Origin of the sequence: Pseudomonas sp. NY15437 (genome assembly GCF_048068435.1) — a bacterium.
Taxonomy (GTDB): Bacteria; Pseudomonadota; Gammaproteobacteria; order Pseudomonadales; family Pseudomonadaceae; genus Pseudomonas; species Pseudomonas nitroreducens_B.
Genome location: NZ_JBLUQC010000002.1, coordinates 441239 through 497173, shown reverse-complemented (window position 1 = coordinate 497173; position 55935 = coordinate 441239). Strand labels below are relative to the sequence as shown.

Here is a 55935-nt window from a genome sequence, read left to right as displayed (position 1 = left end):
CGCGGCACAGGCCGTGGCCATCCCGGCCGACCAGCGTGTGCTGCACACCCTGGCCCAGGACTACGTGATCGACAACCAGGAAGGCGTGCGCGAGCCGCTGGGCATGTCCGGCGTACGCCTGGAAGCCAAGGTGCACGTCGTGACCTGCGCAGTGAACGCCGCGCAGAACATCGAGAAGTGCGTGCGCCGCTGCGGCCTGGAAGTGGACGACATCATCCTCGAGCAACTGGCCTCGGCCTATTCGGTGCTCACCGAGGACGAAAAAGAGCTGGGCGTGTGCCTGGTGGACATCGGCGGCGGCACCACCGACATCGCCATCTTCACCGAAGGGGCCATCCGCCACACGGCTGTGATCCCGATCGCCGGCGATCAGGTCACCAACGACATCGCCATGGCGCTGCGCACCCCGACGCAATACGCCGAAGAGATCAAGATTCGATATGCTTGTGCCTTGGCCAAACTGGCCGGTCCGGGCGAAACCATCAAGGTGCCCAGCGTAGGGGATCGGCCGCCGCGGGAACTGTCGCGCCAAGCGCTTGCCGAAGTGGTCGAGCCCCGTTACGACGAGCTCTTCACCCTGGTTCAGGCCGAACTGCGTCGCAGTGGCTACGAGGACCTGATTCCAGCCGGGATCGTCCTGACCGGTGGCACCTCCAAGATGGAAGGCGCCGTCGAGCTGGCCGAAGAGATCTTTCACATGCCGGTGCGCCTGGGCGTACCCCATAGCGTCAAGGGACTGGCCGACGTCGTGCGCAATCCTATCTATTCCACCGGTGTGGGGCTGCTCCTGTACGGACTGCAAAAACAGTCCGACGGCATCTCCATGTCCGGCAGCAGCTTCAGCAGCGACGAACCCAAGACACCGGTACTGGAAAAGCTTAAACGCTGGGTCCAGGGCAATTTCTGATTTACCACCGCGGTAAACGTAGGCAACACAACTAGAAAGGAAGGAGAGGGGAAATGTTTGAATTGGTAGATAACATTCCGCAAACAGCAGTCATCAAGGTTATCGGCGTAGGTGGTGGCGGCGGCAACGCCGTGAACCACATGGCCAAGAACAACGTTGATGGCGTCGAATTCATTTGCGCCAACACCGATGCGCAGGCGCTGAAGAACATCGCCGCGCGCACCGTGCTGCAACTCGGCCCGAGCGTCACCAAGGGCCTGGGCGCTGGCGCCAACCCGGAAATCGGCCGCCAGGCCGCCATCGAGGACCGCGAGCGTATCGCCGAAGTCCTGGAAGGCGCCGACATGGTCTTCATCACCACTGGCATGGGTGGCGGTACCGGTACCGGTGCTGCGCCGATCATTGCCGAGGTTGCCAAGGAAATGGGCATCCTCACCGTGGCCGTGGTCACCCGTCCGTTCCCGTTCGAAGGCCGCAAGCGCATGCAGATCGCCGACGAGGGCATCCGCTCGCTGGCGGAAAGTGTCGACTCGCTGATCACCATCCCGAACGAAAAGCTGCTGACCATCCTGGGCAAGGACGCGAGCCTGCTGGCCGCCTTCGCCAAGGCTGACGATGTACTGGCCGGTGCCGTTCGCGGTATCTCCGACATCATCAAGCGTCCGGGCATGATCAACGTCGACTTCGCCGACGTGAAAACCGTCATGAGCGAAATGGGCATGGCCATGATGGGTACCGGCTGCGCCAGCGGCCCGAACCGCGCTCGCGAGGCGACCGAAGCCGCGATCCGCAACCCGCTGCTGGAAGACGTCAACCTGCAGGGCGCCCGCGGCATCCTGGTGAACATCACTGCCGGTCCCGACCTGTCCCTGGGCGAGTACTCCGACGTGGGTAACATCATCGAGCAGTTCGCCTCCGAGCACGCCACCGTCAAAGTGGGCACCGTGATCGATCCGGACATGCGCGACGAGCTGCACGTCACCGTCGTGGCCACTGGCCTGGGCGCTCGCCTGGAGAAGCCGGTCAAGGTCGTCGACAACACCGTCCAGACCCAGGCCGTCAGCACCCAGGCTCCGGTTCAGCGCGAGCAGCAGTCGGTGAACTACCGTGACCTGGATCGTCCGACCGTCATGCGCAACCAGAACCACGGCGGCGCCGCCACCGCGGCCAAGCTGAACCCGCAGGACGATCTGGACTACCTGGACATCCCGGCCTTCCTGCGTCGTCAGGCCGATTGAGTCGATTTATCAGGAGTATCAATGTGATTGGTGTTCAGCAAAGGGCGGTTCTGCTATCATCGCCGCCCATTGTTGACAACAGTTCGCAACTTGCGCGAAAGCGGCCAAAGCCATGATCAGACAACGCACCTTGAAGAACATCATCCGGGCGACCGGTGTCGGCCTGCATTCCGGGGAAAAGGTTTACCTGACCCTGAAGCCGGCTCCCGTCGATACTGGCATCGTGTTCTGCCGGACCGATCTCGACCCCGTGGTGGAAATCCCCGCCCGGGCCTCGAACGTCGGTGAAACCACCATGTCGACCACCCTGATCAAGGGTGACATCAAGGTGGATACCGTGGAGCACCTGCTCTCGGCCATGGCCGGCCTGGGTATCGACAACGCCTATGTCGAGCTGTCCGCGTCGGAAGTACCGATCATGGACGGCAGCGCAGGTCCCTTCGTATTCCTGATCCAGTCCGCTGGCCTGCAAGAGCAGGAAGCGGCCAAGAAGTTCATCCGCATCAAGCGCGAAGTGACGGTGGAAGAGGGCGACAAGCGCGCCACCTTCGTTCCGTTTGACGGCTTCAAGGTGAGCTTCGAGATCGATTTCGATCACCCGGTCTTCCGTGGTCGCACCCAGAAAGCCGTGGTGGATTTCTCCAGCACTTCCTTCGTCAAGGAAGTCAGCCGCGCCCGCACCTTCGGGTTCATGCGCGACATCGAGATGCTGCGTTCGCAGAACCTGGCTCTGGGTGGCAGCGTGGAGAACGCCATCGTGGTCGACGAGTATCGAGTGCTCAACGAAGATGGTCTTCGTTACGAGGACGAGTTCGTCAAGCACAAGATCCTGGACGCCATTGGTGACCTGTACCTGCTGGGTAACAGCCTTATCGGCGAGTTCATCGGCTACAAGTCCGGTCATGCCCTGAACAACCGTCTCCTGCGCACCCTCATCGCAGACAAGGACGCTTGGGAAGTGGTGACCTTCGAGGACGCCAAGACCGCGCCGATCTCCTATATGCGACCCGCTGCGGCCGTATAAGGAAACCTCCTCCTTTCAGCTACAACTTCAAAGGCCACCCTCGGGTGGCCTTTTTTTATGCCTGCGCGTTATTCCTCGCCCGGTTCCGGCGGCTTGCGGCTACGGCTGGCCAGGCGCTCGAGCGCGGCCTTGAGCTGAGGGTTGCTGATGCCCTCGGCGGCTTCGTGCAAGGTGGCGGAGGCGGATTCACTGATGCGGTTGGTGTTGACCCGAGTGGGCGTCTGGATCGTCGGCTGCACCTTGAACTGGATGCGCGCCAAGCCCCTGAATTCCTCGAACGTGGCCAGTTGCCGCAGCAGGCGGTTCTGCTGATAGCGCAGGCGCGTCGCCCAGTGACCGTCGGTAACCACCAGCAGCAGGCTGCCCTCGCGCCAGGAGGCGACGCGGCAATACGGGCGTGCGGCGGGCTGCAGTTGCGAGTCGAGCAATTCCTGCAGGCGCGAGAGGCGTTGCGCCTGCGCGAACAGCGACTGCAGCGGCTTGGCTTCGCGCAGCAGCTTGGTCATCGCCTTGGCGGGCAGGGGGCGAAAGGCCATGGTGAGGAACCGGCAGTGAATGAAGCAGGATGGTAACAGATGCGCCGGGGGGCCAGATGCCACCGTCGGCCCCTTGAAGTTGCTCGTCCGCGTCACCATATCACCCACTCGGATGCAAAGTTGTCCGCCCATGCATTGCCCCCAAGCTCGCAGAATGCGAAGCTTCGGAGGATGACTTCGGCACTTTTTTCCCGATAGTTTCCGGGTAGAATGCCCGCTTCATTGCCGTTCCGCGCCGCGGCCAGCCAGTCGGGCAGCCCTCCAATTCTCCAGTTCGGATGACCCAGTCGATATGTTTGCGCCTTTGTTGAAAAAACTCTTTGGAAGCAAGAACGAGCGCGAAGTGAAGCGCATGGTCAAGCAGGTCCAGGCCATCAATGCACTCGAGCCGCAGATGGTTCCGCTTTCCGATGAGCAACTCAAGGCCAAGACCGAGGAGTTCAAGGCGCGCCTGGCCAAGGGCGAGACCCTCGACCAGATCCTTCCCGAAGCGTTCGCCGTCGCCCGTGAGGCCGGCAAGCGCGTGATGGGCATGCGCCACTTCGACGTCCAGCTGATCGGCGGCATGACCCTGCACGAAGGCAAGATCGCCGAGATGCGTACCGGTGAGGGCAAGACCCTCGTGGGTACCCTGGCCGTCTACCTGAACGCCCTGGCTGGCAAAGGCGTGCACGTGGTCACCGTGAACGACTACCTGGCCCGCCGCGACGCCAACTGGATGCGTCCGCTGTATGAATTCCTCGGCCTGACCGTTGGCATCGTCAGCCCGTTCCAGCCGCCGGAAGAGAAGCGCGCTGCCTACGCCTCCGACATCACCTACGGCACCAACAACGAATTCGGTTTCGACTACCTGCGCGACAACATGGCGTTCAGCCTGGAAGACAAGTTCCAGCGCGAGCTGAACTTCGCCGTGGTCGACGAAGTGGACTCCATCCTCATCGACGAGGCGCGGACTCCGCTGATCATCTCCGGCCAGGCCGAAGACAGCTCCGAGCTGTACATCAAGATCAACAAGCTGATCCCGCGCCTGAAGCGCCACATCGAGGAAGTCGAAGGCCAGGTGACCCAGCAGGGCCACTACAGCATCGACGAGAAGACCCGCCAGGTCGAACTCAACGAGCAGGGCCACGCCTACGTCGAGGAGCTGCTGACCCAGAACGGCCTGCTGGCCGAGGGCGAGAGCCTCTACTCGGCGCACAACCTCAGCCTGCTGACCCACGTCTACGCCGCGCTGCGCGCCCACACCCTGTTCCACCGCAACGTGGAATACATCGTCCAGGGTGACCAGGTCCTGCTGATCGACGAGCACACCGGCCGGACCATGCCGGGCCGCCGCCTCTCCGAGGGCCTGCACCAGGCCATCGAGGCGAAGGAGAACCTGCCGATCCAGGCCGAGAGCCAGACCCTGGCTTCGACCACCTTCCAGAACTACTTCCGCCTCTACACCAAGCTGGCCGGCATGACCGGCACCGCCGACACCGAGGCCTTCGAATTCCGCCAGACCTACGGCCTGGACGTGGTGGTGATCCCGACCCACCGCCCGGTCGCCCGTAAGGACTTCAACGACCTGGTCTACCTGACCCAGGACGAGAAGTACGCCGCCATCATCACCGATGTGCAGCAGTGCCAGGCGCTGGGCCGCCCGGTCCTCGTCGGTACCGCGTCGGTCGAGACGTCCGAATATGTGTCGCAGCTGCTGCAGAACGCCGGCATCGAGCACAAGGTACTGAACGCCAAGTACCACGAGAAGGAAGCCGAGATCATCGCCCAGGCCGGTCGTCCGGGTGCGGTCACCATCGCCACCAACATGGCCGGTCGTGGTACCGACATCCTGCTGGGCGGCAACTGGGAAGTGGAAGTCGCCGCGCTGGAGAACCCCACCGACGAGCAGGTCGCGCAGATCAAGGCCGACTGGCAGAAGCGCCACCAGCAGGTCATCGAGTCGGGCGGCCTGCACGTGATCGCCTCCGAGCGCCACGAATCCCGCCGTATCGACAACCAGCTGCGCGGCCGTGCCGGCCGTCAGGGCGACCCGGGTTCCAGCCGCTTCTACCTGTCGCTGGAAGACCACCTGATGCGCATCTTCGCCTCCGACCGGGTGAAGAACTTCATGAAGGCCCTCGGCATGCAGCCGGGCGAGGCGATCGAGCACCGCATGGTGACCAACGCTATCGAGAAGGCCCAGCGCAAGGTCGAAGGCCGCAACTTCGACATCCGTAAACAACTGCTGGAGTTCGACGACGTCGCCAACGAGCAGCGCAAGGTGATCTACCACATGCGCAACACCCTGCTCGCCGCCGACAACATCGGCGAGACCATCGTCGAATTCCGCGAAGAGACCCTGAACAACACCGTCAGCGAGCACATTCCGCCGCAGTCGCTGCCCGAGCAGTGGGACGTCGCCGGCCTGGAAGCCGCGCTGTACAGCGATTTCGGCCTCAAGCTGCCGATCCAGCAATGGCTCGACGAAGACGACAAGCTGTACGAGGAAACCCTGCGCGAGAAGATCCTCGCCGAGCTGGTCGCCGCCTACAACGAGAAGGAAGACCTCGCCGGCGCCGAAGCCCTGCGCACCTTCGAGAAGCAGATGCTGCTGCGCGTGCTGGACGACCTGTGGAAGGACCACCTGTCCACCATGGATCACCTGCGCCACGGCATCCACCTGCGCGGTTACGCGCAGAAGAACCCCAAGCAGGAGTACAAGCGCGAGTCCTTCAACCTGTTCCAGGACCTGCTGAACTCCATCAAGCGCGACACCATCCGCGTGCTGTCCTTCGTCCAGGTCCGCCGCGAAGACCCGGCCGAGGAAGAAGCCCGCCTGCGCCGCGAGGCCGAGGAAATGGCCAAGCGCATGCAGTTCCAGCATGCCGCCGCGCCGTCCATGGACCAGGTCACCAGCGAGCCGGAAGAGGGCGAGCTGCCGGACGTCGCCGACAATGTCGTGCCGATGGAACCAGTGCGCAACGAGGCGAAGATCGGCCGCAACGAGCCCTGCCCGTGCGGTTCGGGCAAGAAGTACAAGCACTGCCACGGTCAGGTGGAATAACGCCTCCCGACCTTGCTACCGACGCCGCGACCGGCCCTGCCGCTCGCGGCGTTTTTCACATCTGATCCACTGATTTGATTCACTGACTAGATAGGAGCGCGCCACATGGCTGTTGGTCTCGGCCCCATGTCCACCCTGCACCCGGTCCCCGGTTTCGAACTCGGCATCGCCTCTGCCGGCATCAAACGACCCGGCCGCAAGGACATCGTGGTGATGCGCTGCGCCGAAGGCTCCACCGTGGCGGGTGTGTTCACCACCAACGCCTTCTGCGCCGCTCCGGTGATCCTGGCGCGCAAGCGCTTCCTCGGCCCGGTGCGCTACCTGCTGACCAACACCGGCAACGCCAACGCCGGCACCGGCGAATCGGGCCTGGCCAACGCCACCCGCACCTGCGCCAAGCTGGCCGAGCTGGCTGGCGTGCCGGAAAACGCCGTGCTGCCGTACTCCACCGGCGTGATCGGCGAGCCGCTGCCGGTCGAGAAGATCGAAGCCGCGCTGCCCGCTGCGCTGACCAACCTGTCCGTGGATAACTGGGCCGACGCCGCCGCCGGCATCATGACCACCGACACCCTGCCCAAGGGCGCTAGCCGCCAGTTCCAGCACGATGGCGTGACCATCACCGTCACCGGCATCAGCAAGGGCGCCGGCATGATCAAGCCGAACATGGCCACCATGCTGGGTTACATCGCCACCGACGCCAAGGTTGCCCAGGGCGTGCTGCAGGACCTGCTGCGCGACGCGGCGAACAAGTCCTTCAACCGCATCACCATCGACGGCGATACCTCCACCAACGACTGCTGCATGCTGATCGCCACCGGCCAGGCGGCGCTGCCGGAAATCACCTCCGCCAGCGGCGCACTGTTCGCCGCGCTGAAGCAGGCCGTGCTGGAAGTCTCCATGGAACTGGCCCAGGCCATCGTCCGTGACGGCGAGGGCGCCACCAAGTTCGTCACCGTGCAGGTGAACGGCGGCGCAACGCACCAGGAGTGCCTGGACGTCGGCTACGCCGTGTCCCACTCGCCGCTGATCAAGACCGCACTGTTCGCCTCCGACCCGAACTGGGGCCGCATCCTTGCCGCCGTGGGCCGCGCCGGCGTGCCGGACCTGGACGTGAGTCTGATCGACGTGTACCTGGACGACGTCGCCATCGCCAGCCGCGGCGGCCGCGCCGCCAGCTATACCGAGGACCAGGGCGCCAGGGTCATGGCCCAGGAAGAGATCACCATCCGCATCGATCTGGGCCGTGGCACCTGCAGCGAGACCATCTGGACCACCGACCTGTCCCACGAGTACGTGAAGATCAACGCCGAATACCGCACCTGATCTCTGCGTAGCGCTGGCGCAAGAACCTGCGCCGGCGCCTCGTTCCTCTCGGATTCCCGATTTTCATGGATGGATGAAAATCGGGAATTTGTTTTCATGGCTGCCGCGCTCTAAGGTCTGCTGACTGACCTTCACGAGCATCGCGTCCATGTCCCTCACCCTGATCATCGGCAGCAAGAATTTCTCCTCCTGGTCCCTGCGCGGCTGGCTGGCCATGCAACTCACCGGCGCTAAGTTCGAGGAAATCCTCATTCCCCTGGGCGGCCAGGACACTGCGCGGCGCATCCGCGAGCACTCGCCCAGCGGCAAGGTGCCGGCGCTCAAGTGCGAGCACGGGCTGATCTGGGATTCCCTGTCGATCGCCGAATACCTCGCCGAACGCTTCCCCGAAGCCCACCTCTGGCCCTGCGGCGAAGCGGCCCGCGCCCTGGCGCGCACGGTCTGCGCCGAGATGCACAGCGGCTTCATGGCGCTGCGCTCGCACATGCCCATGGATATCCAGCGCAACCAGCCGCTGGTCGAGGTGCCCGAAGCGGTGGAGGCGGACATCGCCCGCATCGTCGAACTCTGGGCTCTGTGTCGCCGGCAGTTCGGCCAGGACGGCCCGTTCCTGTTCGGCCACGCCAGCATCGCCGATGCCTTCTACGCGCCGGTCGCCACCCGCCTGCGCAGCTATTGCGTGACGCTGCCCATCGAGGCGCAGAACTACGTGGATGCGATCTACGCCTGGCCGGCCTTCCGCCCGTGGCTGGAGGCGGCGATGGTCGAACGCGCCTGAAGCCGCGCGCCAATGACGGTAGAATGCCCGCAATACCCAATTACGATCTGCTGCGCGTCGCAATAGCTGCGTTGAAATCGGTTTCGGGATGCTCATTTACTGCCTGTAAACTGCGCTCCCTCAATCGATGTCGCCTTGCTCTTCCCTGGCTCGCGAGATCGTAAACAGGTCCTGTGCGCGGGCCCTGCCTGAATCGGATTGAGGAGTAGCACTGTGAAACGAGTACATGTCGCCGCCGCCGTGATTCGCGGACTCGATGGCCGGGTGCTGATCGCCCGGCGTCCGGACGACAAGCACCAGGGCGGTCTGTGGGAGTTTCCCGGTGGCAAGGTCGAGGAGGGCGAAGCGGTGCAGGTCGCCCTGGCGCGCGAGCTGAAGGAAGAGCTGGGCATAGACGTCGAGCAGGCGCGGCCGCTGATTCGCGTGCAGCACGACTACAGCGACAAGCATGTGCTGCTGGATGTCTGGGAGGTCTCTGCCTTCTCCGGCGAGCCCCATGGCGCCGAGGGCCAGCCGTTGGCCTGGGTCGCTCCGCGTGACCTGCCGGACTACGAGTTCCCCGCCGCCAACCAGCCCATCGTGCAGGCTGCGCGCCTGCCGGATCGCTACCTGATCACCCCGGACGGCCTGGAAATCCCGCAACTGGTGCAGGGCGTGCGCGCTGCGATCGCCAGCGGCATCCGCCTGGTCCAGCTGCGCGCACCGAACATGTACAGCCCCGAGTACCGTGACCTTGCCGTCGACGTACAAGGTCTGTGCGCCGGCAAGGCGCAGCTGATGCTCAAGGGCCCGCTGGAGTGGCTGGGCGACTTCCCGGCGGCTGGCTGGCACCTGACCTCCGAGCAGCTGCGCAAGTACGCGCCCAACGGCCGGCCGTTCCCCCGCGAGCGGCTGCTGGCAGCCTCCTGCCATAGCGCCGAAGAGTTGCAGCTGGCGGCGCGCATGGGCGTGGATTTCGTCACCTTGTCGCCGGTGCAGCCCACCGAGAGCCATCCGGGTGAGCCGGCGCTGGGGTGGGAGGCGGCGGCGGAGCTGATCGATGGCTTCAACCAGCCGGTGTTCCTTTTGGGGGGCGTCGGCCCGCAGGACGTCGAGCGCGCCTGGCAGGCTGGCGCGCAGGGCGTGGCGGGGATCCGGGCGTTCTGGCCGAAGAGCGAAGGCTGATCCGGCGTTGAACTGACGGCTCTTCGTAGGAGCGAGCTTGCTCGCGAACCGCACGGTAATGCAGCGGGGTCTGTTCGCGAGCAAGCTCGCTCCTACAATCTGGCGCCACGCTCTGTCGTGTCCCGGCAATGACGGGTTCCGCCGCGATGGATTTCGCGGACAAGGTCCGCCCCTACACCCGCCGGCGGCGTTGAAATTCCCCTGTAGGAGCGGGCCATGCCCGCGATCGCGCGCATGGCGCGCTCCTACAAGGTGGCGCCATGCTCTGTCGTGTCCCGGTAATGACAGATCCCGACGCGATGGATTCGCGGACAAGGTCCGCTCCTACACCAGCCGGCGGCGTTGACGCTCTCTGTAGGAGCGGGCCATGCCCGCGATCGCGCGCATGGCGCGCTCCTACAAGGTGGCGCCAGGCTCTGTCGTGTCCCGGTAATGACAGGTTCCGCCGCGACGGATTTCGCGGACAGGGTCCGCTCCTACACCAGCCGGCGGCGTTGACGCTCCCTGTAGGAGCGGGCCATGCCCGCGATCGCGCGCATGGCGCGCTCCTATAACGTGGCGCTACGCTCTGGCGTGTCCCGGTAATGACAGATTCTGCCGCGACGGATTTCGCGGACAAGGTCCGCTCCTACACCCGCCGGCAGCGTTGACGTTCTCTGTAGGAGCGGGCCGTGCCCGCGATCGCGCGCATGGCGCGCTCCTACAAGGTGGCGCCATGCTCCGTCGTGCCGCGGCAATGACGGGGTCCGCCGCGATGGATTTAGCGGACAAGGTCCGCTCCTACGCCAGGAGCCTGGCACCGGCGCTCCTGCGGTTGCGATCAGGCGGGCTTTTCGGCGGCCTGCCAGAGAATCTCTTCCACGCCCTGGCGCTTCGCAATGAAGCGTGCGGCGACGAACAGCAGGTCGGATAGCCGGTTCAGGTAACGCAGGCCCGCGCCTTCCAGCGGTTCCTCGGCATTGAGTTGCTGGCAGCGGCGTTCGGCGTTGCGCGCCTGGGCGCGGCACAGGTGGGCGAGGGCAACCAGGCGCGAGCCACCGGGCAGGATGAAGTTCTTCAGCGGCCCGAGCTCTTCGTTCCAGCGGTCGATCACCTGCTCCAGGCGCTCCACTTCCGCGTCGTTCAGCGCTCGGTACTCCGGCATCGCCAACTCGCCGCCGAGGTCGAACAGGCGGTGCTGGATCGGCGCCAGAACACCGATCGCTTCTTCCAGCGCACTGCTGCGCGCCTCATGCAAGCCGGCCAGCAGCAGGCCGAGGTGGCTGTTCAGCTCGTCCACCGCGCCCATGGCTTCCACCCGCGGGTGGTGCTTGGGCACGCGGCGGCCGTCGGCCAGACCGGTTTCCCCGGCGTCGCCGGTGCGGGTGTAGATCTTCGACAGTCGGTTGCCCATGGCTCAATGCTCCTTGTCGCCCTGCGCCAGCAGCGGCAGCGGCGGGGAAATCTCGGCGCCCAGCGGGAGACGGATGGTGAAGCAGGTGCCCACGCCCAGCTCGGACTGCACCTCCATCTGCCCCTTGTGGTTGTTGGTGACGATGAAGTACGAGACCGACAGGCCCAGCCCAGTGCCCTGGCCGACCTCCTTGGTGGTGAAGAACGGCTCGAAGATGCGCTTGCGCACGTTCTCCGGCATGCCACAGCCGTTGTCCTCCACCTGGATTTCCGCCCACGGCGGGTTGAGCCGGGTGCGCAGGGTGATGCGGCCGAGTTCGCCTTCTTCCTCGTCGTCACGCTGGTGGATGGCCTGGGCGCCGTTCTTCAACAGGTTGAGCAGTACCTGCTCAATCTCGTTGGCGATCACCGGCACCGGCCCCAGGCGCGGATCGTACTCGTGGACGATGTCCAGCGACTTGAAATCGAAGCCGCCGGTGAGGTCGAAGTCGTTGCCGGCGATCTCCACCGCCTGTTCCAGCAGCGCGGGCAGCTCGCAGGCGGCCATCTGGCGGTGGCTGCGGCGGCTGAAGGAGAGCATGTGGCTGACGATCTTCGCCGCCCGGGAGCCGGCGTACTGGATGCCGTCCAGCAGCTTGGGAATCTCCCGCGCTTCGAGGTAGTGGTTGAGATCGTCCAGGCGCACGCCGACTTCGCCGGCCACTTCGAGGTTCTTGGTCAGGTCGGGCGACAGGCGCCGGCGGATGTTCTGCACGTTGTGCAGGATCGCCCCCAGCGGGTTGTTGATTTCGTGCGCCATGCCAGCCGCGAGGCCGCCGACGGAGAGCATCTTCTCCGATTGCACCATCATTTCTTCCATGCCCAGGCGGTCGGTGATGTCGTCGATGCGGATCACCGCGCCACGGCCGGTGCCGCCCATCAGTGGGTAGAAGGTCAGGGCGTAGTGCCGCGGGGTGTCGGTGAGGGCCCAGGTCACCCGCTCGACGCGCTCGACCTTGTGCTGCTCGGCGGCGCGGGTGAGCTGCGGCAGGAAGGGTTTGAGCGAGGGGAAGGCGAGGAACACCGGCTGGTTCACGGCGTCGTCCAGGCTGGTGCCGGAAAGCTGGCTGGCTTCCTGGTTCCACTGGGTGACGTAGAGCTGTTCGTCCACCGCGATCAGCGCCGAGGGCATGGAGTCGATGATGCTGTTGAGGTAGTGCTGGAAACCGGTGAGTTTCTTCTCGATCTTGCTGCGCACCTGCACTTCCAGCTCGAGCTTGCGGTTCGAGCGGCGGGTTTCCTCGGCCAGCGACTGGGCCTGCTCCACGGCCTCCTGGGCGTCGTCGCGGGCGCGCTTGAGCTGGTGCTCGCGGGCTTCGATGCGCGTCAGCATGGTGTTGAAGGCGTCGGCCAGGCGGCCGATCTCGTCGGCGTTGCCGCGCTCGGCGCGCAGGGCGTAGTTCTCCTCGCGCGTCACCTGGCGCGAGAGTTCTTCCAGGCTGCGGATCGGCCGGGTGATCAGGCGGCGGATCTGCTGGGCGATGAGCAGCCAGAGCAGCACCGACACGGCGAGAATCACCAGGCTGGCGGTGAGCGTGCCGGTGTAGAAGGCGCCGGGCAGCTCGCTGCTGGCCACCAGCAGCAGGTAACCGCTGTTGCGCCCGGCCTGGGGCAATTCGAACAGAGCGTTGAGGCGGTATTCGTGCTCGCGCCAGCGTTCCAGGTGGTCCAGGCGCTCGGGCAGCGCCACCGGCCCGTTGCCCGGTGTCTGGGCGATGCGCTCGCCATTGCTGTCGTACAGCGCGGCGGCGCGCAGCGGCTGGTAGTCATCCAGCTGGCGCAGCAGCACCTGGGCCTGGGTGGGCGAGGAGAGCGCCGGCTCGCTGAGCGCCGGGTTGGCGATCAGCCGGCCGATGGTCTGCAGGGCCTGGGGGGCGACGCTGTCCTGGGAGATCCAGTAGGCCGCGCTGATGAAGGCGAGGTTGGCGACCAGCATGACGGTCGCCAGCAGCACCAGCAGGGCGGCGAGGATTTTCTGGCCGACCGGCAGGTCTTCCAGGCGCTGGCGCAGGTTCATGGGAGAAGGCATGGGCGCGTCAAAGAGAAAATCAGGGGAGGCGGGCAGGGTAGCCCGCCATCAGTCGTCGGGCAATCCACGTGCCACCAGGTAGGCCCGCAGCCGTTCGTGCAGGGCGCGCAGCCGCGGCAGTGCCAGGTGCAGGCGGTCGCCCTCGCGGCAGGCATGGCCGAGCAGGTAGGCGATCTCGCTGCGCCGGCCCTGGGCGACGTCCTGGTACATGGAGGAGAAGTTCGCGGCCGTGGCGCTGATGACCCGCTCCACCTCGGCCTGAAGCTCCCGTGCGGCGGCGGAGTAACCGGCGGCATGCAGCAGCTGGCCGAGTTCGTCGCAGAGCCCGGCGACTTCGCCGGGGTGGCCGGCCAGTTCGCCGTTGCGGCACTGGTGCAGCACGGTGAGCGGGTTGATCGCGCAGTTCAGCGCGAGCTTGCGCCACAGGCGTTCGAGGATGTCGTCGCTCCACTGCGCGGGAATCTCTGCCCGGTGCAGGTCCGCCAGCCAGGTGGGCGCGGGGCCGCCCTGTTCGTCGCCCAGCCAGGTCTTGCCCTTGCCGGCGAACACCACGCGGAAATCGGCTTCGCGGAAGGCGCCTTCGGTACTGGAGGCATACAGGCAGCGGGCGCGTGGCAGGTGGGCGCTGACCGCCTGCTGGCTGCCCAGGCCGTTCTGCAGCAGGATCAGTTCGGCGCCCGGCGCCAGCCGTGCGGCCACGCTGGCGGCGGCGGATTCGGCATCGTAGGCCTTGCAGGCCAGCAGCAGGCGCTGGATCGGCGCGCCCTGGGCGGCGGTTTCCGCGGGAATGGGGTAGAGGCTCGCGCGGCCGTCTTCCACCAGGGTGATGCCGCCCAGGGCGCGGTAGGCATTGAGGCGCTGGCGGTCGCGCAGCAGCAGGCGCACCGGCAGGCCGGCGCGGGACAGGCGGGCGGCCCACAGGCAACCGAGGCTGCCGGCGCCGAGGATAGTCCAGGTCATGGGGGAAACTTCGCGGTTGAAGGGCTTACCGCGAAGTTTAGCGCAGGCCGGTCAGGCGGCTGGCGTTGATTCGTCCGCTGGCGAAGGCGTCGGGCAGCAGGGTGCGACCCTGCTGCATCACCTGCTCGACGTCCAGCGGCAGTGCCTTGGCGTCCAGGCCGACCAGGCTGATACCGGCCTTGAGGGTGATGAAGCCTTCGCTGGTCTTGAAGGCCTTCAGGTTCAAGCCTTCGTGCAGGCGGCGGAAGCTGCTGGGGGAGCATTCCTGCAGGTCTTCGAGCAGGGTGATCAGGGCGAAGTGCTGGCTGTCCAGGCGCGCCAGGACATCCAGCGGTCGCACCAGTTGCTGCAGGCGCCGGGCGACGCCGTGCAGCAGCTCGTTCTGGAACGGCTGGCCGTGCCTGTGCCCGAGTTCGGCCACCTCCGGCAGGCCGATCAGCATGTAGCACACCGCGCCGCCGCGGGATTCCACCTGGCGGATGCTGTCGGCCAGCTTCTGCTTGAGGTAGCGCTGGTTGCCCAGGCCGGTGGCGCTGTCCACCAGGTTGCGCTCCTCCAGGCTGGTGATGTTCTCGGTGAGCAGGCGGTTTTCCATCAGCAGGCGCTGCAGCGTGTTGCTCAGGCGGTCGGCGGCGAGCACGCGGGGCACCAGTTGCTCGTTCATCGACGACTTGCTGACGAAGTCGTCCACGCCACGGTCGAAGGCCTCGGCCAGGGCGTTGTCGCCCTCCTTGCCGGTGAGCAGGATGATGTAGGTGTAGTGGTCGCCGCTTTCGTCGAGCTGGCGCACCCGCGCGGTCAGCTCCAGGCCGTCCATCTCCGGCATCAGCCAGTCGGCGAGCAGCACGCTCACCGGCTCCTTTTCCAGCAGGTCGAGCGCTTCGCTGGCGCTGCTGGCGAAGCGCACGTTCTGGTAGCCGGCCTGGCTCAGCGCGCGACCGATCATGGCGCTGGAGAACTTGGCATCGTCGACCACCAGGATGCTGAGATGGTTGGTTGGCATGGAAAGGATTGTCTCGCAACGGGTGGGAAATGCCGACTCTCGGTGTCAGAGGCCGGGCGCGGTCTTGTCTGTCAGTTATAATGACCGCGCATTTTTATCGTCAAGCCAGGCGCGATGCTGACTGTGAACCGCATCGCGCCGTCCATCTGGAGAGATGTCATGCCTTCGTTCGACGTGGTGTCCGAACTGGACAAACACGAACTGACCAACGCCCTGGATAACGCTGCCAAGGAACTGGACCGCCGTTTCGACCTGAAGGGCAAGTGCAGCTTCGAAACCAAGGACAAGTCCGTCACCCTGACCGCCGAGGCGGATTTCATGCTCGAGCAGATGCTCGACATTCTTCGCTCCAGCCTGGTCAAGCGCAAGATCGATGTGCAGTGCATCGAGACCAAGGACCCCTTCGCCTCGGGCAAGGTGGTCAAGCAGGAAGTGAACTTCCGCGAGGGCATCGACAAGGATCTGGCGAAGAAGATCGTCGCCCTGATCAAGGACAAGAAGCTCAAGGTCCAGGCCGCCATCCAGGGCGAGCAGGTGCGCGTCACCGGCAAGAAGCGCGACGACCTGCAGGAAGCCATCGCGCTGCTGCGCGGCGAATCCCTCGGCATGCCGCTGCAGTTCAACAATTTCCGCGACTGATTCACTGCCTGACCACCGCAGCGGAACCTCATCGCCCGGGCGACGTCGCAATTAAGTGTCGCTCGGCGAACACCCGACCGCCATGGCTTGCCATGGCGGTTTTGTTTTTGAAATGGCAATAGACAAGGGGCCTGCATCCATGGATATGAATTACGAGCACATCGTCAACAGTGCGGAGGCCTGGACGCCCGTCGTCCTGGCCTATCTGGGCAACGCCTTGCTGGCGCTGCTGACCCTGCTGATCGGCTGGTGGGTGATCAACCTGTTCACCAATCGCGTGGGCGGGCTGCTGTCCACCAAGCACGTGGACAAGACGCTGCAGGGCTTCATCGGCAGCATGGTGAACATCATCCTGAAGATCCTGCTGATGGTCAGCGTGGCCTCGATGATCGGCATCCAGACCACCAGTTTCGTCGCCGCCATCGGCGCCGCCGGCCTGGCCATCGGCCTGGCGCTGCAGGGCAGCCTGTCGAACTTCGCCGGCGGGGTGCTGATCCTGCTGTTCCGCCCGTTCAAGATCGGCGACTGGATCGAGGCCCAGGGCGTCTCCGGCACCGTGGACAACATCATGATCTTCCACACCGTGCTGCGCACCGGTGACAACCGCACTGTCATCGTGCCCAACGGCGCGCTGTCCAATGGCATCATCACCAACACCTCGACCCAGACCACCCGCCAGGTGACCTTCGACGTGAAGCTCGCCTTCGACGCCGACCTGGATGGCGCGCGCGCCATTCTCAAGGAACTGGCCGAGGATCCCCGCGTGCTCAAGTCGCCGGCGCCGGTGGTGGTGGTCGCGGGCCTGGGTGAGAACTCGGTGACGCTGTCGCTGCGCCTGTGGACGGCCAATTCGGACTATTGGGCCGTCACCTTCATGCTCAACGAGCAGGTGCGCCAGCGTCTGCGCGACGCCGGTATCGACCTGGCACCGAACAAGGTGGTGCGCGTGGTCAAGGGCGAAGAGGGCTCCGTGCTGGCGGATTGATCTCCAGCAGGAACGAAAAAGGCCGGCGATTGCCGGCCTTTTTCATGGGCGCTGGAGCCTGCGCGGCGCTCAGTGACGTTCGGCGCTGGCCTGTGGCGCCGGCGCCTCGGTCGCTTCCTCGGCGCCGCCGTTGGTCATGTCGCCGCGATTGTGCAGCCACAGCCAGCCGATCAGCAGCAGCGTGGGGACGCCGAGCAGGCCGGTGAAGAAGAAGAAGTGCTCGTAACCCATGCTCTCGACCATCGCGCCGGAATAGCCGCCGATGAAGCGCGGCAGCAGCAGCATGGTGGAGCTGAGCATGGCGTACTGGGTGGCGGAGAACTTCAGGTTGGTCAGGCTCGACAGGTAGGCGACGAAGGCCGAGGTGGCGAGGCCGCCGCTGAAGTTGTCGAGCATGATGGTCACCACCAGCATGGTGACGTGGGGCTCCAGCACCTTGAGCAGGGCGAAGACGTTCTGCCCCATCAGGTGCGGGTCGTCGATCGCGCCCATCTGCGCCAGGACGGCGAACAGCAGGTTGGTCGCCGCCGATGCCGCGCCGCCGATGAACAGGATCGGCAGGATGCTGAAGCGGGCGATCAGCACGCCGCCGGCCGCCGCGCCGATCAGGGTCATGACCACGCCGAACAGCTTGCTGACCGTGGCGATGGTGTCCTTGGAGAAGCCCATGTCGATGTAGAACACGCTGGCCATGGTGCCCATGACGGTGTCGGACATGCGATAGGTGGAGATCAGCCCGAGCAGCAACAGCGCCTGCCAGCGGTAGCGGCGGACGAATTCGGTGATCGGCGTCAGCACCGGCGCCATCAGCAGGCGGCCGGGGGCGGAAATACAGCTCAGGGCGATCAGCAGGTAGAGGATGGCGAGCCACCATTTGCCGCCTTCGACCATGTTGATGAACGCGGTACCGGTGACCAGCAGGATGATCAGCACGATCACCGAGACGGCCTGGTGGACGAAGTCGAACTGCGGCAGGCCGCGCCCGTGCACGGCCAGCAACAGCGGGCGGCGGACCTTCGACAGCAGCTCGCGCACCGGGCGGATCTGCCGGCGGCCGTGGGGCGTCATGCACACGCCGATGAAGATCGCGTACAGCGCGGCGCGCGGCCAGGCCTGGGCGGTCAGCGCGGTGAGCATGGCCGGCACGGAGATCAGCAGCACCAGCAGGGTCAGCACCGAGAGCAACTGGTGGTTGAAGGCGAACGCCGAGCTGCCGGCCTGCGGTTGCACGTTCACCGGCGGCTCTTTCATCAGCAGGGTGGTGATCAGGCCGGGCAGGATGGCCAGGGAGCACACCGCATAGGTCAGCGCCCAGGCCGACTGGCTGTAGTGCAGGGCGCTGGAGCCGGCCCATTCGGCAAGGAACAGCACGCCAGCGGTGGCGAACAGCACGGCGACCCGGTAACCGGTCATGTAGCAGGCGGCGAGGGCGGCCTGGCGGGTGTTCTCGGCGATTTCCAGGCGGTAGGCATCGATGGCGATGTCCTGGGTGGCCGAGGCGAACGCCACCACCATGGCCAGGGCGATCAGCCAGTTGAGGTGCGCTTGCGGGTTGCACAGGGCCATGCCGAGCAGGCCGAGGGCGATCAGCCCCTGGGAGAACACCAGCCAGGAGCGGCGGCGGCCGAGGCGCCCGATGAAGGGCAGGCGCCACTGGTCGAGCATGGGCGACCACACCCACTTGAAGGCGTACACCAGCCCGATCCAGCTGGCGAATCCGATGGTTTCCCGGGCGACACCCGCTTCACGCAACCACACCGAGAGAGTGGAGAGCACCAGCATGTACGGCAGGCCGGCGGCGAATCCCAGCAGCAAAAGCGCGAGGCTGGCGGGAGACTTGTAGGCAATCCATGCCTCTCGCCAGGAATGCTCTTTCATGGGGTGTTTTCCAGCAGGTCAAAAATTCTCGCGAACTTTACTAGGACTGCTCGCCGCTAGGCCAGCCGTGCCGACGTATGTCCACCCGATCGTTATGGATTCTGACACCCTCCGCACGTAAACGTGCGCGCTGCTCGTTACCCGAGACGCTGCCCAGGGGCAGGCTGATGCGTCCGCCGGCGGCGATCACGCGGTGCCACGGCAGGCGCGTGCCCTCCGGCAACTGGCTGAGGATGCGTCCTACAAGCCGCGCGGAGCGGCCCAGCCCGGCGAGCCGGGCGACGTCGCCATAGGTGATGACGCACCCTTCGGGCACCTGGGCGATCACCAGGAAAATCGCCTCGCGACGCACCTGCAGGCTTTCCAGGCCGAGGTCGGCAGTCGGGGTGTTGGCCGGGAGCTTGGGTGTGGGCATCGAATGCACCGTGGCAGAGGGGCTGACGCTCAGGATATCGGCTGGCGCAGGTCTGACAAGACGAGACATCTGTCAGACCCTTCCGTCAGTCATTGTGAACTCCCTGCACCTGAGCCGGTCAGTCGTTGCTCTCGCGTCGGGCTTCTGGATAATGCCCGGCTTTTTGCCCATTCAATCCAGTTGAATTTGACTCATGTTCCCCAGAACCCTGCTCTCCCTTGCCCTCGCGTCCTGCTCCCTGTCCGCCCTTGCCGACACCGTCTGGCTGAAGAATGGCGACCGCCTCAGCGGCACCATCAAGCTGTATGACGGCGGCAAGCTGCTGCTGGCGACCGACTATGGCGGGGAGATCACCCTGAAGGCGGACAAGATCAAGACGCTGGAAACCGACCAGAACCTGCTGGTGAAATACGACGAGGAAAACGGCGAGCACTCCAAGGGCCTGAAGGCGTCCGACCAGGGCAAGGTCACGCTGGTCAACGGTGAGGCACGCACGGTGGAGCTGGCCAAGATCGAGCAGATGATGCCGCCCAAGCCGATCCTGGAAGACTGGGTATGGACCGGCAACGTCGACTTCTCCCTGGACCACAAGCGCGCCGAGAACGATGTCGAGGACTACGACATCGACTTCAAGACCAACGCCCGCCACGGCCGCTGGCGCCACAACCTGCAGGGCGAGTACAACCGCGAGAAGAAGAACGAGTCGGTCAGCACCAACAACTACTCGGCCGAGTACGCGCTGGACCGCTTCCTCGACGAGCACTGGTTCTGGCAGGGCCAGGCGCAGTACAAGCGCGACTGGGTCGAGGACCTGCAGAAGAAACGCACCCTGGGTACCGGCCCCGGCTACCAGTTCTGGGACAACGAGCTGGGCGCGTTCTCCCTGGCCACCCTGGTCAACCGCAACGACTACGAATTCGTCGACGACGAGAAGTCGCACTTCTACAGCACCAGCCTGAAGTGGGACTACAACCGTTACCTGCTGGCCAAGCAGTTCGAGCTGTTCACCAACGGCGAAGTCAGCAAGCCGCTGGAGTCCAACGTCGACTACGAACTGGAGAGCGAGGCGGGCCTGCGCTACAAGCTCACCTCCTGGGCATCCCTGAGCCTGAAGGCCGAGTGGGACAAGCTCAGCGGCAACGATGGCGACGTCAACGAACGTCGCTACACCCTGGGGCTGGGGGTGGGCTGGTAGGCCGTATACCTGTAGCAGCGAGCTTGCTCGCGAAGCTTTCAACTCCGGTACGGGGTCTGTTCGCGAGCAAGCTCGCTCCTGCAAAAGCACAAAAAAGCCCCGCACTGGCGGGGCTTTTTCATGGGCGGGCGGATTACAGGCGCAGGCCGCCGTCCAGCTCCAGCACGCGGCCGGTGTAGTAGTCGTTCTCGAGGATGTAGGCCACCGAGTGGGCGATCTCCAGCGGCTTGCCCAGGCGCTTGAGCGGGATGCCGGCGGTCATTTTCTCCAGGGCCTCGGGCTTCATGCTGGCGACCATGTCGGTCTCGATGAAGCCCGGTGCCACGCCCGCCACGCGGATGCCGTAGCGCGCCAGCTCCTTCGCCCACACCACGGTGTCGGCGGCAACGCCGGCCTTGGCCGCGGAATAGTTGGCCTGGCCCATGTTGCCGGCGCGGGAAATGGAGGAAATGTTGACGATCGCGCCTTCGTTCTTCAGCTCGATCATCTTCGCCGCCACTTCGCGGGTGCAGAGGAACACGCCGGTCAGGTTGACGTCGATCACCGCCTGCCATTGCGCCAGGCTCATCTTGGACAGCTCGCCGTCCTTGACCTTGATGGTCAGGCCGTCGCGCAGGATACCGGCGTTGTTGACCAGGCCGTTGATGGCGCCGAAGTCGCTGGCGACCTGGGCCACCATGTGGGTAACCTGTTCTTCATTGGCGACGTTGCAGATATAGGCACGGGCGTCACCGCCGGCGGCCTTGCAGGCAGTCACGGCTTCGTCCAGTTTTTCGGCATTGAGGTCAACCAGCGCGACGCGCGCGCCCTTGCCGGAGAGGTACTCGCCCATGGCGCGGCCCAGGCCCTGGCAGCCACCGGTGATGATGATGACCTTGTCTTTCAATTGCATCGGAACAACCCCACGAACAGTTTCTGGTGAAAGGCCCCGCCGGCAGCTGTGCACAGAGTCAGTCCTGCCCGTCCGTTTACGACGGATTCTTTGCGAGGAGTCATAAGTTGAGCGTGAAAGCTGCCAAGCATGCCCGAGAACTGCTGCTCAAGGAATACCGCGGCGTTCTCTCCACCCACTCGAAAAAGTGGCCCGGCTTCCCCTTCGGTTCCGTCGTGCCGTACTGCCTGGACGAGGCGGGCCGCCCGCTGATCCTGATCAGCCGCATCGCCCAGCACACCCATAACCTGCAGATGGACGGCAAGTGCTCGTTGCTCATCGGCGAGCGCGGCGTCGACGACATCCAGGCCGCCGGCCGCCTGACCCTGCTGGCCGAGGCGCTGCTGATCGAAGACGTCGACGCCATCGCCGGCGCCGCCGAGCGCTATTACCGCTACTTCCCCGGCTCGCAGGACTACCACATCGTCCACGACTTCGATTTCTGGGTGCTGGAGCCGGTGCAGTGGCGCTTCATCGGCGGTTTCGGCGATATCCACTGGCTGGGGGCCAACAGCGTGCCGCTGGCCAATCCCTTCGTCGGCGAGACGGAAAAAAGCATGGTCGAGCACATGAACAGCGACCACGCCAACGCCATTGCGCACTACGTCGAACTGGCCGGCCTGCCCGCCGACAAGGAACCGCAACTGGCGGGAATTGATACCGAAGGTTTCCACCTGCGCATCGGCCAGGGCCTGCATTGGCTGCCGTTCCCGACGCCGTGCGGCAATGCCGGCGCGGTGCGCCAGGCGCTGGTGCAGCTCGCCAGGGCGGACGCCTGGCCGGGCAACGAGGTGATCCAGGCCTAGCAAGCCTTGGTCATTCCCTTGAAAAGGGCGCGGGGCGTCGCCACCTAGCTTTCTACCCGGGCAATGACCCCGCCAAGGATTTTTTCAATGCGAGTTCCCCTGTTCCTGATTCTGCTCTTCCCGCTGATCGAACTGGCCGTGATGATCAAGGTCGGCAGCGTGATCGGCGTGGGCTGGACCCTGCTGCTGATCATCGCCGGCGCCTTCATCGGCGCGGCGGTGCTGCGTGTGGCCGGCGTCGCCACCGCACTGCGCGCCCGCGAGCGCCTCAACCGCGGCGAACTGCCCGAGCAGGAGATGCTCGAAGGCCTGGTCATCGCCCTGGGCGGTGGCCTGCTGATGCTGCCGGGCTTCATCAGCGATGTGGTCGGCCTGCTCTGCCTGATTCCCTTCACCCGCCGCCTGATGCTGGGCCGCGTGCGCCAGCGCATGCAGGAGCAGGCCGAGCGCCGCCGCGCCTTTGCCGACGATCCGGCTGCCCAGCAGCGTGGCGGCCCCAGCGTGATCGAAGGCGAGTACCAGCGCCGCGAGGAAGACCGCGACCGCTTGCGTTGAGCCGGAGCGGCGTCGGCCGCTTTGCGCACCCCGCCTGCAAAAATTTTTTCGTCACACCCTTGAAATGCCTTGTAGCGACCTTATGTACCGGTCACCGCAAGGTCCCTGTCTACGACAGGCTGCTCTTTTCGCGACTCGCCCGTCGAGTCGCAAACCGGCGCCGCCGGATTCAACAAAACCTGCCGGACATCGATCCGGCCGTTGGAAATCACTGTTTTGGGAGAGTTACGACTATGAAGCTTCGTCCTCTGCATGATCGCGTCGTTATCCGTCGCAGCGAGGAAGAGACCAAGACCGCAGGCGGCATCGTGCTGCCGGGTTCTGCCGCCGAAAAACCGAACCGTGGCGAAGTGGTCGCCGTCGGCACCGGTCGCGTGCTGGACAACGGTGAAGTTCGCGCTCTGGCAGTGAAAGTGGGTGACAAGGTGGTCTTCGGCCCGTACTCGGGCAGCAACGCCATCAAGGTCGACGGTGAAGAGCTGCTGGTGATGGGCGAGTCCGAGATCCTCGCCGTCCTGGAAGACTGATTCCCGCGTCCAATCCAACCCACTGAATTCGATTTAGAGGAAACAGAACATGGCTGCTAAAGAAGTTAAGTTCGGCGATTCCGCCCGCAAGAAAATGCTGGTTGGCGTAAACGTCCTGGCCGACGCGGTTAAAGCGACCCTGGGCCCGAAAGGCCGTAACGTCATCCTGGACAAGAGCTTCGGCGCTCCGACCATCACCAAGGACGGCGTTTCCGTCGCCAAGGAAATCGAACTCAAAGACAAGTTCGAGAACATGGGCGCCCAGTTGGTGAAAGACGTTGCCTCCAAGGCCAACGACGCTGCCGGTGACGGCACCACCACCGCTACCGTCCTGGCCCAGGCCATCGTCAACGAAGGCCTGAAGGCCGTCGCTGCCGGCATGAACCCGATGGACCTCAAGCGCGGCATCGACAAGGCCACCGTGGCCATCGTTGCCCAGCTGAAGGACCTGGCCAAGCCGTGCGCCGACACCAAGGCCATCGCCCAGGTCGGCACCATCTCCGCCAACTCCGACGAATCCATCGGCAACATCATTGCCGAAGCCATGGAAAAAGTCGGTAAAGAAGGCGTGATCACCGTTGAAGAAGGCTCGGGCCTGGAAAACGAACTGTCCGTCGTAGAAGGCATGCAGTTCGACCGCGGCTACCTGTCCCCCTACTTCATCAACAAGCCGGACACCATGGTGGCCGAGCTCGACGGCCCGCTGCTGCTGCTGGTCGACAAGAAGATCTCCAACATCCGCGAAATGCTGCCGGTCCTGGAAGCCGTTGCCAAAGCTGGCCGTCCGCTGCTGATCGTGGCTGAAGACGTCGAAGGCGAAGCCCTGGCTACCCTGGTCGTCAACAACATGCGCGGCATCGTCAAGGTCGCGGCCGTCAAGGCTCCGGGCTTCGGCGACCGCCGCAAGGCCATGCTGCAGGACATCGCCATCCTGACCGGCGGCACCGTCATCTCCGAAGAAGTCGGTCTGAGCCTGGAAGGCGCCACCCTGGAGCACCTGGGTAACGCCAAGCGCGTGGTTCTGAGCAAAGAAAACACCACCATCATCGATGGCGCTGGCGCTCAAGCCGACATCGAAGCTCGCGTCCTGCAGATCCGCAAGCAGGTCGAAGAGACTTCCTCCGACTACGACCGTGAGAAGCTGCAAGAGCGCCTGGCCAAGCTGGCTGGCGGTGTTGCCGTGATCAAGGTTGGCGCTGCCACCGAAGTCGAGATGAAAGAGAAGAAAGCCCGCGTTGAAGACGCCCTGCACGCTACCCGCGCTGCAGTGGAAGAAGGCGTGGTGCCTGGCGGCGGCGTCGCCCTGGTTCGTGCTCTGCAAGCCATCGAAGGCCTGAAGGGCGACAACGAAGACCAGAACGTCGGTATCGCCCTGCTGCGCCGCGCTGTTGAAGCGCCGCTGCGCCAGATCGTTGCCAACTCCGGCGACGAGCCGAGCGTGGTGGTCGACAAGGTCAAGCAAGGTTCGGGCAACTTCGGCTACAACGCCGCGACCGGCGTGTACGGCGACATGATCGAGATGGGTATCCTCGATCCGGCCAAGGTCACCCGTTCGGCTCTGCAAGCTGCTGCTTCCATCGGCGGCCTGATGGTCACCACCGAAGCCATGGTTGCCGAAGTGGTCGACGACAAAGCCGCTCCGGCCATGCCGGACATGGGCGGCATGGGCGGCATGGGCGGCATGATGTAAGCCACCCGGCACCTGCTGTACGAAAGAGCCCCGCCCAGGCGGGGCTTTTTCATGGGCGGCGGATATGCCAGACTGCGCCGCAGGAGATGGCATTCCTCCTTCAACCGCCCTCGTGGCTGATGATGCCTACGCATTGACCTGGAAAGGCGCGTAGGCGCATGCCTGCAGCCTGTCCAAGCCACCTTCCCCAGGACAGGACCATGTGGAAATCCATTCTCGCCGTCTCCCTCGGAGCCGCCCTCGGTGCACTGCTGCGCTGGGTACTCGGGCTCAAGCTCAACACCCTCCTGCCATCCATGCCGCCGGGCACGGTGGTCGCCAACCTGGTCGGCGGCTACATCATCGGCGCGGCCATCGCCTTCTTCGCCAACTCGCCTGGCCTGGCGCCAGAATGGCGGTTGCTGATCATCACCGGCTTCTGTGGCGGCCTCACCACCTTCTCGACCTTCTCCGCGGAAGTCGTCGTGCTGCTGCAACAGGGCCGGCTCGCCTGGGCGATGGGCACCATCGCCACGCATCTGGCCGGCTCCCTGCTGATGACCCTGGCCGGGCTCTGGTCGGTGCAGACGTTGATGGGGCGCTAGGTCTGGAGATTTCGCAAAGCGAGACGTGGTACAGCGGTGAAGGATTCACCGGAGGAATGTGAAAATTCCGTCAAAGGCGCTTAAGTTCCATTTAAGCTGGTTAGGCTAGTGTGCACTGCGTTCGAGGAGAGCCTATGCGCATTCTTTTGGTTGAAGACAATCGGGACATCCTGGCCAACATGGCCGACTACCTGGGGCTCAAGGGCTACACGGTGGATTGCGCCCAGGACGGCCTGTCCGGATTGCACCTGGCGGCGACGTCGCACTACGACCTGATCGTACTGGACGTGATGCTGCCCGGGCTGGACGGTTTCACCCTGTGCCGCCGCCTGCGCGAAGACGCGCGCCGCGACACCCCGGTGATCATGCTCACCGCCCGCGATCAGCTGGATGACCGCCTGCAAGGCTTCCGCTCCGGCGCCGACGATTACCTGCTCAAACCCTTCGCCCTGTCCGAGCTGGCCGCCCGCATCGAAGCCGTGCTGCGCCGTAGCCAGGGGGGGGGGCGCCGCGAGCTGCAGGTCGCCGACCTGAGCTACAACCTCGATACCCTCGAAGTGAACCGCGCCGGTAAACCCCTCAAGCTCAACCCCATCGGCCTCAAGCTGCTGGCCGTGCTGATGCAGAAGAGCCCGCACGTGGTACGCCGCGACGTGCTCGAGGAAGCCGTGTGGGGCGACGATTGCCCCGACAGCGACAGCCTGCGCAGCCACGTGCACCAGTTGCGCCAGGTGATCGACAAACCCTTCGCATCCTCCCTGCTGCACACGGTGCATGGCGTCGGCTACAAGCTGGCGGAGGAAGCGCATGGAGTATAAGCAGAGCCTTTCCCGACGGATTGTCTTTGCCTTCGTACTCATGACCGCCGCCGTTGGTGGCCTGTTTTCGGTGGGAATCGTCGGCGTCGTCCACATCGTCGAGGAGCGCCTGATCTCCCGCGACCTGGGCGGCGAGCTGGACCGCATCATCAATGAGGACCTGGGCAACGGCCAGGCGCCCAAGCTCGACCCGGGCATGCGCTTCTTCATCAGCGATGGCGTCGGCGTCTACGCCATGCCGCCGGCGCTGCGCCGGCTGGATGCCGGGTTCCATGAAGTGTTCGACGGCGAGCTGTCGTTCCACGCACTGACGCGGGACATCGACGGTCGCCGCTTCGTCCTGCTGCAGGACCAGAGCGATTTCGAGGCCCGCGAGCAGATTCTGTATGCCGCCGTGGTCACGGGCTACGTGCTCAGCCTGGCCTTGTCCGGGCTGCTCGGCTGGCTGCTGGCGCGCAAGGTCATGGAGCCGGTGTCGCGTCTGGCGCGGCAGGTTCGCCACCGTGACCAGCTGCTGGAGCTGGCGCCGCCCATGTCGCCGGACTACGCCAATGACGAAGTGGGTGAGCTGGCGGCCGCCTTCGATTACGCCATGGGGCGGCTGCACGACGTGCTGACCCGGGAAAAGCTGTTTACCAGCGACGTCAGCCATGAGCTGCGCACGCCGCTGATGGTGATCGCCACCAGCTGCGAATTGCTGGCGGAGGAGCCGGGGCTCAGCGCCCGCGCCCGCGCCCAGCTGGCGCGAATGAGCGGCGCCTGCGAGGAAATGCGCGATCTGGTACAGACCTTCCTGATGCTGGCGCGGGCCCAGCGCAAGGACATGGCCATCGTGCCCCAGGCCGGGTTGCGGCAGATCGGTGACGAGCTGGTCGCGCAGTGGCGGGGGCCTATCGAGGCGAAAGGCCTGACGTTGGAATACGACGCGAAACAGGAGATGCCCGGACAATTCAATGGGCCTTTCCTGCGCTCGGTAATGAGCAATTTATTGCGCAATGCCATGCATTACACCGAAACCGGCAGCATCCGCTTACAACTTGGCCCGAACGGATTCTGGGTCGAAGACACCGGCGCCGGCATCCCCGAAGAGCAGCGTGAGCGCGTCTTCCAACCTTTTGTCCGCGGCCAGAACCCGCGTGGCGAGGGGCTTGGGCTGGGGCTGTCGCTGGTCAAGCGGATCTGCGCCTCCGAAGGCTGGGACGTCACCCTGCGTCCGGTCGAACCCCATGGCTGTCGCTTCGAAGTTCGCCTAGCCGTGGTTTGACGAAATCTTCACAAGTGCATGACCCGGCTGTGACAGGCTGGTTCGTATCGTTCGCCCTGAATTCGGGAAAGGTATTAATCCGATGACTGAAAAATCCGTCGACCTGGAGTTCTCCCAAAAGTACGACCGGCAACACGCAGAGCGTTACCTGCGCAAGCACCAGGCCGGACTCTCCAGGAAACTTTCCCATTGGCGCGATGTCCAGATAGGCCGCCAGGCGCTCAAGCTGGCCGGGCAACCCAACCTGGTACTCGACCTGCCGTGCGGCGCCGGTCGCTTCTGGCCGATGCTGGCGGAAAAGGAGAACCGGGTGATCATCGGGGCAGACAATTCCCCCGACATGATCGCGGTCGCCTGTGCCGGTCAACCGAATGAGGTTGTAAAACGCGTCCGACCTTTGCAGACTTCCGCGTTTGCCATTGACCTTCCGGACAATGCCGTCGACAGCATCTTCTCGATGCGCCTGATGCACCACATCGGCGAATCGGATGACCGTTTGACGATGTTGCGCGAATTTCACCGCGTAACGCGCGATTCGGTGATCCTGTCGATGTGGGTCGATGGCAACTTCAAGTCCTGGAAACGTGCACGCGCCGAGGCAACTCGCAAGAAGCACACCTACCAGAACCGCTTCGTGATTCCTGCCAAGACCATCGAGGCGGAGTTCCGCCAGGCTGGTTTCAAGGTTCAGGATCACATTGATTTCGTCCCGCTCATCCATATGTGGCGGGTCTACATTCTGCGTAAGGAGTGATGGATGGCCGTTGATCTGGCGTCGCTGCAGCAAATTTCCGGTGAGAACGCCATCGACCGTTGGCTCCAGGTGCCCGGCAAGTGGGTGGAAGAACCCAACCGTCGGCGCGGCGGCGAGAGTGGCGTGCAGCGAGTCCTGACCTCCGACGGCCGTATGCTCTATCGCAAGCAGCAGATGGGTCACATCTACCGTGACCTGCTGCACCCCTTCGGTTATCCCACGGCGATCCGCGAGCGCAACGCCCTCAAGGCGGCCGAAGCGCTGGGCGTTAAAGTGCCGACCCTGGTCTATGCCGGCTGCCGCAAGGTGGATGGCGAATGGCAGGCGCTGCTGGTCACCGAATCCCTCGACGGCTTCACCAGCCTGGAAGACTGCTACGCCCGTGGCGACCAGGAAAAGTGGGGCGAAGCCCTGCACCAAAGAATTCTGCAACAATACGGCAGTACCCTGGCAAAACTTAACGCCGGCCGCTGGCAGCATGGCTGCCTGTACCTCAAGCACGTGTTCGTGAAGGTGGACGGCGAGAAGATCGAAGTGGCCCTGATCGACATGGAAAAAGCCCGCCAGCGCTTCAGCGCCCAGCGTGCCGCCCGTCATGATCTTCGCCAGGTAAAACGCCGCTCGTCGTGGACAGAGGCGCAATGGCAGGCCTTTGTCTATGGTTACCAAGCGGCGTTTGGCAGCGCCATCAAAGGGTTGCAGACATGAAGTTAGAAATTACGCGAGGTTTGCTCCTCATCGGCGCGCTCGGGGTGGCGACCCTGGCGGCGGCGGCCTGGCATGAGCCTGGGCCTTCGGTCATTTCCGGAAAAGGCGGCCTGGACAGCTGCCCGATGCCGCCCAACCAGCGCGCCAAGCAACAGGACCTGCGTCCGGATGACGACCTGCTGCTGTTCCTCTTCGGAATGTCGCAGAGCAAGGCCCGCTGATTTCTGTTTCAACTCCAAAACCCCGCCTCGGCGGGGTTTTTTGTGGGCGAAGGGTTAGACTGCCGATTCGAAGCCTGCAAAGAGACAAGCATGAGCGACAGCGCATTTTCCCGGCGGATCGTGCAGAACCTGCTGGATACCGATTTCTACAAGCTGAGCATGATGCAGGCGGTGCTGCACAACTACCCCAACGCGGAAGTGGAATGGGAGTTCCGCTGCCGCAACGAGGAAGACCTGCGCGCCTACCTGGACCCGCTGCGTGAGCAGATCGAGCGCCTGGCGGAGCTGTCCTTCGCACCGCAGGACCTGGCGTTCCTGGAACGCATTCCGTTCTTCAAGCCGGACTTCATCCGCTTCCTCGGCCTGTTCCGCTTCAATCCCTGCTACGTGCAACTGGGCGTGGAGGACGACGAACTGTTCCTGCGCCTCAAAGGCCCGTGGCTGCACGTGATTCTCTTCGAGGTGCCGCTGCTGGCGAGCATCAGCGAAGTGCGCAACCGCCACCGCCATCCGGGCACGACGCTGACGATGGTCCGCGAACGCCTGCAGGAGAAGTTCGACTGGCTGCGCCGGGAGGCCAGCGCCGAGGAACTGGCCGGCTTCAAAATGGCCGACTTCGGCACCCGCCGGCGTTTCTCCTATCCGGTACAGGAGGCGGTGGTGCGCGACCTGCGCGATGGCTTCCCCGGGCATTTCGTCGGCACCAGCAACGTGCACCTGGCGCGCGAACTGGGAGTGAAGCCGCTGGGCACCATGGCCCACGAGTGGCTGATGGCGCACCAGCAGCTCGGGCCGCGGCTGATCGACAGCCAGGCCGCCGCCCTGGACGCCTGGGTTCGCGAATACCGCGGGCAGTTGGGCATCGCCCTGACCGACTGCATCACCATGGACGCCTTCCTGGCCGACTTCGACCTGTATTTCGCCAAGCTCTTCGATGGCCTGCGCCATGACTCGGGCGACCCGCTGGAATGGGCGGAAAAGGCCATCGGGCACTACGAGCGCCTGGGCATCGACCCGCGGACCAAGACGCTGGTGTTCTCCGACGGTCTCAACCTGCCGCGCGCGCTGGAAATCTACCGCGCGCTGCGCGAGCGCATCGACGTCAGCTTCGGCATCGGCACCCACTTCACCTGCGATGTGCCGGGCGTGCAGCCGATGAACATCGTGCTGAAGATGACCGCCTGCAATGGTCACCCGGTGGCGAAGATTTCCGACGCGCCGGGCAAGACGCAATGCAAGGACGAGAACTTCCTGCACTACCTCAAGCACGTGTTCAAAGTACCGGGTTAGCGGATTGCGCAGCGCAGCGGGACGCGCCACTCTAGCGCGATGCGCGCATCGCGACAGGCCACCGAAGGGGGATCACGGATGTCAGCCACGAACGAACTCATCATTGGCGCAGGGCCCGACGGCCAGCCGGTCGGCCAGCCCTGGAAGCTCGCCAACCGCCACGGCCTGATCGCCGGCGCCACCGGCACCGGCAAGACGGTGACCCTGCAACACCTGGCCGAGTCCTTCAGCGACGCCGGCATCGCGGTGTTCGCCGCCGACATCAAGGGCGACCTGTGCGGCATCGCCGCCGCCGGCAACCCGCAGGGCAAGGTGGCTGAGCGGATCGCCAGCATGCCCTGGCTGAACCACACGCCCAAGGCCTACCCGGTGAGCATCTGGGACGTCGCCGGCAAGACCGGCCACCCGCTGCGCACCACGCTGACGGAGATGGGCCCGCTGCTGCTGTCCAACCTGCTGGAGCTGACCGAGAGCCAGCAGGCGGCGTTGTTCGCCGCGTTCAAGGTGGCCGACCGCGAGGGCCTGCTGCTGCTGGACATGAAGGACCTCAAGGCGCTGCTCAACCACTTCAAGGACCATCCGGACATCCTCGGCGAGGACCGTGCGCTGTTCACCGCCGCGTCCTCCCAGGCCCTGCTGCGGCGCCTGGCGCTGCTGGAACAGCAAGGCGCGGACGACTTCTTCGGGGAGCCGGCGCTGCAACTGGAAGACCTGCTGCGCCCCGAGGCCGACGGCCGTGGCCGCATCCACCTGCTCGATGCCAGCAAGCTGGTGCACGACGCGCCGAAGGTCTACGCGACCTTCCTGCTCTGGCTGCTGGCCGAACTGTTCGAGCAACTGCCTGAGCGCGGTGACGCGGACAAGCCCATCCTCGCGCTGTTCTTCGACGAAGCGCACCTGATGTTCAACGGCACGCCCAAGGCCCTGCAGGATCGCCTGGAGCAGGTGGTGCGGCTGATCCGTTCCAAGGGCGTAGGGGTCTATTTCGTCACCCAGTCGCCCAGCGACCTGCCGGACGACGTGCTGGCGCAGCTGGGCCTGCGCATCCAGCACGGCCTGCGCGCCTTCACCGCCAAGGAGCAGAAGTCCCTGCGCGCGGTGGCCGATGGTTTCCGCCCCAACCCGGCGTTCGATACGCTCAAGGTGCTCACCGAACTGGGCATTGGCGAAGCGCTGGTCGGCACGCTGGAAGAGAAGGGCACGCCGGCGATGGTCCAGCGCGTGGCGGTCGCGCCGCCGCAGTCGCGTATCGGCCCGCTGACCGATGCCGAGCGTGCTGACGTGATCCGCCGTTCGCCGTTGGCCGGCCGCTACGACCAGCCGATCGATCGCGAGTCCGCCTACGAGAAGCTGACCGGCCGCGCGGACGACAAGATGGTGCCGACCGAGCAGAAAGGAACCGATTTCGGCGGTATCGCCGGCGAGATTCTCGGCTCCCTGGCCAGCCAGGTGAGCAAGACCGTGGTGCGCCAGGCCGCCAACCAGATCGGCCGGGAACTGGTGCGTGGGCTGATGGGAGCGCTGCTGGGCGGCAGCAAGCGGCGCTGAGGTTGGCACCGGTGGATAACCCGTTCCGGGTTATGCGCCGGTTTCCCCTGTAGGAGCTGGCCATGCCCGCGATCGCGAGCGTGGCTCGCTCCTACAGGGGCTGCGGCTTTGCTCGCAAACAAAAAAGGCGCCCGAAGGCGCCTTTTTTTTCATGCCTGCCGCGATCAGATGCGGAAGCTGTCCACCAGCTGACGCAGGCGGCCGGCCTGGTTCTCCAGGTCGGCGCAGGCGCGCAGGGTGGCTTGCAGGTTCTCCACGCCTTCCTGGTTCAGCGTGTTGATCTCGGTGATGTCCATGTTCAGCGAGTCGACCACGGCGGTCTGCTCCTCGGTGGCGGTCGCCACCGACTGGTTCATCGAGTCGATCTCGCCGATGCGGTGGGTGACGCTGGCCAGGCGTTCGCCGGCGCGATTGGCGATCTCCACGCTTTCCAGGCTGTAGCGCTGGCTTTCGGTCATGGTGTCCACGGCTTCGCGGGCGCCGATCTGCAATTCCTCGATCATCTTCTGGATCTGCTGGGCCGACTCCTGGGCGCGGTGCGCCAGGTTGCGCACTTCATCCGCCACCACGGCGAAGCCACGGCCGGCTTCACCGGCGCGGGCGGCCTCGATGGCGGCGTTCAGGGCCAGCAGGTTGGTCTGCTCGGAAATGCCCTTGATGACTTCCAGGATCTGCCCGATGTTCACCGTGCGGCTGTTCAGCGCTTCGATGTTGGCGCAGGCCGAGCTGATCTTGTCCGACAGCAGGTTCATCGCGCTGATGGTCTGCTCCACCACCTGGCGCCCGTCGCCGGCCTGGTGCGAGGCATCGGTGGCGTGGTGCGAGGCGTCGGCGGCGTTGCGGGCGATCTCCTGGGCGGCGGCGCCCAGTTCGTTGATCGCCGCGGCCACGCTGTTGGTGCGATTGGCCTGTTCGTCGGAGTTGCTCATGGACGAGTTGGAGGCGTTCACCACCAGCTGAGAAACGTCGTGCAGCTGGCGCGCGGTGGAAGCGACTTCGCGGATGGATTCGTGGATACGTTCGACGAAGCGGTTGAAGGCATTGCCCAGCACGCCGAATTCGTCGTTGCTGGCGACCTTCAGGCGCTTGGTCAGGTCGCCTTCGCCCTGGGCGATGTCTTCCATGGCGCGGCCCATGGTGGTCAGCGGCTGCATCAGCACGCGGATCAGCATGCCCAGCAGGAGCAGGATGGCGACGATGGCGATCGCCGCGGCGACGATGGCCGAGGCGCGGAATTTGCTCAGCATGGAGTAGGCCGCGTCCTTGTCGATGGACAGGCCGATGTACCAGTTCACCGACGGCAGGCCCTTCACCTGGGTGAAGCTGAGGATACGCGTCTTGCCATTGAGCTCGGTCTCGCTGAAGCCGCCGCCGATCTTGGGCGTGTTCTGCGGGTAGACGTCCGTGAGGGTCTTCATGATCAGGTTCTTGTCCGGGTGGACGAGGATCTTGCCGTCGCCGCTGACCAGGAAGGCGTAGCCCATGCCGTTGAAGTCGAGCGAGTTGATGATCTGCACCAGGGTCTGCAGCCCAAGGTCGCCGCCGACCACGCCGAGGGTCTTGCCGCCGGCGCGGGCCGGGGTGGCGACGGTCATGATCAGTTGCTGGGTGGCCGCGTCGATGTAGGGCTCGGTCAGCGTGGTGCCGCCGGCAGCGACGGCATCCTTGTACCAGGGGCGGGTGCGCGGGTCGTAACCGTCAGGCATGGCGCTGTTGGGGCGCATGGTGAAGGTGCCGTCTTCCTGGCCCAGGTAGGCGAAGTTGAAGGTCTTGCGCAGGCTGTCCTGCTCCAGCAGGCCGGTCATGTGCTCGGCGGAGCTGTCGCGAGCCAGGGTCTGGGCGGTGCTTTCGATCAGCAGCAGCCGGCCACTCAGCCAGTTCTGGATGTTGCTGGCGGTGACGTCACCCATCTCCCGCAGGTAGCTCTCCAGGTCCTCGCGGATCGCATTGCGCTGTAAATAGTCGTTGTAGGCGGTGAACAGGGCGAATGCCGAGAAAACCACAAGAGAAGCGGCCAGGAGAATCTTATGGCTGAATTTCAGGCTCTTGATCATGCTGCGTCGAGTCCGGAAGTAAGGGGATGCCTGAGCGGCGTTGGTCCGGGCGACAGATCCGGTGTCGCCGCAGAACGCCCGTTCCCGTGGTGTGAAACGGGCGGCGCCGGCGCGGCGGATAGCCGTGCGGGCGGGGCCGGAACTCCCATGTTCCGGCGGTGACGAGAGGCCCGGTTTGTTGGTTGGTATCAAAGGCCTTCACCCTTGATTTCGGCGCGCCCGAGGGAAGCTTTAGGAAGTCGGACGAACGGTAGGGGTGCCGATGTGGCGGGTGTTCCAGCGGTGTTTGCCGGGGGGAGCGGGCCATGCCCGCGATCGCGAGCGTGGCTCGCTCCTACAGAGGGCTGCGGCTTTGCTCGCGAACAAAAAAAGGCGCCCGAGGGCGCCTTTTTTCATGCCTGCCGCGATCAGATGCGGAAGCTGTCCACCAGCTGGCGCAGGCGGCCGGCCTGGTTCTCCAGGTCGGCGCAGGCGCGCAGGGTCGCCTGCAGGTTCTCCACGCCTTCCTGGTTCAGCGTGTTGATCTCGGTGATGTCCATGTTCAGCGAGTCGACCACGGCGGTCTGCTCCTCGGTGGCGGTGGCCACCGACTGGTTCATCGAGTCGATCTCACCGATGCGGTGGGTGACGCTGGCCAGGCGCTCGCCGGCACGGTTGGCGATCTCCACGCTTTCCAGGCTGTAGCGCTGGCTCTCGGTCATGGTGTCCACGGCTTCGCGGGCGCCGACCTGCAACTCCTCGATCATCTTCTGGATTTCCTGCGCGGATTCCTGGGCGCGGTGCGCCAGGTTGCGCACTTCGTCCGCCACCACGGCGAAGCCACGGCCGGCTTCACCGGCACGGGCGGCCTCGATGGCGGCGTTCAGGGCCAGCAGGTTGGTCTGCTCGGAAATGCCCTTGATGACTTCCAGGATCTGCCCGATGTTTACCGTGCGGCTGTTCAGCGACTCGATGTTGGCGCAGGCCGAGCTGATCTTGTCCGACAGCAGGTTCATCGCGCTGATGGTCTGCTCCACCACCTGGCGGCCGTCGGCGGACTGGTGGCTGGCATCGGTGGCATGGTGCGAGGCGTCGGCGGCGTTGCGGGCGATTTCCTGGGCGGCGGCGCCCAGTTCGTTGATCGCCGCGGCCACGCTGTTGGTGCGGTTGGCCTGCTCGTCGGAGTTGCTCATGGACGAGTTGGAAGCGTTCACCACCAACTGCGAGACGTCGTGCAGCTGGCGCGCGGTGGAAGCCACTTCGCGGATGGATTCGTGGATACGTTCGACGAAGCGGTTGAAGGCATTGGCCAGCACGCCGAATTCGTCGTTGCTGGCGACGTTCAGGCGCTTGGTCAGGTCGCCTTCGCCCTGGGCGATGTCCTGCATGGCGCGGCCCATGTCGGTCAGCGGTGCCATCAGCACGCGGATCAGCATGCCCAGCAGGAACAGGATGGCAACGATGGCGATGACCGTGGCGATGATCGCGGTGTTGCGGAAGTCGCTGAGCATGGCGTAGGCGGAGTCCTTGTTGAGCACCAGCGCGACGTACCAGGTCACACCTGGCAGGCCTTTCACCAGCGTCATGGAGACCAGCTGCTCCTCGCCATTGACGCTGACTTCCTGCACGCCCGGCTGCACCTTGGGCGCGCCTTGCGGGTAGACCTCGGCGAGGCTCTTGAAGATCAGGCTGCTGTCGGGGTGCAGCAGAATCTTGCCGGCGTCGCTGACCAGGAAGGCGTAGCCGTCGCCGTCGAACTTCAGCGAGTTGATGATCGCGGTGATGGTTTCCAGCTTCATGTCGCCGGCGGCCACGCCGACCAGTTGGCCGTTGCGCATCACCGGCATGGACATGGCGAGGATCTGCTCGTTGGTGCCGGCATCGAGGAAGGGCTCGGTGACGATCAGCCGGCCGGCGGCCACGGCGTCCTTGTACCAGCCGCGGGTGCGCGGGTCGTAGCCGTCGGGCATCGGGGCGTAGGGGCGCATGGTGAACACGCCGCTGGCGGCTTCGCCCAGGTAGACCGATTCGAAGTTCTTCTGAAACACCTGCTGCTCCAGCACGTGCTGGATGCGCTCGGGCGTCGGCTCGCCATCGGCCAGTTGTGCAGCTTCGGCTTCCACCAGCTGGATGCGGCCTTCCAGCCAGCTCTGGATATTGCTGGCGGTCAGGCTGCCGACCTCGGAGAGGTAGGATTCGGTGTCGGAATGGATTGCCTCGCGCTGGCGGAAATCGTTGAAGACGATGAAACAGGCGAAGGCAAAGGTGACCACCAGGGAGGCGGCCAGGAGAATCTTCCTGGAGAAGGACAGCGAACGAAGCATGGGTAAAGCATCCTGCTGCAAAACGGGTTTGAGCAGGCAGTATCGGCAGGGGAGGGCGAAACTTTAGCGAAAGCCGCGAGGCAGACAGCCGGACGGGTTCCCGCGCATGGGCGCGGGAACCCTGAATTCCGGATATCGGGAATTGATCGGTTGCGCGGCTTATTTAACGGCTTTGGCAACTTCGTCCTGAATACTGGTCATGATAGTGCCCAGGTCGCCCCCGATAATACTTGCGCCTGCAATAACCACTACCGATATAAGTCCAGCAATTACCGCATATTCAATCGCCGTTGCCCCTTCCTTGTCGGCCATGAATGCCTTGGCCTTGCAATACAGTTTCAGGGACAGGTTTTTTATTGTCAGATCCATCGCGAGTGCTCCCTCGAATACCACCGGGGCGGCGCCCCGACTTCATCGTCAGGCTAGGCGTCGTATGGCCGAATGCAATTGTTCAAATAGCACTAATACCAAAGTAATAGTCATGGCGAAGTAGAACCAACTGAGGATTGGAAATTTAATTCGCGTGGTTGACGCTCTAAACACAGCTACTAGATTCAGCTTTGGAACAAGTAAAAGCTGATTATGAGGAATGGTTCTTATCCTAATTCCTAGCCTGGCCGAAACAACAATAAAGGTCTGAAGGACGCGCACTGGCGATGCCGCTGCCGGCACTTCTTACGACAAGGCCGTGGACCCTTGGTCCGCATTCCCGACATTGCCCAAGGATGTGGTCATGAATAGCAAGGTGCTGATGGTATTCGCCGGGCTGTTGCTGGTGTGCGCCGGTGTAGTGGGGTATCTGGGGTTGCAGGTGGGCAAGCCGGCTGCGCCGATTGCCGGTGTGGTGCAGGAGGCGGCGCCCGCCGCGATGGCCGAGGCCGATAAGCTCCAACGTACCGCCGTGGTGGTGGCGGCCCGCGATTTGCCGGCCCTGACGGTGATCGGCAAGGACGACGTCAGCGTGGAGATGCTGCGTACCGCGCCCGCCGGCAGCTTTCCCAAACCAGAGGTGGTCATCGGCCAGCGTGTCTGGGTCGCGGTCCCGGCGGGCAATATTCTCACGTCCGCCATTACCGAACCGGGCGGCCCCCTGGCCCGCACCATTCGCCCGGACGAGCGCGCCATGGCGATCGCTGTCGACGACGTCATCGGTGGTGGCGGCTTCGTACTGCCGGGCGACTATGTCGACGTCATGCTCTTCGTCCAGGACCAGCAGAGCACCGAGCGCAGCCTCAGTGCCCAGGTAGTGCTGCCCGGTGTACGGGTGCTGACCTACGGCGAGCAGATCGCCGTGTCCAGCGATGGCCAGGCGCGCACCGCCGGCGACCCCAAGGACAAGACGCCCAAGCCGCCGCGCACCGCCGTGCTGGCCGTGCCGGCCGAGGCCGCCTCGCGCCTGATGCTGGCCAGCCAGGCCGGCTCCCTGCGCCTGGCCGTGCGCAGCAAGGACGAGAACCTCTACGAGAAGGAGCAGCAGGGCCGCTACCTCCAGGCCTCGCTCGGCAATCCTTCCAGCCCGCCGATCACCCTCGAGCAACTGATCGGCAAGCCGCGCCCGGCAGCGGCTCCCGCCGTCCGCCAGGTTTCCGCCCCGCAGGTCGACGCCGGCGTGGTGGTCTACCGCGGCACCGCCGTCACCCGTGAAGCACATTGAGCAAGGAGTGCATCGATGTCCAAGCGCTTCATCCTGACCCTGGCCGCCTTGCTGGCCTGCGCCGTGCACGCCGCGGCGCAGGCCGTGCCCAGCGCCTGCGCGGGCTTTGCTGACCAGCAACTCAACCTCGACGTGGAGCAGGGCGCCCAGCGCGACCAGCAACTGCCCGTACCGATCAAGCGCCTGGCCATCGGCGACCCGAACATCGCCGACGTGCAGGTGCTCGACAAGCGCGACTTCCTCGTCACCGGCAAGGCCGAGGGCCTGACCAGCCTGCTGATCTGGACCAGCTGCAGCGACCAGCCGATCCGCACCGTGGTGCGTGTCGGCGCGCGCGCCGTGGGGGATGTGGCCGGAGCGACCGGAGTCGGCGCCGGCAGCCTGCCCAACCAGGTGCAGACCGACATCCGCTTTGTCGAAGTCAGCCGCAGCAAGCTCAAGCAGGCCAGCACCTCGCTGGTGCGGCGCGGCTCCAATACCTTCGTGCTGGGCTCGCCGGGCAGCCTGGGCAACATTTCCGTCGATCCCATTGGCAACCTGGACGGCACCTTCGGCAGTGCCAATGGCGGCTTCAACATCATCTGGGGCGGTGGCAGCAGCAAATGGCTGGGCTTCATCAATGCCCTGGAAGGCAGCGGCTTCGCCTACACCCTGGCGCGTCCCAGCCTGGTGGCGACCAGCGGCCAGAGCGCCTCGTTCCTGGCCGGTGGCGAGTTCCCGATTCCCGTACCCAACGGCGACAAGGACACCATCACCATCGAGTACAAGGAATTCGGCGTGCGCCTGACCCTGACCCCGACCGTGATGAACGACAAGCGCATCGCCCTGAAGGTCGCCCCGGAAGTCAGCGAGCTGGACTTCTCCAGCGGCATCCGCACCAACGACATCGCCGTGCCCGCGCTGACCGTGCGGCGCACCGACACCAGCGTGATGCTCGCCGATGGCGAAAGCTTCGTGATCAGCGGGTTGATCAGCAGCAGCACCATCAGCAACGTCGACAAGTTCCCCTTCCTGGGCAACATCCCGATCATCGGCGCGCTGTTCCGCTCCTCCAGCCTGGACAAGGACGACCGCGAGCTGCTGATGATCGTCACCCCGCACCTGGTGCAGCCGCTGGCCGCCAATGCCGCATTGCCCAAGCTCCCCGGCGAAGGGCTGCGGGAGTATGACCCGGGCTTCGGCGAGTTCTATTTCCTCGAGGACGGCCGCTTCGACAAGCGCAAGGCCAGCAGCGGGATGTCGCACTGATGGAAATCTACGAAGCGCTGACCCGCCCCAGAGCGGGAGGCAAGGCAAAACAAGGGAGCACGGGCATGAGTCAGACTTTCGTCGCGCTGATCCAGCATCCCGGTGAGCAGGAATGGCTGCAGAGCAGCTTGGCCGGCTGTGGGCAGGTGGTACTGGCCAACAGCGGGACCCTGGAAGAGCTGCTGTCGCTGCTCGACGTCACCGGCGCCACGGTGCTCTTCACCAGCCTCAACAAGGCCAACCTGGTGTCCCAGGGCTCGCTGATCGAGGGGCTGGTTTCCGCCCGGCCGCTGCTCTCCGTCGTGGCGGTCGGCGATGGCCTGGACAACCAGCTGGTGCTTGCGGCCATGCGCGCCGGTGCGCGGGATTTCGTCACCTACGGCGCCCGTGCCAGCGAATTGAGCGGGCTGGTGCGGCGCCTTGGCGGGCGCCTGCCCACGGTGCCGGTGAGCGCCACCCAGCAGGGGGAACTGATCAGCCTGATCAGCGCCCGGCCGGATGCCGACGGGGCCTTCGTCGCCCTGCACCTGGCCCTGGCGCTGCAACGCCAGGCGGAGCACCGCGTGCTGCTGGTGGACATCGGCCAGCCCACCGGCGAGGCGCTGGCGATCCTCGGCATGGAGCCCTCGTTCACCTTCGCCGATGCCCTGCGCAACCTGCGCCGCCTGGACCAGACGCTGATCGACAGCGCCTTCACCCGTCATGAGTCCGGCCTGCGCGTGCTCAGCCTGTCGGACGAGCCGGGCGTGCTGGAGCGCATCACCACCGCCGAGCTGTACCTGCTGCTGGGCAACCTGCGCAGCGCCTTCAGCCACATCCTGATCAACCTCACCGGCGTCGCCGAAGGCGAGCTCAGCGGGCAGTTGCTGATGCAGGCCAACCGCGTGCTGTGGCTGGTGGACCAGAGCGTGCCGTCGTGCAAGAAGGGCCTGGAGCGCCTGCGCCGCCTGCGCGAGCGCTCGCCCGCGCTGCCGCGCATCGAATTGCTGATCGAGCGCTACTGGGCCTCGGTGCCGCCGGATGCGCCGGCGCTGGGCAAGATGTTCGGCCTGGAACTCTTCGGCGTGCTGCCGGCCTCCCCGGAAGCGCGCCTGCGCGCCAAGAACGTCGGCCAGAGCCTGTTCGACCTGGCCCCGCGCGACCCGCTGACGGTGAAGCTGCGTGACCTGGCCGAGGCGCTGGGTGCGGGCGTGGCCGAGAAGCGCGGGCTGCTGCGCTGGATCGGCCGGGCCAGGGCCGCACGTTCATGAGCCAGCATTACGGCGGCGGTCACGGCCGCCATGACCAGGACCTGCAGACGCTGAAGATGCGCCTGCACCGCTACATCATCGACGAGATCGACGAAGACGGCATGAACCTGCTGGAGGGCGCGCGGCCGGCGGTGGCGCAGTACGTCTCCGAGAAAGTCTGCGAATACGCCTCGCGCCGCCAGCTGGCGATTTCCCGTTACGAGCTCGACCGCCTCGCCGAAGAGGTGGTGGACGAGCTGACCGGCTTCGGCCCGCTGGAAATCCTCCTGCGCGACCCGGGCATCTCCGAAATCCTGGTCAACGGCCCGGACCGGGTATTCATCGAGCACGAGGGCCGCCTCTACCAGAGCGACCTGCGCTTCATCGACGACCACCATGTGCAGCGGGTGATCCAGCGCATCCTTGCGCCGCTGGGGCGGCGCCTGGACGAGTCCAGCCCGATGGTGGATGCGCGCCTGCCCGACGGCAGCCGGGTCAACGCGATCATCCCGCCGGTGGCGCTGGACGGGCCGTGCCTGTCGATCCGCAAATTCAGCAAGGAGCTGCTCAAGAGCGCCGACCTGCTGGCCTACCAGAGCGTCGACGAAGCCATGCTGGCGTTTCTCCGCCAGGCGGTGGCGAGCCGCTGCAACATCCTCATCAGCGGCGGCACCGGCACCGGCAAGACGACGCTGCTCAACGTCATGAGCAGCTTCATCGACGAGCGCGAACGCATCGTCACCATCGAAGACACCGCCGAACTGCAGCTGGGCCACGACCACGTGGTGCGCCTGGAAACCCGCCCGCCCAATGCCGAGGGATTCGGCGAAGTGACCGCCCGCGACCTGATCCGCAACGCCCTGCGCATGCGCCCGGACCGCATCATCCTCGGCGAGATCCGCGGCGTCGAAGTGCTCGACGTGCTGCAGGCGATGAACACTGGCCACGACGGGTCGATGAGCACCGTGCACGCCAACTCGGCGATGGATTCGCTGCTGCGCCTGGAGATGCTGGTGGGCCTCACCGGCCAGCGCGTGCCGGAGCAGACCCTGCGGCAGATGCTCTGTTCGGCGCTGGACATCATCGTGCAGATCACCCGCCTGTCCAACGGCCGCCGTTGCGTCAGCGAGATCATCGAAGTGCTGGAGGTGCGCGACGGCGTCTACGTCACCAACTCGCTGTTCAGCCTCGACCGGCGCGGCACCGGGCAGTTCGTCCGCACCGCCCAGCCGGGCGGGGTGAAATTCCGCCAGGTGCTGCTGTGAGCGGCGCCCTCTGGCTGGTGATGGCGAGCCTGACGCTGGCGGCCTTCGGGATGCTGCTGGCTGGGATGGGCTGGCGTGCGCGGCACCACGAACTGGTGATGCGCCGGCTGAGCGGGGAGGGGGCAGCCGCCAGTGGCAGCCGCGTCCGCAGCAGCCACTGGCTGGCACGCCGCATGCGCCGTGCCGGCATCGCCGACATGCGCCGCTGGGTGCTGGGCGCCGGGGTGGTGTGCATCCTGCTGGCGCTGTTCGGCCAGCGTCTGGCCGGGCCGGTCGGCGCCCTGTGCGGCATCGGCCTGGGTGTGCTGGGCTTCCATACGCTGCTCAACGTGCTGTACCGGCGACGCCTGCAGAAGATGATCCGGCAGATGCCCAACTTCCTTGACCAGGTGGTGCGCAGCCTGCATTCCGGCCGCACCCTGGGCGATGCCATCACCCAGGCGGTGACCGTCGCCGACGACCCGCTGCGGGAAATCTTCGCGCTGGTGAACAACCACGTGCTGCTGGGCATCAGCCTGCCCGAGGCGCTGCAGGAAGTGGCCGAGCTGTACGACGTGGAGGAGCTGCACGTGCTCTCCCTCGGCGTGGCGGTGAACCACCGCTACGGCGGCAACACCACCGACCTGCTGGAGAACATCATCAAGGTCATCCACGAGCGGGAGAAACTGGGCCGCCAGCTGCGCGCCATGACCGGCGAAACGCGCTTGAGCGCCCTGGTGCTGGCGCTGCTGCCGGTGAGCCTGGGCGCCTACATCCTGTTCAGCAATCCGGGCTACCTGATGAACATGTGGAACGACCATGGTGGCCGCCTGATGCTGTTGACATCCCTGGGGTTGCAGGTGCTGGGGTGCTACACGCTCTGGCGCATGCTCAAGAGCATCTGAGGAGGCCGGCATGCCCCTGTCCTACGGTTTGATGGTGCTGATCCTCGCGCTCGCGGCGATCCTCCTGCTGTTGTCGCAGAGCCGCGCGGCGGGGCGCGAGCAACGCCTGATCGAACAGCGCCTGGGCAGCCAGCCCCTGCCGCGCGGCGCCGGCCAGCGCGTGGCACAGCTGTTCGACCGGATGAGCGACAGCGGCCTGGGCCGCCGCCTGCAATTGCGTGACGACGAGGTCCGGCTGCTGCTGAACCAGGCCGGGTGGTCCGGCAACACGCCACGCAGCCTGTACCTGATGTCGATCTTCCTGGTGCCGGTGGTGTTCGTCACCATCGTCCTGGTGATCCTCGCCACGCCGGGGCACGCGCACACCTCGCCGTTGCTGCCGCTGTCCTTCGCCGCCGGCATCGGCTTCCTGCTGCCCAAGCGGGTGCTGGCCCACTTTGCCGGCAAGCGCCGGCAGCGCCTGGCGGACGAGGTGATCCTGTTCATCCAGCTGATCCGCATCCTCTTCGATTCCGGCCTGACCGTGGAGCAGAGCCTGCGCGTGGTCTGCCGGGAAGGGCGGGGCATCGTGCCGGTACTGGTGGAAGAGCTCGATGGGGTTCTGGCCCACGCCGAAAGCGGCCTGGACCTGGCCGACGAACTGGAACTGCTGAGCAAGCGCCTGGCGGTGGGGGAACTGACCGACTGCTGCAACGTGCTGCGCCAGATGGTGCGCCAGGGCGGCAGCGCGCGCACCTCGCTGCTGACGCTCAAGCAATTGTTCGAAGACCGGCGCCTGACTGGCCTGCAGGAAAAGGTCAGCAAGATGTCGGCGAAGATGAGCCTGGTGATGATGACGCTGCTGTTCCCGGCGCTGCTGATCATCCTGGCCGGGCCCGGCTTCCTCGCGATTACCAAGGCCTTGGGGAGAATGGGATGAGAAACGCATGCGTGATCGGCCTGTTGGGGCTGAGCCTCGGCGGCTGCGCCAACCTCGACAGCCTCGGCGGCGGGCCGAGCGTCGGGCAGAACTGCGACGAGAAGCTTGGCCAGGCGGTGGAGCTGCAGCTCAACCTGGCTCGCGAGATGCTCGACAGCGGCCGCGCCCACGCCGCCCTGGCCAACCTGGAAACCCTGCCGCCCAATTCGCTGGAGGTACGCGAAAGCAAGGCCCTGGCGCTGCGCCGCATCGGCGACCCCAAGGCGCGCATCGTCTACGAAGGGCTGCTGGGTACCTGCAAATCCGCCGAGGCCCACCACGGCCTGGGGCAGATCGCCATGCGCGGCGGCAAGACCGCCGAGGCCGAGCGCGAACTGCGCGAAGCGGCGCGCCTGCAGCCCACCGACAGCGCGCTGCGCAATGACCTGGGCTACGTCCTGCTGCGCCGTGGCGAACTGGAGAAGGCGCGCTTCGAATTCATCACTGCCATGGAGCTGGACGAGCACGACAAGCTGCCGGCCACCAACCTGCTCAGCGTCATGTTCATTCAGGGCGAGAGCAGCGAGGCCAGCCGGTTGATCCAGAGCGTCGGGCTATCCGCCGACCAGGTCCGCGCGGCCCAGGACCAGGCCAGGGACCTGCGCCCGGCCAGCCCCGCCAGCCCCGCCAGCCAGCCCCCGGTGCAGGTGGAAAGCGTGAGCTACGTGGATGACCCGGTGGAGGACGCGCCCCCCGCGCTGGTCGAGTCGACACCGGCGGTGGCGCGCGACGCCAAGCTGCTGGTCAAGGCCCGCTGAGGCGGGCAGGGAGGACAGGATGAAGACATGGATTATGGCCGGCGCACTGCTGGCGATGCCGACACTGGCCCTGGCCGTGGAGAGCGGCACCACCCACACCGAGGCTGGCACCACCGCCCGCGACCAGCAGGAAGTGCTGACCTGGCTGGATCTGCAAAGCAGCGGCAGGGCCGCCTCGCCGCATCGGCAGAGCGCCACTGCGGCCGAGCGCGACCGCGCTTACCAGCGCTACCTGAAGAGCTATACCCGGGAGATTCCCGAATACCTGCTCGACGACAACAACGGCTTCAGCACCGACAAGAACTGATCCCTTCCGGAGGCTGCCATGGGACGTGAACGGCAGCGAGGCGCAATCGGCGTGATGGCGGCGGCTACGCTGCTGCTGGCGCTGATCTGCCTGGCGCTGGTGGTCGACACCGGGCGCCTGTACTTCGAACAGCGCAAACTGCAGCGCGTGGCGGACATGGCGGCGCTGGAGGCGGCGAGCCAGGGCGGCATGTGCGGCTCGCAACTGGCCACCGACATCCAGGGCTACGTCACGGCCAGCGCGGCGAAGAACGGCTTCGTGCCCGGCGCTGGCGATACGCTGGTGGGCACGCTGGGCACCGTCAGCTTCGCGGCCGGTTACGGCAGTGCCCAATCCCAGCGGGTGTTCAACGCCGGCGGCGACCTGGCCGACTCCGTTCGGGTACAGGCCACCCATAGCGTGCCGTCGAGCCTGGTGCTCAACGTCGCCAGCTTGTTCAGCGGCGCGTCGAGTACCACGGTGCTCAACGCCCAGGCGGTGGCGCGCCGCCCGGCGTTGGCCGGGATTTCCGCCGGCAGCGGCGTGCTTAGCCTGGATTCGAGCAACTCACCCTTGCTCAATGCGTTGCTCGGCGGCCTGCTGGGCACCTCGCTCAACCTGGACGTGGTGACCTACCAGGGCATCGCCGGGGCCAATGTTTCGCTGCTCGCCCTCAGCCAGCAACTCAAGGCGGCGGGAGTGAACCTGGAACTGGGCAAGATCGACAGTCTCCTGGGTGCCAATGTCACCGCCGCGCAGTTGTTGCAGGCCATGGTCAACGCCGCGGATGCCTCACAGCTGGCCGGGGTGAACACGGCGCTGCTGCGCACGGCGCTGGCGACCATCAACGTGCCGACCGCGCAGCTGACCCTGGGGCAGATTCTCAGCGTGGTGGCGCCGGACAGCGTGCGCGACACGGCGCTCAGTGCCGGGGTCAATATGCTCGACCTGCTGATGGCCACGGCGCTGGTGGCGAACAAGAGCAACGCAGTCACCATTCCCACCCAGAAGCTCGCCGTGCCCGGCCTGCTGACGCAGAGCCTGACCCTCTCGGTGATCAATCCCCCGCAGATTGCCATTGGCTATCCGGGCAAGAACAGCGATGGCAGTTGGCGGACGCAGGCGCACTCATCGCAGATCGACCTGACGATCAAGGCCAGCGTGGACCTGCTCAACCTGGGCCTGGTGAAGTCCGATGTGACGCTGGTGGCGTCCGTCGCGCCGGGGTCAGCTGCGCTGGAGAGCATTCAGTGCGGCGGTGTCGGCAAGCCGGTGAAAGTAGGCGTTCAGGCGCAGCCGGGCATCGCGTCGCTGAGACTTGCCGCCTCGGCCGGCGTGATCAATCTCGGATCGGGCTATCTGGCCAAGGTCGACATCACCACGCCGTCGGGGCCAGTGACGATCGCCACCACCAGCCCGACCGAGCTGACCTTCACCGTGACCGGTCCCCGCGATCTGCCCAGTGCCGTCCAGCGAGCGCAAAGCCCTCTTGGCGCCTCCCTGGGCGCAGGGCTGGCGAGCCTGAGCAACGGACTGAATATCGACGTAACGCTGGGCTCGCAGGGATTGCTATGCAACCCGTTGCTGGGGTGGCTGTTGTGCGACCTGGGCAAGCTGGTGGATAGAGTCGCCGGAGCTGTGATCAACTCTGCTACCGACCTGGAGAAGCTTCTGACCAAGGCCCTGGCGGACCTGGTGACGGCGCTGGGCAACGCGCTGATCGACCCGCTGCTCAAGCTCCTGGGCATCCAGACTGGCATCCTCGACGTCCGCCTCATCGACCTCCAGACCGGCGGCGCAGAGCTGCTGATCTGAAGGTCGGCCGAGCCGCTGCCGGGGTCAGTGCACCGCGCTGCTCTGCGAAGCGGTGGGGGAAATGGCGAGGGCGAGCTGGGTGCGGTTGTGCATGTGCATCAGCCGCAGCACCTGCGAGACGTAGAGCTTGACGGTGTTCTCGGTGATGCCCAGGTCGTAGGCGATCTGGTAGTTGGTCAGCCCCTTGCTCACCAGGCGCGCCACGGCCTGCTGGCGCGGCGACAGCTTGTTGAACAGCGGGTTGTTGACCACCGGGGTCATCTGCTCGGCGTTGCTCGGCGCGGCGCTGGCCGGAGCTTCCGGCTGCTCCTGCTTGAGCGCGCTGTTGCTGGCCGGTTGGCCGCCGCCATGGACCTCGTACTTGATCTTGTGGATATCCCGCGAGATCGAGTTGAGCGACTCGGCCAGGTACTCCAGCCGCTGGTTCACATGGCTGAGGCTGAGCTGGCTGCGGATGCGCTCGTGCAGTCGGCTCTCCAGGCGCTCCAGCCCCTTGAGCAGGTCCATCGGCGCCACCGGCTTCTGGTAGTAATCGGCAACGCCTACGCGCATGGCCTCGATGACTTCCTGGCTGCCCTGCTGGCCGGTGAGGATGATGGTCTCGAAGAAGCGCGCCGAGCCGGCCACCTCCTTGAGCGCCTCCACCACGCGGATGCCGTTGTCCCGACCCAGGCCCAGGTCGCAGACCACCAGGCCGATCGAGGCATCGTCGCGGAACCGTTGCAGCGCGCTGTCCTTGCTGTCGCTGATGACGCAGCGATAGCCGCTGTTTTCCAGCAGTTCGGAGACCTCGGAAGTAACCTGGGGCTCGTCATCGATGACCAGCACGCTGAAACGGCGATTGGCCGTTTTTTCCATGACTGCACGCTCCTTGAAAAGACCTTTTCCATTGTTGTTATCGTCCGGCCGTTCAAATACCGCAGCCGGATCGTCCTATCAGCCGATAGGTGGTATTAACCCTTAGCATATAGTCGTTAAGTTTGGACTCCGCCAATCTGCGGAATCATTTAACGGATGAATGAAAGGGTCGCCAGAAGACCGACGAACAAGGCGAACACGAACGGAAATGACTTGAACTTTGACGGTTGCAGTCTCGCTAATTGCGATTGGCAATTAGCAGGCAACTTATCCGAATCAATCAAAAGTTTGCTGGCGAACATCGCCACCACGCAAAACACGCTGGCCAGCGCCAGGGTGTACAGCACGGTGCGGGGGTCGCTGGCCAGGGCGAGGGCGGCCAGCGCCTTCACATCGGCCGCGCCCAGGCGACTCAGCAGGTAGCCCGGCACGCTCAGCGCCAGCGCCAGCGCCAGGCCGATCAGCACGACCGCGGGCGGGTAACCGGTCAGGCTATGGCCGCTGGCGCACAACCACAGGCCTGCCGCCAGCGCACCCCCGAGGGTCAGCCAATTACTGACCCGCAGGCTGCGCAGATCCTGGTAGGCGCCCATCGCGAAACAGGCCAGCAGCAGAAGTTTGGCGAACATGGGGAATGTCCTTATTCCGGGAAGGGGAATTAATACTGTTGCCGCGAACTCGTTTATTCGCCGACAGAATCTAGTATTGATGCAGGGGCGCCAATAGCGAATCGGTACTTTGGCAGCGGTAACGCCTGCCGATAACTTACCGAGAGTGCAACTGTCGAAAAAGTTCGAGGCGTAGTGCACATGAAAGGAAGCAGAAGTTCGCGCCGCCAACACGGCGCGGTGGCTATCGAGTTCGCCGCGGTATTTGTCCTGTTCTTCGCTGTGCTCTATGGCCTGCTCGGTTATTGCGTGCCGCTGCTGATGCTGCAGGCCTTCAACGACGCGGCCGCGGCTGGGGCACGGGTGGCCGTTTCGGTGAATCCGCAGGCCGCCGGGGGCTACAACGCCGCGCTGAAGGCGGCCGTGGACAGCGCCGTGACCCAGCGCCTGAGCTGGATGCCGACCAGCTGGCGCAACGGCTGCTACGGCGGGCAGTTCATGGATACGCCGGTCACCGAAACCATTTCCGGTCGCGATTACACCCGCGTGCGGGTCTGCATCAGCTATCCCTACGCCACGTCGCCCATCGTGCCGTTGCTCACGCTGCCGGGTATCGGCACCGTGCCGCGCCTGCCCGACGTGCTCAGCGGCACCGCCAGCGTTCTGCTGTGAGGCGGCTGCATGTTCGATTTCTGGCGCACGCGCTCCACCGACCAACCCGAACCGGCGGACACCCCGCCACCCAGCCGACCGCTGGCCGCGCGCCGGCGCCCGGCGCTGCCCGCCGAGGAGGTGGCTGAGCCAGTCATCACCGGCCACTGGGACCTGTGGCTGGAGCTGGACAGCCGCGATCGGGTCATCGCCCGGGGTGGCAGCGTGGCGCACCGGCTGCTGCCGCCCACGCCGGGCAACGGCGAGCCGCCGGGCCTTGGCGACTATCTGGAGCGGCGCATGCCCGGCGGCATGCACGTCTCCAGCCTGCGCGGCGGCGAGCGGCTCGACCTGGTGCTGCGCAGCAGCGGCGACCTGCCGCTGGTCTGCCGCTTCCAGGCCGTCCTGCAGGCCAACGAACATTGCCTGTTACTGGGTACCGACATCTCCGACCTGAACTGGCAGTCCGACAGCCAGCAGCACAAGCTGCAATGCCTGAACCTCAGCAAACTGCTGCTGGCGCGCCTGCGCCATAGTTCGCAACGCCGCCTGGGCGAAGCGGTGGGCGAGGTGCTGGAAGCTTTCTGCAGCAATTTCCACATGCGCAGCATGGCCCTGCTGCTGGAGGCGCCGGACCAGAGCCTGCGGGTGTTTGCCTGCTACGTGCAGCCCGGCTTCGACAGCCTGCTGCGGGAAAACCTGGCGCTGCCGGGCGACGAGTTGCGTGCCGCCAGCGGCGCCAGCCTGCTCGGGGCGGACAACAGCCCGTCCGAGCTGCTGCGCGTGCTGTGCTGCGACCAGCTCTACCTGATCCCTGCGCCGGTGCGGGGAGGCCGCCTCGCCGGCCTGCTCGCCGAGCCGATGGAGCACGGCAGCCCCTGGCCGGGGCTGGCGCCCAGCGATTGGCAGTACCTGGCGGAAATCCTCACCAACCTCGTTCACGAGCGCACCGAATTGCACAGCCTGCGCGACAGCAGCCGCCGCCTGAACCTGCTGCAGGACATGGTCGGCGGCGGCTGGTGGCGGCTGCGGGTGGACGAGGGCGTATTCGAGCTCTCGCCAGCGGTGGCCACCAGCCTCGGCTTGCCGGCCGGGCAACTGCAACTGGCACTCGACGACCTGCTCGGCCAGTTGCACCCGGCCGATGCCGATGAACTCAGCCTGCGCCTGCGCAACCTGCAACCCGGCGGGCGGCTGGTGCAGGATCTGCGCCTGCGCGGCACGGCGCCCACCCAGACGCGGCGCTGGCTGCGCTTGCAGGGCCGGCGCCAGGCCCGGGCGGGCGACCAGCTCATGGACGGGGTGCTGCTGGACATCAGCGAAGGCAAGTTGCAGGAAGAACAGGCGCTGGCCGCCCACGCACGCTTGCGCAACCTCATCGACAGCGCGCCGGTGGTGATCTACGTACAGCGCGTGGAGGAGGGCCACCTGATCCCCGAGTTCTACAGCGAGAGCGCCGGCAACCTGCTCGGCCTCGACCTGCAGGGACAGAACTGGCAGGCGCTGGCCGAGCGCGTGCACCCCGAGGACCTGGAAACCTTCCTCGACCGTGGCCGCGAACTGCTGCGCGAAGGTCGCGTGCGCACCGAATACCGCCTGCGCGACAGCGCCGGTGAATGGCACTGGCTGTACGACGAAGCCAAGCTGCTGCGCGACATCCAGGGCATCCCGCAGGAGGCGGTCGGCCTCTGGCTGGACGTCACCGAGCAACACCTGGCCGCCCTGCAGATTGCCGAAAGCGAGGAGCGCTACCGCGTGCTGGTGGAAGATTCCCCCGCGCTGATCTGCCGCTACAACCCCGACCTGCAACTGACCTTCATCAACCACACCTTCGCCCAGGTGCTGGGCGAGCCGGTGGACGCGCTGCTCGGCCGGCGGCTGGACGAGTGGCTCTCGCCGCAGGACTGCAGCGCCCTGCGCGCCCGCCTGGTGGGCGGCGGCCAGGGCGCGGCGGACGACTCCTGGGAGCTGCGCTTCTGCCTGCCCGGCCAGCGCAACCTCTGGCTGATCTGGTCGGACCGTCCGCTGCTGGATGCCCAGGGCCAACTCGTCGAAGTCCAGGCCGTGGGCCGCGACAACACCGCCGTGCGCCACGCCCAGCAGCAGTTGGCCCAGGGCGCGAAGATGGCCAGCCTGGGCGAGATGGTCAGCGGCATGGCCCACGAGATGAAGCAGCCGCTGCACGTCATGCGCATGTCGCTGTACAACGCCCGGCAGAAGCTCGGCGAGCCGGAGTACCTGAAGGACAAGCTGGAACGCGCCGACGCGCAGATCGACCGGCTCTCGCGGGTGATCAGCCACATGGGCGTGTTCAGTCGCAAGTCGGAGCTGGAGGCGGCGCCCTTCGACCCCTACGACGCCTGCGAGGGCGCCGTCGCGCTACTGGGGGAAAGCCTGACGCAGCAGGGCATCACCCTGGAATGCCGGCCGCCGGCGCAGCGGGTGGTGGTGCGCGGCTACGCCGACCAGCTCGAACAGGTGCTGATCAACCTGCTGGCCAACGCCCGCGATGCGCTGCTCGGGCGCGGCGACGAGGGGGCGCGCTGGGTCGGCGTATCGCAGGAACCCTGCACCGATCCCGGCTGGGTCGAGCTGCATGTGCGCGACAACGCGGGCGGCATCGACCCGGCGGTGATGGAGCGGATCTTCGAGGCGTTCTTCACCACCAAGCCGATCGGCAAGGGCACCGGCCTGGGCCTCTCGGTGAGCCACGACCTGATCCGCAACATGGGCGGCAGCCTGTCTGTGGATAACTTCAAGGGCGGCGCGCGCTTCGTCATCCGCCTGCCGCGCCAGCCCGTGACGCTCTGAGCCTCCTGCAATCGAAGACCCGGAAATGAAAAACGCCTGCGGAGGCAGGCGTTTTTCGTGGCGCGCGGCGCGGACTCAGCCGACGAAGCGCGAGGACAACCAGAACAGCCCGGCGGCCAGCGCGATCGAGACCGGCAGGGTCAGTACCCAGGCCATGAGGATGTTGCGGATGGTGCTGCCTTGCAGGCCGCTGCGGTTCGCCACCATGGTGCCCGCCACGCCCGAGGACAACACGTGGGTCGTGGACACCGGCAGGCTGTAGATGTTGGCCATGCCGATGGCGGCGGTCGCGGTGAGCTGCGCGGCGATGCCCTGGGCATAGGTCATGCCCTGCTTGCCGATCTTCTCGCCGACGGTGAGCACCACGCGCTTCCAGCCGACCATGGTGCCGATGCCCAGCGCCAGGGCCACCGCGATGATCACCCAGAAGGGCGCGTACTCGGTGGTGCTGGTCAGGTCCTTGCGCAGCTTCTCGAGGTCCGCCTTCTCGCGCGACGGCAGGTCGGACAGCTTGCCGACCTTCTTCGCGGTGTCGTCCAGGCACAGCAGGTAGCGGCGCACCTGCACGCGCTCGTCGTCGTTCAGGTCGGTGTAGCTGGAGACGCCATGCAGGTCCTTGAGCAGGCCCTTGAGGGTCGCCTCGGTCTGCTTCGGCTCGCAGCGGTACAGGTCCGGCAGGTCGGCTTCGCTGGCCTTGCCCAGGGCGAGCATGTCGCCGAGGGTGTCGGAATGACGGTTGTAGAACTGTTGCAGGTGGACGGCGGCGTCGCGGGTGCGCTCGATCTGGTAGGTGGTGCTGTTCAGGTCGAGGACGAACTTGGCCGGGACGATGCCGATCAGCACCAGCATGATCAGGCCGATGCCTTTCTGGCCATCGTTGGAGCCGTGCACGAAGCTCACGGTCATCGCCGAGATCACCAGCACCAGGCGGTTCCAGAACGGCGGGTGCTTCTTCTCGTCGACGTCGCGGCGGGTTTCCGGCGTCTTGTGCATCTTCGACAGCGGGTACAGCCACTTCAGGCCGATCAGCAGGGCGCCGGCGACGAGGAAGCCGGCCAGCGGCGAGAAGATCAGCGACAGGCCGATGTCGATGGCCTTGCCCCAGTTGATCCCGTCGGCCACCGGAACGCCGGTGATCAGCGCGTTGGCCAGGCCAACGCCGAGGATCGAACCGATCAGGGTGTGCGAACTGGAGGCGGGGATCCCGAAGTACCAGGTGCCCAGGTTCCAGGTGATGGCGGCGGCGAGCAGCGAGAACACCATGGCCAGGCCGTGGCCGGTGTTCACATTGATCAGCAGTTCCACCGGCAGCAGGTGGACGATCGCGTAGGCGACGCCGACGCCGCCGAGCAACACGCCGAGGAAGTTGAAGATGCCGGAGAGGATCACCGCGCGGTACGGGGACATGGCCTTGGTGTAGATGACCGTGGCCACCGCGTTGGCGGTGTCGTGGAAGCCGTTGATGAACTCGAAGGCCAGGACGAACGTGAGCGCCAGCACCAGGCTGACACCCACCCAGACATCGAGTCCGCTGAAGAGATCGAACATGAAAATTCTATGACCGGTCGGAGACGGGGCGGCGATTATGCCAGAAGCTTGGAGCACCGTATTTAGCCTGAAACGGTTTCTCCAATTTGCGCGACGCCTCGTCGCACGGCGCTTTCAGGCAGGGTGGAAAAAGTTTGCAATGCTTCCACGCGGGCCGCCGGCCCATCGGATGAGTGTTTGCAGGCCAACTGGCGGGCTCCCCCACGGAGCGCTGCTCGCCCATCGCTTCAAGATTTTTCCGCCGTATTTGCGGGCAAATCCTTCAGCCTGGGGTCGTACCTGCGATTAAAGGGAAGCGGCTTCCTGATCCTTTTTCAGTCGTTCTTCTTCGATTCTTTCCAGTTCCCGGTCGAAGGCCTTGTCCTGCACGCTGGGTCGCTTGCGCCAGGGCTTTCTTTCGGGTTCGGGCTGGGCGGCATAAAGGGTCACTTCGCCGCCCTGTTCATCCTTGAAACGTTGCTCCTGGCGCTCAAGTTCCGCGCGCAGTTCGTCTTTGGTCACGATGGTTCCTGATGACTGTGAATCTGATGACTTGAAACGCTGACGATGGGCCGTGCACTGGCGATCGGCACCCTGGCAGTGTAGACGCTCGGGTGCGCGGGCGTGCCGGCGATAAATGCGGCGCGGATTATAACCTTTGGCGGGGGGAGGCCGGGCGAGGACCGCCGACGGACGGTTTGGGCCCAGGGCTGGCGCGCCCTGGACCTGCCTCAGCCGGTGCGGCTGAGGTTCAGTTCGCCGATCTTCTCCAGCCGCGCGCGGACGATGTTGCGGCTGATGCCCAGCAGACGACCGGTCTGCAACTGGTTGCCATGGCAGAAGTGATAGGCGGTGCGGAACAGCACTTCCTCGACATGCTCGTAGAGGTCGGGCTTGTTGCTTTCGAACAGCTCCAGCAATGCCTGTTCCAGGGTCGCCTCCACCCGCGGGGCGAGGGCGTGGGGGAAGGCTTCGTGGCGCAGCGCATCATGGCGCGGGGCCGACGGCAGTTCGGCCAACTGCAGGTCGCCTGGCTGCACCTGCTGGTTGCGGCAGACCAGCAGGGCATGGTGAATGGCGTTCTCCAGTTCGCGGATGTTGCCCGGCCAGGTGTGGCCCAGCAGCTTGCGCTCGGCCTCGGGGCTGAGCGAGGCGCGGTTGTAGCCCAGGCGCTGGCAGTGCTCCTCGAGGAAGAATTCGGCCAGCGGCAGGATGTCGCCGGGGCGCTCGCGCAGCGGCGGCAGGCGGATGGTGGCGACGTGCAGGCGGTAGAACAGGTCCTCGCGGAAGTGCCCGGCCACGACGGCGTCGGCCAGGTTGACGTTGGTCGCGGCGACCACCCGTACGTTGATCGGCACCGGCGTGCGCGAGCCCAGGCGCACCACCTCGCGCTCCTGCAGCACACGCAGCAGCTTCACCTGCATGTTCAGCGGCAGGTCGCCGATCTCGTCGAGGAACAGCGTGCCGCCGTTGGCCGCTTCGAACCAGCCGGCCTTGCTGCTGGTGGCGCCGGTGTAGGCGCCTTTCTCATGGCCGAACAGCTCGCTTTCCACCAGCGTCTCGGAGAATGCGCCGCAGTTGACCGCCACGAACGGCGCGGTGCTGCGTCGGCTGAGCTTGTGGATATGGCGCGCCACCAGCTCCTTGCCGGTGCCGGTCTCGCCGATGATCAGCGCATTGGCCTCGCTGGGGGCAAGGCGTTCGATGCGGTTGAGCAGTTCCTGCGAGCGCGGGTCCTTGAACACCAGCACCGTGGCGCGGACCGACTTGGTTTGCTCGCGGGCATTGGGAAGGGTCAAGAGCGACATGGCAGATTCCTGGCGGACCGAAAGAAGGGGCAGCGCCATACTGCGACATTTTAGTTATTTCAAAAAATTATCAATTCGAATTTATATATAACAGTTTTGTTTTCATGCCCGTGGAAACCGTCACGGACTTCATGCCCGGCGCCGCCGCGTTGCGTCACAGCCCTCGCGAATGCTGGGCTGCAAGCTACGCTCAGAGTGGCAATTCCATCCTGGGAGACCACTCCATGACCACCGTTCGGATTCCGCTGCTCGTCCTCGCTCTGCTGTTCTCGGCGCAAGGCTTCGCCGCCACCGCCGCGCAGACCGCGCAGCAGGAGAAGATGAAAACCTGTAACGCCGACGCCACCACCAAGGCGCTCAAGGGCGACGACCGCAAGGCGTTCATGAGCACCTGCCTGAAGGCTGGCGGCGGCGACACCAAGGCGATGACGCCTCAGCAGGAGAAGATGAAGACCTGCAACGCCGATGCGACCAAGAAGGCGCTCAAGGGCGATGAACGCAAGGCGTTCATGAGCACCTGCCTGAAGAAGTGAGGATGGAGCGCGGCAGGGCCGCGCGGGATACGAAAAAGGGCAGCCACGGCTGCCCTTTTTTGTGTTTGAAGGTTCGCGAGCAAGCTCGCTCCTACGGATCGAATCCAGCGCGCGCTCGCTCGTCGTAGAAGCGAGCTTGCTGGCGAACCGTGGTGAGCCCTTACAACCCGGAAAACACCAGCCAGGCCGCGGCCAGGGCGTAGAGGACGATCGCCGCATCCATGCGTAGCGCGGGCGGGAGTCGCCGCACCAGGTTCATTTCTTGGCCACCGCGGACCAGAAGCCCTGGGCGTTGCGGAAGGGCTGGCGGGCCATCTGTTCGGGACGGGTGATGCCGTCGGCACGCAGGGCGTTGACGAGGGCGGAAAAGGACTTGGCGCTGTAGCTCATGACTGGCTCCCGGTGCTTGCTCTCCTTGGGGTGGAGCTATGAAAACAC

The 55935-nt window shown here is 65.4% G+C and carries 51 protein-coding genes, 1 pseudogene and 1 riboswitch (1 of these 53 running past the window's edge); of the genes and pseudogenes, 34 read left to right on the top strand and 18 right to left on the bottom strand.

Features of this window, described 5'->3' with window-relative positions; all coding sequences use genetic code 11:
- From ftsA to lpxC, 3 genes are all read left to right on the top strand, one after another.
- Positions 1-907 carry the 3' portion of a cell division protein FtsA gene (gene ftsA / locus ACNFIA_RS06350; RefSeq protein WP_045209630.1) on the top strand. It extends 341 nt beyond the left edge of the window, so 907 of the gene's 1248 nt are visible here — the last part of the coding sequence; the start codon falls outside the window, past its left edge; the stop codon is at positions 905-907.
- Positions 908-960: 53 nt separating this feature from the next.
- On the top strand, positions 961-2145 hold the full coding sequence (ftsZ, locus tag ACNFIA_RS06345) for a cell division protein FtsZ (RefSeq protein ID WP_259759410.1): 1185 nt from the start codon (positions 961-963) through the stop codon (positions 2143-2145).
- Positions 2146-2257: 112 nt separating this feature from the next.
- Positions 2258-3169 carry a UDP-3-O-acyl-N-acetylglucosamine deacetylase gene (lpxC, locus tag ACNFIA_RS06340; RefSeq protein ID WP_184589107.1) on the top strand — a complete coding sequence of 304 codons (912 nt, stop codon included), beginning with the start codon at positions 2258-2260 and terminating at the stop codon, positions 3167-3169.
- 68 nt (positions 3170-3237) lie between these two features.
- Here lpxC and ACNFIA_RS06335 read toward each other — a convergent pair whose 3' ends face one another.
- Positions 3238-3705 carry a DUF721 domain-containing protein gene (locus tag ACNFIA_RS06335; RefSeq protein ID WP_416783495.1) on the bottom strand — a complete coding sequence of 156 codons (468 nt, stop codon included), beginning with the start codon at positions 3703-3705 and terminating at the stop codon, positions 3238-3240.
- Between the two features lie 292 nt (positions 3706-3997).
- On the opposite strand from ACNFIA_RS06335, the gene secA reads away from it, so the two are divergent.
- The 4 genes from secA (at position 3998) to ACNFIA_RS06315 (ending at position 10016) form a co-directional block, all read left to right on the top strand.
- The gene (secA, locus tag ACNFIA_RS06330; RefSeq protein ID WP_259759412.1) at positions 3998-6751 is read left to right on the top strand and encodes a preprotein translocase subunit SecA; all 2754 of its coding nucleotides are present in this window, start codon (positions 3998-4000) and stop codon (positions 6749-6751) included.
- A 105-nt stretch (positions 6752-6856) separates the two neighbouring features.
- Positions 6857-8074, top strand: coding sequence for a bifunctional glutamate N-acetyltransferase/amino-acid acetyltransferase ArgJ (gene argJ / locus ACNFIA_RS06325; RefSeq protein WP_416783493.1), 1218 nt, complete (start codon positions 6857-6859; stop codon positions 8072-8074).
- 148 nt (positions 8075-8222) lie between these two features.
- On the top strand, positions 8223-8852 hold the full coding sequence (locus ACNFIA_RS06320) for a glutathione S-transferase family protein (RefSeq protein WP_416783491.1): 630 nt from the start codon (positions 8223-8225) through the stop codon (positions 8850-8852).
- 213 nt (positions 8853-9065) lie between these two features.
- The gene (locus ACNFIA_RS06315; RefSeq protein ID WP_416783489.1) at positions 9066-10016 is read left to right on the top strand and encodes a Nudix family hydrolase; all 951 of its coding nucleotides are present in this window, start codon (positions 9066-9068) and stop codon (positions 10014-10016) included.
- Positions 10017-10836: 820 nt separating this feature from the next.
- Here the strand turns inward: ACNFIA_RS06315 and ACNFIA_RS06310 are convergent.
- The 4 genes from ACNFIA_RS06310 to ACNFIA_RS06295 are packed head-to-tail and all read right to left on the bottom strand — an operon-like array spanning position 10837 to position 15439.
- Complete coding sequence (locus ACNFIA_RS06310; RefSeq protein WP_416783488.1) at positions 10837-11409, bottom strand: cob(I)yrinic acid a,c-diamide adenosyltransferase; 573 nt, start codon at positions 11407-11409, stop codon at positions 10837-10839.
- Positions 11410-11412: 3 nt separating this feature from the next.
- A complete protein-coding gene (locus ACNFIA_RS06305) occupies positions 11413-13464 on the bottom strand; it encodes an ATP-binding protein (protein WP_416783741.1) in 2052 nt (683 codons plus the stop codon).
- A gap of 60 nt (positions 13465-13524) precedes the next feature.
- Positions 13525-14436: a putative 2-dehydropantoate 2-reductase gene (locus tag ACNFIA_RS06300; RefSeq protein WP_416783487.1), complete on the bottom strand. Its 912-nt coding sequence runs from the start codon at positions 14434-14436 to the stop codon at positions 13525-13527.
- A 37-nt stretch (positions 14437-14473) separates the two neighbouring features.
- Positions 14474-15439, bottom strand: a complete 966-nt coding sequence (locus ACNFIA_RS06295) for a response regulator (RefSeq protein ID WP_259759418.1) — start codon at positions 15437-15439, stop codon at positions 14474-14476.
- Positions 15440-15598: 159 nt separating this feature from the next.
- On the opposite strand from ACNFIA_RS06295, the gene ACNFIA_RS06290 reads away from it, so the two are divergent.
- A complete protein-coding gene (locus ACNFIA_RS06290) occupies positions 15599-16078 on the top strand; it encodes a YajQ family cyclic di-GMP-binding protein (protein WP_259759419.1) in 480 nt (159 codons plus the stop codon).
- A gap of 139 nt (positions 16079-16217) precedes the next feature.
- Entirely contained in the window at positions 16218-17063 is an 846-nt protein-coding gene (locus ACNFIA_RS06285) for a mechanosensitive ion channel family protein (RefSeq protein WP_259759420.1), read from the top strand.
- Positions 17064-17132: 69 nt separating this feature from the next.
- On the opposite strand, the gene ACNFIA_RS06280 is transcribed toward ACNFIA_RS06285, so the two are convergent.
- Both ACNFIA_RS06280 and ACNFIA_RS06275 read right to left on the bottom strand, forming a co-directional pair.
- Positions 17133-18941 carry an AmpG family muropeptide MFS transporter gene (locus tag ACNFIA_RS06280; protein ID WP_259759421.1) on the bottom strand — a complete coding sequence of 603 codons (1809 nt, stop codon included), beginning with the start codon at positions 18939-18941 and terminating at the stop codon, positions 17133-17135.
- 40 nt (positions 18942-18981) lie between these two features.
- A complete protein-coding gene (locus tag ACNFIA_RS06275; protein WP_259759422.1) occupies positions 18982-19356 on the bottom strand; it encodes an MGMT family protein in 375 nt (124 codons plus the stop codon).
- A 193-nt stretch (positions 19357-19549) separates the two neighbouring features.
- Here ACNFIA_RS06275 and ACNFIA_RS06270 point away from each other — a divergent pair, with 193 nt between their 5' ends.
- Entirely contained in the window at positions 19550-20551 is a 1002-nt protein-coding gene (locus ACNFIA_RS06270; RefSeq protein ID WP_259759423.1) for a DUF481 domain-containing protein, read from the top strand.
- A gap of 133 nt (positions 20552-20684) precedes the next feature.
- On the opposite strand, the gene ACNFIA_RS06265 is transcribed toward ACNFIA_RS06270, so the two are convergent.
- Entirely contained in the window at positions 20685-21443 is a 759-nt protein-coding gene (locus ACNFIA_RS06265) for an SDR family oxidoreductase (RefSeq protein ID WP_184589133.1), read from the bottom strand.
- A 107-nt stretch (positions 21444-21550) separates the two neighbouring features.
- Here ACNFIA_RS06265 and ACNFIA_RS06260 point away from each other — a divergent pair, with 107 nt between their 5' ends.
- The 12 genes from ACNFIA_RS06260 (at position 21551) to ACNFIA_RS06205 (ending at position 32247) form a co-directional block, all read left to right on the top strand.
- A complete protein-coding gene (locus ACNFIA_RS06260; RefSeq protein WP_416783485.1) occupies positions 21551-22288 on the top strand; it encodes a HugZ family protein in 738 nt (245 codons plus the stop codon).
- Between the two features lie 87 nt (positions 22289-22375).
- Positions 22376-22843 carry an FxsA family protein gene (locus tag ACNFIA_RS06255; RefSeq protein WP_416783484.1) on the top strand — a complete coding sequence of 156 codons (468 nt, stop codon included), beginning with the start codon at positions 22376-22378 and terminating at the stop codon, positions 22841-22843.
- Positions 22844-23076: 233 nt separating this feature from the next.
- Complete coding sequence (locus ACNFIA_RS06250; protein WP_003094064.1) at positions 23077-23370, top strand: co-chaperone GroES; 294 nt, start codon at positions 23077-23079, stop codon at positions 23368-23370.
- 49 nt (positions 23371-23419) lie between these two features.
- Positions 23420-25060, top strand: coding sequence for a chaperonin GroEL (gene groL, locus ACNFIA_RS06245; RefSeq protein ID WP_207883835.1), 1641 nt, complete (start codon positions 23420-23422; stop codon positions 25058-25060).
- A gap of 73 nt (positions 25061-25133) precedes the next feature.
- A riboswitch (Fluoride riboswitch) is annotated at positions 25134-25196 on the top strand.
- A 64-nt stretch (positions 25197-25260) separates the two neighbouring features.
- Positions 25261-25644: a fluoride efflux transporter CrcB gene (gene crcB, locus ACNFIA_RS06240; RefSeq protein WP_259759426.1), complete on the top strand. Its 384-nt coding sequence runs from the start codon at positions 25261-25263 to the stop codon at positions 25642-25644.
- Between the two features lie 134 nt (positions 25645-25778).
- Positions 25779-26462 (top strand): response regulator transcription factor, encoded by a 684-nt coding sequence (locus ACNFIA_RS06235; RefSeq protein ID WP_081517514.1) that lies wholly within the window; start codon positions 25779-25781, stop codon positions 26460-26462.
- Positions 26452-27726, top strand: a complete 1275-nt coding sequence (locus ACNFIA_RS06230; RefSeq protein ID WP_259759427.1) for a sensor histidine kinase — start codon at positions 26452-26454, stop codon at positions 27724-27726. Before ACNFIA_RS06235 ends, ACNFIA_RS06230 begins: the two co-directional genes overlap by 11 nt.
- Before the next feature lie 82 nt (positions 27727-27808).
- Entirely contained in the window at positions 27809-28480 is a 672-nt protein-coding gene (locus ACNFIA_RS06225; RefSeq protein WP_259759428.1) for a class I SAM-dependent methyltransferase, read from the top strand.
- 3 nt (positions 28481-28483) lie between these two features.
- Positions 28484-29188, top strand: coding sequence for a lipopolysaccharide kinase InaA family protein (locus ACNFIA_RS06220; RefSeq protein WP_259759429.1), 705 nt, complete (start codon positions 28484-28486; stop codon positions 29186-29188).
- Positions 29185-29409 carry a hypothetical protein gene (locus ACNFIA_RS06215; protein WP_259759430.1) on the top strand — a complete coding sequence of 75 codons (225 nt, stop codon included), beginning with the start codon at positions 29185-29187 and terminating at the stop codon, positions 29407-29409. Before ACNFIA_RS06220 ends, ACNFIA_RS06215 begins: the two co-directional genes overlap by 4 nt.
- 90 nt (positions 29410-29499) lie before the next feature.
- Positions 29500-30699, top strand: coding sequence for a nicotinate phosphoribosyltransferase (pncB, locus tag ACNFIA_RS06210; RefSeq protein WP_416783479.1), 1200 nt, complete (start codon positions 29500-29502; stop codon positions 30697-30699).
- Positions 30700-30777: 78 nt separating this feature from the next.
- The gene (locus ACNFIA_RS06205) at positions 30778-32247 is read left to right on the top strand and encodes a DUF853 domain-containing protein (RefSeq protein ID WP_259759432.1); all 1470 of its coding nucleotides are present in this window, start codon (positions 30778-30780) and stop codon (positions 32245-32247) included.
- Between the two features lie 164 nt (positions 32248-32411).
- Here the strand turns inward: ACNFIA_RS06205 and ACNFIA_RS06200 are convergent, their stop codons facing one another.
- From ACNFIA_RS06200 to ACNFIA_RS06185, 4 genes and pseudogenes are all read right to left on the bottom strand, one after another.
- The gene (locus tag ACNFIA_RS06200; protein ID WP_416783478.1) at positions 32412-34301 is read right to left on the bottom strand and encodes a methyl-accepting chemotaxis protein; all 1890 of its coding nucleotides are present in this window, start codon (positions 34299-34301) and stop codon (positions 32412-32414) included.
- Between the two features lie 407 nt (positions 34302-34708).
- Positions 34709-35473 (bottom strand): methyl-accepting chemotaxis protein, encoded by a 765-nt coding sequence (locus ACNFIA_RS06195; RefSeq protein ID WP_416783739.1) that lies wholly within the window; start codon positions 35471-35473, stop codon positions 34709-34711.
- 90 nt (positions 35474-35563) lie between these two features.
- Positions 35564-36604 (bottom strand): annotated as a pseudogene (locus ACNFIA_RS06190) (cache domain-containing protein); the annotation flags it as partial.
- 159 nt (positions 36605-36763) lie between these two features.
- Positions 36764-36961, bottom strand: coding sequence for a Flp family type IVb pilin (locus ACNFIA_RS06185; RefSeq protein WP_416783738.1), 198 nt, complete (start codon positions 36959-36961; stop codon positions 36764-36766).
- A gap of 376 nt (positions 36962-37337) precedes the next feature.
- Here ACNFIA_RS06185 and cpaB point away from each other — a divergent pair, with 376 nt between their 5' ends.
- The 9 genes from cpaB (at position 37338) to ACNFIA_RS06140 (ending at position 46701) form a co-directional block, all read left to right on the top strand.
- Entirely contained in the window at positions 37338-38258 is a 921-nt protein-coding gene (gene cpaB, locus ACNFIA_RS06180; RefSeq protein WP_416783476.1) for a Flp pilus assembly protein CpaB, read from the top strand.
- A gap of 15 nt (positions 38259-38273) precedes the next feature.
- Positions 38274-39506 (top strand): type II and III secretion system protein family protein, encoded by a 1233-nt coding sequence (locus tag ACNFIA_RS06175; RefSeq protein WP_259759436.1) that lies wholly within the window; start codon positions 38274-38276, stop codon positions 39504-39506.
- A gap of 65 nt (positions 39507-39571) precedes the next feature.
- Positions 39572-40756: a type 4b pilus Flp biogenesis protein TadZ gene (gene tadZ, locus ACNFIA_RS06170; RefSeq protein ID WP_259759437.1), complete on the top strand. Its 1185-nt coding sequence runs from the start codon at positions 39572-39574 to the stop codon at positions 40754-40756.
- The gene (gene tadA / locus ACNFIA_RS06165; RefSeq protein ID WP_259759438.1) at positions 40753-42000 is read left to right on the top strand and encodes a type 4b pilus Flp biogenesis ATPase TadA; all 1248 of its coding nucleotides are present in this window, start codon (positions 40753-40755) and stop codon (positions 41998-42000) included. Before tadZ ends, tadA begins: the two co-directional genes overlap by 4 nt.
- Positions 41997-42884: a type II secretion system F family protein gene (locus ACNFIA_RS06160; RefSeq protein WP_416783474.1), complete on the top strand. Its 888-nt coding sequence runs from the start codon at positions 41997-41999 to the stop codon at positions 42882-42884. The genes tadA and ACNFIA_RS06160 overlap by 4 nt, the downstream gene beginning before the upstream one ends.
- A 10-nt stretch (positions 42885-42894) precedes the next feature.
- Complete coding sequence (locus ACNFIA_RS06155; RefSeq protein WP_416783472.1) at positions 42895-43803, top strand: type II secretion system F family protein; 909 nt, start codon at positions 42895-42897, stop codon at positions 43801-43803.
- A complete protein-coding gene (locus ACNFIA_RS06150) occupies positions 43800-44600 on the top strand; it encodes a tetratricopeptide repeat protein (protein ID WP_416783470.1) in 801 nt (266 codons plus the stop codon). The genes ACNFIA_RS06155 and ACNFIA_RS06150 overlap by 4 nt, the downstream gene beginning before the upstream one ends.
- A gap of 19 nt (positions 44601-44619) precedes the next feature.
- Positions 44620-44907 (top strand): DUF3613 domain-containing protein, encoded by a 288-nt coding sequence (locus ACNFIA_RS06145; protein ID WP_416783469.1) that lies wholly within the window; start codon positions 44620-44622, stop codon positions 44905-44907.
- Between the two features lie 18 nt (positions 44908-44925).
- Positions 44926-46701 carry a pilus assembly protein TadG-related protein gene (locus ACNFIA_RS06140; protein ID WP_416783467.1) on the top strand — a complete coding sequence of 592 codons (1776 nt, stop codon included), beginning with the start codon at positions 44926-44928 and terminating at the stop codon, positions 46699-46701.
- A 24-nt stretch (positions 46702-46725) separates the two neighbouring features.
- On the opposite strand, the gene ACNFIA_RS06135 is transcribed toward ACNFIA_RS06140, so the two are convergent.
- Positions 46726-47559: a response regulator transcription factor gene (locus ACNFIA_RS06135; protein WP_259759444.1), complete on the bottom strand. Its 834-nt coding sequence runs from the start codon at positions 47557-47559 to the stop codon at positions 46726-46728.
- Positions 47560-47708: 149 nt separating this feature from the next.
- Positions 47709-48188: a prepilin peptidase gene (locus tag ACNFIA_RS06130; RefSeq protein WP_416783465.1), complete on the bottom strand. Its 480-nt coding sequence runs from the start codon at positions 48186-48188 to the stop codon at positions 47709-47711.
- Between the two features lie 180 nt (positions 48189-48368).
- On the opposite strand from ACNFIA_RS06130, the gene ACNFIA_RS06125 reads away from it, so the two are divergent.
- Complete coding sequence (locus ACNFIA_RS06125; RefSeq protein ID WP_416783462.1) at positions 48369-48839, top strand: TadE/TadG family type IV pilus assembly protein; 471 nt, start codon at positions 48369-48371, stop codon at positions 48837-48839.
- Between the two features lie 9 nt (positions 48840-48848).
- Positions 48849-51629: an ATP-binding protein gene (locus ACNFIA_RS06120; protein WP_416783460.1), complete on the top strand. Its 2781-nt coding sequence runs from the start codon at positions 48849-48851 to the stop codon at positions 51627-51629.
- Between the two features lie 75 nt (positions 51630-51704).
- Here the strand turns inward: ACNFIA_RS06120 and ACNFIA_RS06115 are convergent, their stop codons facing one another.
- The 3 genes from ACNFIA_RS06115 to ACNFIA_RS06105 all read right to left on the bottom strand — a co-directional run bounded on the left by ACNFIA_RS06115 (position 51705) and on the right by ACNFIA_RS06105 (position 54964).
- Entirely contained in the window at positions 51705-53177 is a 1473-nt protein-coding gene (locus ACNFIA_RS06115) for an inorganic phosphate transporter (RefSeq protein WP_416783459.1), read from the bottom strand.
- A gap of 285 nt (positions 53178-53462) precedes the next feature.
- Positions 53463-53678, bottom strand: a complete 216-nt coding sequence (locus ACNFIA_RS06110) for a hypothetical protein (RefSeq protein ID WP_259759449.1) — start codon at positions 53676-53678, stop codon at positions 53463-53465.
- A gap of 209 nt (positions 53679-53887) precedes the next feature.
- Positions 53888-54964, bottom strand: coding sequence for a sigma-54 interaction domain-containing protein (locus ACNFIA_RS06105; RefSeq protein ID WP_259759450.1), 1077 nt, complete (start codon positions 54962-54964; stop codon positions 53888-53890).
- 224 nt (positions 54965-55188) lie between these two features.
- On the opposite strand from ACNFIA_RS06105, the gene ACNFIA_RS06100 reads away from it, so the two are divergent.
- Positions 55189-55497 carry a PsiF family protein gene (locus ACNFIA_RS06100; protein ID WP_259759451.1) on the top strand — a complete coding sequence of 103 codons (309 nt, stop codon included), beginning with the start codon at positions 55189-55191 and terminating at the stop codon, positions 55495-55497.
- 255 nt (positions 55498-55752) lie between these two features.
- Here ACNFIA_RS06100 and ACNFIA_RS06095 read toward each other — a convergent pair whose 3' ends face one another.
- The gene (locus ACNFIA_RS06095; RefSeq protein WP_017519380.1) at positions 55753-55887 is read right to left on the bottom strand and encodes a hypothetical protein; all 135 of its coding nucleotides are present in this window, start codon (positions 55885-55887) and stop codon (positions 55753-55755) included.
- Positions 55888-55935: the final 48 nt, after the last annotated feature.

Excerpts from the sequence above, each read along its gene's own strand:
- lpxC (WP_184589107.1), top strand. The coding sequence starts at position 2,258 with ATGATCAGACAACGCACCTTGAAGAACATCATCCGGGCGACCGGTGTC.
- secA (WP_259759412.1), top strand. The coding sequence starts at position 3,998 with ATGTTTGCGCCTTTGTTGAAAAAACTCTTTGGAAGCAAGAACGAGCGC.
- ACNFIA_RS06320 (WP_416783491.1), top strand. The coding sequence starts at position 8,223 with ATGTCCCTCACCCTGATCATCGGCAGCAAGAATTTCTCCTCCTGGTCC.
- ACNFIA_RS06225 (WP_259759428.1), top strand. The coding sequence starts at position 27,809 with ATGACTGAAAAATCCGTCGACCTGGAGTTCTCCCAAAAGTACGACCGG.
- ACNFIA_RS06130 (WP_416783465.1), bottom strand. The coding sequence starts at position 48,188 with ATGTTCGCCAAACTTCTGCTGCTGGCCTGTTTCGCGATGGGCGCCTAC.
- ACNFIA_RS06145 (WP_416783469.1), top strand. The coding sequence starts at position 44,620 with ATGAAGACATGGATTATGGCCGGCGCACTGCTGGCGATGCCGACACTG.
- ACNFIA_RS06115 (WP_416783459.1), bottom strand. The coding sequence starts at position 53,177 with ATGTTCGATCTCTTCAGCGGACTCGATGTCTGGGTGGGTGTCAGCCTG.
- ACNFIA_RS06095 (WP_017519380.1), bottom strand. The coding sequence starts at position 55,887 with ATGAGCTACAGCGCCAAGTCCTTTTCCGCCCTCGTCAACGCCCTGCGT.
- ftsZ (WP_259759410.1), top strand. The coding sequence starts at position 961 with ATGTTTGAATTGGTAGATAACATTCCGCAAACAGCAGTCATCAAGGTT.
- argJ (WP_416783493.1), top strand. The coding sequence starts at position 6,857 with ATGGCTGTTGGTCTCGGCCCCATGTCCACCCTGCACCCGGTCCCCGGT.
- ACNFIA_RS06305 (WP_416783741.1), bottom strand. The coding sequence starts at position 13,464 with ATGAACCTGCGCCAGCGCCTGGAAGACCTGCCGGTCGGCCAGAAAATC.
- ACNFIA_RS06335 (WP_416783495.1), bottom strand. The coding sequence starts at position 3,705 with ATGGCCTTTCGCCCCCTGCCCGCCAAGGCGATGACCAAGCTGCTGCGC.
- ACNFIA_RS06205 (WP_259759432.1), top strand. The coding sequence starts at position 30,778 with ATGTCAGCCACGAACGAACTCATCATTGGCGCAGGGCCCGACGGCCAG.
- ACNFIA_RS06270 (WP_259759423.1), top strand. The coding sequence starts at position 19,550 with ATGTTCCCCAGAACCCTGCTCTCCCTTGCCCTCGCGTCCTGCTCCCTG.
- ACNFIA_RS06100 (WP_259759451.1), top strand. The coding sequence starts at position 55,189 with ATGACCACCGTTCGGATTCCGCTGCTCGTCCTCGCTCTGCTGTTCTCG.
- ACNFIA_RS06290 (WP_259759419.1), top strand. The coding sequence starts at position 15,599 with ATGCCTTCGTTCGACGTGGTGTCCGAACTGGACAAACACGAACTGACC.
- ACNFIA_RS06125 (WP_416783462.1), top strand. The coding sequence starts at position 48,369 with ATGAAAGGAAGCAGAAGTTCGCGCCGCCAACACGGCGCGGTGGCTATC.
- tadA (WP_259759438.1), top strand. The coding sequence starts at position 40,753 with ATGAGCCAGCATTACGGCGGCGGTCACGGCCGCCATGACCAGGACCTG.
- ACNFIA_RS06105 (WP_259759450.1), bottom strand. The coding sequence starts at position 54,964 with ATGTCGCTCTTGACCCTTCCCAATGCCCGCGAGCAAACCAAGTCGGTC.
- ACNFIA_RS06140 (WP_416783467.1), top strand. The coding sequence starts at position 44,926 with ATGGGACGTGAACGGCAGCGAGGCGCAATCGGCGTGATGGCGGCGGCT.
- crcB (WP_259759426.1), top strand. The coding sequence starts at position 25,261 with ATGTGGAAATCCATTCTCGCCGTCTCCCTCGGAGCCGCCCTCGGTGCA.
- ACNFIA_RS06150 (WP_416783470.1), top strand. The coding sequence starts at position 43,800 with ATGAGAAACGCATGCGTGATCGGCCTGTTGGGGCTGAGCCTCGGCGGC.
- ACNFIA_RS06255 (WP_416783484.1), top strand. The coding sequence starts at position 22,376 with ATGCGAGTTCCCCTGTTCCTGATTCTGCTCTTCCCGCTGATCGAACTG.
- ACNFIA_RS06155 (WP_416783472.1), top strand. The coding sequence starts at position 42,895 with ATGCCCCTGTCCTACGGTTTGATGGTGCTGATCCTCGCGCTCGCGGCG.
- ACNFIA_RS06200 (WP_416783478.1), bottom strand. The coding sequence starts at position 34,301 with ATGATCAAGAGCCTGAAATTCAGCCATAAGATTCTCCTGGCCGCTTCT.
- cpaB (WP_416783476.1), top strand. The coding sequence starts at position 37,338 with ATGAATAGCAAGGTGCTGATGGTATTCGCCGGGCTGTTGCTGGTGTGC.
- ACNFIA_RS06120 (WP_416783460.1), top strand. The coding sequence starts at position 48,849 with ATGTTCGATTTCTGGCGCACGCGCTCCACCGACCAACCCGAACCGGCG.
- ACNFIA_RS06215 (WP_259759430.1), top strand. The coding sequence starts at position 29,185 with ATGAAGTTAGAAATTACGCGAGGTTTGCTCCTCATCGGCGCGCTCGGG.
- ACNFIA_RS06300 (WP_416783487.1), bottom strand. The coding sequence starts at position 14,436 with ATGACCTGGACTATCCTCGGCGCCGGCAGCCTCGGTTGCCTGTGGGCC.
- ACNFIA_RS06310 (WP_416783488.1), bottom strand. The coding sequence starts at position 11,409 with ATGGGCAACCGACTGTCGAAGATCTACACCCGCACCGGCGACGCCGGG.
- ACNFIA_RS06285 (WP_259759420.1), top strand. The coding sequence starts at position 16,218 with ATGGATATGAATTACGAGCACATCGTCAACAGTGCGGAGGCCTGGACG.
- tadZ (WP_259759437.1), top strand. The coding sequence starts at position 39,572 with ATGAGTCAGACTTTCGTCGCGCTGATCCAGCATCCCGGTGAGCAGGAA.
- ACNFIA_RS06250 (WP_003094064.1), top strand. The coding sequence starts at position 23,077 with ATGAAGCTTCGTCCTCTGCATGATCGCGTCGTTATCCGTCGCAGCGAG.
- ACNFIA_RS06275 (WP_259759422.1), bottom strand. The coding sequence starts at position 19,356 with ATGCCCACACCCAAGCTCCCGGCCAACACCCCGACTGCCGACCTCGGC.
- ACNFIA_RS06220 (WP_259759429.1), top strand. The coding sequence starts at position 28,484 with ATGGCCGTTGATCTGGCGTCGCTGCAGCAAATTTCCGGTGAGAACGCC.
- ACNFIA_RS06135 (WP_259759444.1), bottom strand. The coding sequence starts at position 47,559 with ATGGAAAAAACGGCCAATCGCCGTTTCAGCGTGCTGGTCATCGATGAC.
- ACNFIA_RS06195 (WP_416783739.1), bottom strand. The coding sequence starts at position 35,473 with ATGAGCAACTCCGACGAGCAGGCCAACCGCACCAACAGCGTGGCCGCG.
- ACNFIA_RS06235 (WP_081517514.1), top strand. The coding sequence starts at position 25,779 with ATGCGCATTCTTTTGGTTGAAGACAATCGGGACATCCTGGCCAACATG.
- ACNFIA_RS06175 (WP_259759436.1), top strand. The coding sequence starts at position 38,274 with ATGTCCAAGCGCTTCATCCTGACCCTGGCCGCCTTGCTGGCCTGCGCC.
- ACNFIA_RS06265 (WP_184589133.1), bottom strand. The coding sequence starts at position 21,443 with ATGCAATTGAAAGACAAGGTCATCATCATCACCGGTGGCTGCCAGGGC.
- pncB (WP_416783479.1), top strand. The coding sequence starts at position 29,500 with ATGAGCGACAGCGCATTTTCCCGGCGGATCGTGCAGAACCTGCTGGAT.
- ACNFIA_RS06280 (WP_259759421.1), bottom strand. The coding sequence starts at position 18,941 with ATGAAAGAGCATTCCTGGCGAGAGGCATGGATTGCCTACAAGTCTCCC.
- ACNFIA_RS06295 (WP_259759418.1), bottom strand. The coding sequence starts at position 15,439 with ATGCCAACCAACCATCTCAGCATCCTGGTGGTCGACGATGCCAAGTTC.
- groL (WP_207883835.1), top strand. The coding sequence starts at position 23,420 with ATGGCTGCTAAAGAAGTTAAGTTCGGCGATTCCGCCCGCAAGAAAATG.
- ACNFIA_RS06230 (WP_259759427.1), top strand. The coding sequence starts at position 26,452 with ATGGAGTATAAGCAGAGCCTTTCCCGACGGATTGTCTTTGCCTTCGTA.